Source organism: Paraburkholderia sp. 40 (genome assembly GCF_050434105.1).
Classification (GTDB): domain Bacteria; phylum Pseudomonadota; class Gammaproteobacteria; order Burkholderiales; family Burkholderiaceae; genus Paraburkholderia; species Paraburkholderia tuberum.
The window spans coordinates 2,690,089-2,747,130 of the sequence record NZ_JBNPVY010000004.1; the positions used below are offsets into that span (position 1 = coordinate 2,690,089).

Here is a 57,042-nt window from a genome sequence, read left to right on the forward strand (position 1 = left end):
ACCCCCGCCTTATCAAGACGGTGCTCTAACCGGCTGAGCTACAGACCCCTGATGTCTGTCTGCGTTGCTTCCATTAACCACAGCCGATAAGCGTGAGCACTTGAGTGCAGTGAATGCACAGCTCTGGAAAGGAGGTGATCCAGCCGCACCTTCCGATACGGCTACCTTGTTACGACTTCACCCCAGTCATGAATCCTACCGTGGTGACCGTCCTCCTTGCGGTTAGACTAGCCACTTCTGGTAAAACCCACTCCCATGGTGTGACGGGCGGTGTGTACAAGACCCGGGAACGTATTCACCGCGGCATGCTGATCCGCGATTACTAGCGATTCCAGCTTCACGCACCCGAGTTGCAGAGTGCGATCCGGACTACGATCGGTTTTCCGGGATTGGCTCCACCTCGCGGCTTGGCAACCCTCTGTTCCGACCATTGTATGACGTGTGAAGCCCTACCCATAAGGGCCATGAGGACTTGACGTCATCCCCACCTTCCTCCGGTTTGTCACCGGCAGTCTCCCTGGAGTGCTCTTGCGTAGCAACTAGGGACAAGGGTTGCGCTCGTTGCGGGACTTAACCCAACATCTCACGACACGAGCTGACGACAGCCATGCAGCACCTGTGTTACGGCTCCCTTTCGGGCACTCCCGCCTCTCGGCAGGATTCCATACATGTCAAGGGTAGGTAAGGTTTTTCGCGTTGCATCGAATTAATCCACATCATCCACCGCTTGTGCGGGTCCCCGTCAATTCCTTTGAGTTTTAATCTTGCGACCGTACTCCCCAGGCGGTCAACTTCACGCGTTAGCTACGTTACCAAGCCAATGAAGGCCCGACAACCAGTTGACATCGTTTAGGGCGTGGACTACCAGGGTATCTAATCCTGTTTGCTCCCCACGCTTTCGTGCATGAGCGTCAGTATTGGCCCAGGGGGCTGCCTTCGCCATCGGTGTTCCTCCACATCTCTACGCATTTCACTGCTACACGTGGAATTCCACCCCCCTCTGCCATACTCCAGCGCTGCAGTCACCAATGCAGTTCCCAGGTTAAGCCCGGGGATTTCACATCGGTCTTACAGCACCGCCTGCGCACGCTTTACGCCCAGTAATTCCGATTAACGCTCGCACCCTACGTATTACCGCGGCTGCTGGCACGTAGTTAGCCGGTGCTTATTCTTCCGGTACCGTCATCCCTCACGGATATTAGCCACGAGGTTTTCTTTCCGGACAAAAGTGCTTTACAACCCGAAGGCCTTCTTCACACACGCGGCATTGCTGGATCAGGCTTGCGCCCATTGTCCAAAATTCCCCACTGCTGCCTCCCGTAGGAGTCTGGGCCGTGTCTCAGTCCCAGTGTGGCTGGTCGTCCTCTCAGACCAGCTACAGATCGTCGGCTTGGTAGGCCTTTACCCCACCAACTACCTAATCTGCCATCGGCCGCCCCTTGAGCGCGAGGTCTTGCGATCCCCCGCTTTCCTCTCCCGAGCGTATGCGGTATTAATCCGGCTTTCGCCGGGCTATCCCCCACTCCAGGACACGTTCCGATGTATTACTCACCCGTTCGCCACTCGCCACCAGACCGAAGTCCGTGCTGCCGTTCGACTTGCATGTGTAAGGCATGCCGCCAGCGTTCAATCTGAGCCAGGATCAAACTCTTCAGTTCAAACCTGTTACTGTTTTCGGGCTCTCTCGAACCCGGTCGCTCACTCAACGTACTGACGATGATTGATCCGTCTTCCGACAGACAAACCTTCCTCCAATACTGTGTGAGGCTTCTGATACTTCTGCCTGACAGCAGATTCCACAGAATCCGCCGCCGCATTCCGCATCAAGCGCCCACACTTATCGACTGTTAGTTTTTAAAGATCGGTCCGCCAAACCCGCCGCGCCTGAACCACCACTACCCGGCACTGCTTCGTTTGCGTCGCTGCGTCTGCAGCAGAGAAACGAGATTATGGAGAACTTCCGTCGGATCGTCAACAGGTTTTTATCACTCGCTTAACCTGCCCACGCCGCTGAAGCCCTCGCCCTCAAAGGCTTCCCGCTTCTCCGCACCCCGGCGTCCGGAGCGCGAAAGAGCGGAATTCTAGTCGCCGCAGCCAGAACTTGCAAGCGAAATCTTGGGGTTTTCCTTAGGGGATCTTTCCCATACGGCCCGGATCGTCTATCGTTGGGGTTTTCACTTCGGGCGCCAGCGTCTGGGCGGCGGATGCGCCGATCGTCCAATCATGTAACACGGTATAAGCGACCGCCAGCAACGTCGGGCCGATGAAAACACCAAGAAAACCAAACGCAAACGCGCCGCCGAGGATGCCGAGCATTACCAGAATCAACGGCATGTCACTGTTTTTGCCAATCAGGATCGGCTTGATGACGTTGTCGGCCATGCCGACAACCAGCAGGCCCCATATGACCACAAAAATCGCCCATCCAGTCGACCCGCCCTGATACAGCCAGATCGCTGCCGGCAACCAGACAATGACCGGACCGCCCGGCACCACCGACAGAAAAAACGTCACGAGCCCGAGCAACGCCGGCGCCGGTACGCCCGCCATCCAGAAACCGAATCCCGCGAGAACCGCCTGTACGAGGGCCGTACCAAGAATCCCGTAGACCACCCCCTTCACCGTGCTGCCCGCCAGCGCCAGCAGATAGTCGGCGCGCTCACCGGCTACTCGACGCATGCCGGCGTTCAGCCAGGCGGCCGCCCCCTCGCCACCGGTATAAAAGAAGAACGCGAGCACGATGCTCAACGCCAGCAGCCCCAGCCCATGCGTCACCGCAAGCGCCGCCGCCAGAATCCACTTCCCAGCCGGCGCGGCGAGCGTGCGCAATTGCGCGATCAACTCGGAATTGCTGCTGGTCAAGCGCTCCCAAAAGGCCTCGATGCTCGAACCAACCAGCGGGATCCGCTGCACCCACGGCGGCAGATCGGGCAACCCCGACTCGAAAAGTCTTTGCACCAGCGCAACGATGTCGTGAACATGCGCGCCGAACGCGAAACCCGCATAGACGAACGGCCCGAGCACCACGACCAGAATAATCAGCACGATCAAGGTCGCGGCCAGCTTGCGCCGCCCGCCGACCACGCCAGTGAGTCGCCGGTAGAGTCCCCAGGAACTGTAGCTGAGGATGGCGCCCCACAGCAGCGCGGTCGTAAATGGCGCCAGCACCAGCAACGACCCACCCACGAGCACAATCAATGCGAATACCGCGGCAAGTCGCTCGATCAGTTGGTCAGATTTCACGATGAATCTCCTATTGCGCCAGACCGTGGCAATGACATGACACACGCCCGTCAGGCGCCCGCTGAACGCCGTCAGTATAGAAGCGAGTCGGGCGTCCGGGGTGTCTTATACCATCCCGCCAGGGTGTTGCGAGTCGCTTGCGACTGTGCCGGTGGCGACCGCATTTTTTGAGATGAAAGGGCCCAAATTGCCCGGAGATTGCTGGCCAATCCATATAGCTGCCTGGAAAAGACTAGAATATAAGGTTCCGTGCCCCCAATTTTTCTGGATTTATGCGCTCGCGAATCGCCAAACGTCTCCCTCCCGACGCCGACAAGCTCGTCGGTCTCTCGCTCGCGCTTTTCGCGTCGGGCAGCCGTACCGAAGATCGCTTCTGGGAAGCGAAGCTCGACGCGCTGCTGGCCAAAGTCGTGCGCAACGCCAACCAGACTACGCTGGACGCCGCGCTCGACCATCTGCAGCAAAACCATCCGGATGCCTACGGCGCGCTGGCCGACATGGCGGAAACGCACAGCGAATCGTTCGTGATCGAACATGAAGGCGTGTCTTATGAAGCGCTGCTGATCGCCGCGCCTGTGCTCGCCTGGACCCGCTACGTGATTCCGTCCGGCCCGCTCAAGTCCGACGCCGCCGACGCCCTGCGCGCACACCTGCAAGCGCACGTGCTCGCTGCCGACACGCGCGTGGCAATGGCTCCATTCCTGTTCAGCATCGACCAGTTGCCGCGCCATCACGTCGAAACGTGGCGCATCGCCCAGCAACTTGCGCAAGCCGCGGTCAGCGGCGGCAACGCGAAGCTCAATTTCGGCGAACTGCCGGAGACCTCGCCGATTCTGGCGGACCCGCGCTTTCTGCTCGCCGTAGTCGCCGCTCCCGTCGGCGGCGCGACGTTCCGCTGGCAGGAAGAAGAGCACGGCACTCGCATCGAGCGCGGCCAATGTCTCGAGCAATGGGCCACCCAAGGCGGCGCGAATCTGTCGGTCGTGCTGCCGGGCTGCGAATTCGAATGTCTGCTGCCGGATGCGTACTACTCGGCGTGCCGCGACGCCGATGAAAGTGTGCGTCCGCACACCGTGCGTACCGCCGTGCGTTATCTTTTCGACACTATTGGCGCGGCGCCGCAGGATCTGCGCGCGGTGGTCGCCGGCTTCGGCGAACGGCGCATCGACGAGTACCGCGTCGGCTTCACGCGCAAGGGCAGCAACGACGTGATCTACGGTGTCGTGTGGCCACTCTACGGCCGCGAAAACGGCGAGGCGGGCATCGACGAGGAGCCGGAGGAAATCACCGGCTCGGACGAACCGCTCGAGGAAATCGTCGCGCTGCTCAAGGAAACCGGCATCACGGATGTGCGCCGCCACGCGGGCCGCTTCGAGCCGGAATATTGCGACGACTGCGGCGTGCCGCTGTATGCGGACCCGCTCGGCGAAATCGTCCACGCGGAAATGCCCGAAGACGCCGAGCCCGCGCAACCCCATTTCCATTGACACCGAAGTCGACATCCCTGCCTTATCGCAAAAAAGCCCCGTATATCCGGGGCTTTTTTGTTGATTGTCCGCATTTCTTATGCCTTTTGGACAGCCGTCAAAACGAAGGGAATTTGTCATCATAGGCACCGTGACGCATCGCCGTGATCGAGTCAGCTCCACGAGTCCCACAGATGCGTCGCGCCATTTCGCCCGATACATCTGGAGACATGCATGCGCTTCGCGATTCTCAGTTCAAACGCAGAACGACGTGATGGACTCAAAGCCTTGCTGCGGCAGATCGACCGGCTGGCGCGCTTCACAGAAGCCGATGAATGGCGTCTGCTCGAACGTCCGTTCAAGCGTTATCGGCCTGATCTCGTCGTGATCGACTGGGAGGACTGGATGTCGGTTGCGCAGGTGCGCGCGCTGCTCAGCTACTTTCCGGACCTGCGCATCAGCGTGCTCACCGACGGGACTTTGCCCGCGCTCGTGCGCGCGCTGATGGACGAAGGTGTGCTCGGCGTTGTTCCACGCGACACCGATCCCTGCCTGATCGTGCGCGCATTGGAAATGGTGCTGCTCGGCGGTCACTACGTGCCGCCCGGCGCGCTGGCGATCGATCCGCCGCTGCCGACCGACACCGCGATCCGTACGTTCGACGAAGAAAGTCCGCCGCCCCGCCGCAACAAACTCTCGGGCGGGCTGTCACCGCGGCAGGAGCAGATCATGCGCTGCGTGCACATGGGCAGCACCAACAAGATGATCGCGCGCACGCTCGGCATTAGCGAAGGTACGGTCAAGATCCACCTGACGAGCATATTCCAGCAACTTGGTGCGCCCAATCGCGCCGCGGCGGTCGCGCTCTACAACGGATGGCTCACGAATCATTTGCAAGTGCTGCGCAACAACGGCGAGCACAACGCGCGGCCGGTCATACGCGGGCAGCCTGGCCCAGTTCCGCTCCGGCGCCGCACACGTGCGCGCTCCCAGTATCCGTTGCCGGGCAGCGACACCAGCAGCGCGCTACCGATGGCCGCGGAACCCGCCACGTCGTACGGTGAGGCCCCACAAGGCCGGCCCGCGCGGAAGTCGGTCGGGCCGGGTTCCGCATGACGCGGGGCGCGGGGCACGCCGCGCGCATGGGTTGGAACGTCCGCATGCTCGCAGCGTCGAGGGTGGGCTGGCATGGAATCCGCTCACACCTTTTGTCGTCCAACGAGTAATATGAGACACATGGGTTTCCTCTACACACCGCTTCCGTTTTGGGTCGCTGTCGGTGGCTGGATTGCCACTGCGATGGTGGTCGCGCTCGCGCTGTGGAAAAAACCTTTCAAAAGACTTCAGGACGGCACGCTCCAGCATGTCTGGCTCGCGATAATCGTCGCGGTGTCGGTGCTGTGGTCGAGCAACGCCTGGCTCGACGACGGCACCGTGATGCACCTGCTCGGCGCCACGCTCGTCGTCACGCTGTTCGACTGGGGGCTCGCCCTGATCGCGATGGCGGTGGTCGCGGGTCTGGCCGCTGTCGTCTTCGATGCGCCGTGGCAGGGCATCGCGCTGACGTTCCTTGTGTACGGAGCCCTGCCCGTCGCCATCTCGACCTTGCTCCAGCGCATCTGCACCGCGTGGCTACCGCGCAATCTTTTCATGTTCATCTTCGGCCAGGGCTTCGTTTCGCCCGCCATTGCCGTGTCGTTGACGGCCGCGGCAGCGCTCGGCATCCATATCGCGGTGTCCGGCGGTTCGATGACCGTGGTGCCGATCGGCTACGCGCTCAGCGTGCTGCTGCTCGCCACCGGCGAAGCATGGTTCACTGGCATGGCGACCGCGCTGATCGCGGTCTACCGTCCCGCATGGGTGACCACCAACGACGTGCGGCGCTATCGTCTGGGCGGCCCGCGCACCTGAGAATGCGCGCTTTGACGTCGCGTGCGGCGCATCTGTGATAATCCGCGCCTCGTCACTGGAGACTTTCCGGGCGCCCCCATCAGGACAAGGCAGAATATTTGCAGCAACATTGAACTCAACCCTTGCGCGCGGCATCTTATTTGCCTCATCTCCCATTTGCGTCTACAGAACTAGATGGATCGCACCAATGTACCGAGCCGGTTGCTGCGGGTGATCGGCCGGTTGGCAGCCTGCGCAGCGAGTCTCTCGCTCATCTGCGCGGCTCCCGCATTCGCTGATCAGCTCGAACAGCACAACGACCTCGTCAAAAGATTTATCACCGAAATGCACGCGGATCCGCTCGTCGCGGACTGCGCCGCGCATGGCGACTTCGTCGCGAGCACGTCGACCGCTTTCGACCACGTCGAATTCCCGTCCAGTTCGTTCGACAGTGCGCACTCGTCGGTCACGCCATGGAACGACTCGTTCGACGAAGGCAAGCAGCGTGTCAAGGTGGACAGCATTGTCACCGTCGAAGGCGTCGGCGTGCGCCAGGACAACTCGGGCGAGCCGGCCGATCTGAAATTCCGCTGCGGCTACGTCGGCTCGCAGATGCTCGCGTTCAGCTGGAACGATCCGGTACCGCCAAACCGCGCGCATAGCGCGGGATCGAGCCAGCACAAAGGCGGCAAAGGCAAGCACGCGGTCGGCGGCAAGACGTCGAACAAGTCGTCGAAGACAGGCTCGGGCCAATCGTCGCGCACGACGTCGAGCAAATCGGCAAACAAGAGCTCGAAGAAGAAGAGCCAATGACATCTGGCGCTGATCGAGCCGCGCCACCGTCCGATCAGTCGCCCCAATAAAAAACGAGGCACGCACTTTTGCCGTGCGTGCCGCGTTTTTTGTGTCCATCCGTCCGCTTCTTCAGGCGAACCTCTCCACGTGTCGGAGGATCGCTTGCAACATTGCGGCGCCAAGCGATGCGCTGCGCTCGCCGTTCCAGCCGACCCGCTCGTCGGGCAGATTTGCGTTGTCCTTGAACGGCATTTCCAACGTCAACGACAGACAGCCGAATTCGTTGCCGATGTACTTCGACGCGAGCTTCAACGCATCCTCGCGATACTTGCTCGCCGCATAGCCATACTTGTCCTGAAAATCCGGACTCGCGTGCTTGAACGCCTCGATGAACGCCGCCTGCTCGCGGCCCTGCCGCTCGGTGAAGCCCGGCAACATTTCGGAGCCCGCGACGAACACATACGGCAATGCCTCGTCGCCATGAATATCGAAGAACAGGTCGCAGCCTATCGCATGAATCGCGTCGCGCACCACCAGCACCTCGGGACTGCGCGCGGCATCCGGCTCCATCCATTCGCGATTCAGGTTCGCGCCGGCCGCGTTGGTGCGCAGATTGCCGCGCACGCTGCCGTCCGGATTCATGTTCGGCACGATGTGAAACACGGCATGATCGTAGAGCTTGCGCGCGACCGGGTCGCCCGCCCAATCGCCCCAACCGACGAGGCGCTTCACGAACCCCTCGATGAACCATTCGGCCATCGTCTCGCCCGGATGCTGCCGGGCAATCAGCCAGATGTTCTTTTTCGGCGCGGCGTTGGCGGCATCGTTGGCGGGCGGCGTGCCGAGCGTGAGCAGCGAAATCGGTCGCCCTTCGACTGTCTTGCCGAGTTCGGTCAGCGACGCGTGCGGCATCTGCTGCACGGCGCCGAGAAACTCGGCATGACGCTCCTCGCTGTACGGTTCGAAGTAAGCGTAGTAGATGCTGTCGAAATCGGGCGTATGGTCGATCGTCAGCACGCGGCCGTCGTACGACGTCGGCACGCGAAACCAGTTCACGCGGTCGTAGCTCGCGACCGCCCGATAGTCGCGCCAGCCCTCCGCGAACGCGCACGCGGCGGCGTTCTCGAAGGTCATCACGCAGCGCTCGCCCGCCGCGCCCGACAGGCGGAAATAGAACCACTGCGCGAACTCGGCGTGGCTGTCGGGCCGTACGCGCAGGCGAATATTGCCGGCGTCCTCGCAGGACAACACATCAACTGCGCCTGCGTCGAAATTGCTCGTAATCGATAACGTCATCGGAGTCTTCCCTGCCTGAATTCAAGCTGCCTTTTTAGCGCAGCGGCACGCTTATTCCGCAACGCGGCGGCGAAATACGAAAGTGGAGTCGTTCGAGGCTTCGGCACAGAACGCGTAGCCTTCGGTCTCGAAGTCCTTCAACTGCTCGGGACGATCGAGGCGATTTTCCACCGCGAAGCGCGCCATCAAGCCGCGCGCGCGTTTTGCATGGAAGCTGATGATCTTGTAGCGGCCGCCCTTCCAGTCTTCGAACACCGGCGTGACGACCGGCGCGTCGAGCAGCTTCGGCTTGACCGACTTGAAGTATTCGCCCGATGCGCAATTGACCAGCACGCGCGAGGTGGCCGCATTCTTCTTCAACTGCGCGTTCAACGCGTGCGTGATCCGCTCGCCCCAGAACGCATACAGATCCTTGCCGCGCGGGTTGACGAAACGCGTGCCCATTTCGAGCCGGTACGGCTGCAGCAGATCGAGCGGACGCAGCAGGCCGTAGAGGCCCGACAGCACCCGCACGTGATTCTGCGCATAGTCCAGATCGGCCGACGACAACGTCTTCGCATCGAAACCTTCGTACACGTCGCCGTTGAAAGCGAGCACCGCCTGCTTGGCGTTGTGCGTGCCGAATTGCGGCGACCAATCCGCGTAACGCTGGAAATTGAGGTGCGCGAGCTGATCGGAAACGCTCATCAGCGAAGCGATCTGTTGCGGCGACAAACGGCGCAGGCCGCTGATCAGTTCGGCGGCGTCATCGACGAAATCGGGGATCGTGTGCTTTTTGACGTGCGGCGGGGTGTCGTAGTCGAGCGATTTCGCCGGCGACAGAACGATTATCATAGAGGCTTGCAGGCACGCCGTGCCTGGCGGTCAAAGACGAAAGCCCGATTGTAACGAATGCCCGGTTCCCTCGCCTCAAGCGGCGCGTTGCGCGTCGTACTCGATTCCAATGTCTGGATCGACATACTCGTATTCGACGACCCTTACACGCGGCCGATCGCCGCCGCGCTCGAAAGCGGCGCGCTCGCCGCGCTGATCGACGCGCGCTGCCTCGCCGAGCTCGCCTACGTGCTCGACTATCCGCAGTTCGTGCACCGCAATGTCGACAAAGCCGCTGCGCTCGCGGTCGTCGCGCGGCTGGCGCAACTGGTCGAGCCGTGTGAGCCGACCGAGTCCGCCGCCGACGCGCGGCCGCTGCCCCAATGCAAGGATCGCGACGATCAGAAGTTTCTCGAGCTTGCGCATGCGGCGCAGGCCGACTGGCTCGTGTCGAAAGACCGTGCGGTGCTGAAGCTCGCGAAACGGATCGCGCGCGACTTCGGCTTCAGGATCGCGCAGCCGGCACCGTTCGTCGCGGAAATCGGCATCGCGCAGAATGCTGGGGGCGAGCCCGTCAACGCGTGAATCCGACCGTCCGTGTGGCGCGTTAAGCCGAGCGCATGTTGAAGGTTATCGTCAGGTGGCTTCTGACGATCAACGTGAAACCCGCGGCGCGCACAGCGTGTCGCGATTCCCTACAATCAGGCTTCGCCCTTCGCAACAACAGTTCGAGAACCGGCCCACCTTATCGCCCTGCTACCCACGACGCCATGAACGCACCGCACGACACGCCCACGAGCCCCACGTTTCCGTCTCGCCTGCCGAACGTCGGCACGACGATTTTCACCGTGATGAGCGCGCTCGCCGCGGAAAAAGGCGCGGTGAATCTGGGTCAGGGCTTTCCCGACTTCGCCTGCGATCCGCGCATCGTCGACGCGGTCGCGAACGCGATGCGCGACGGTCACAACCAGTATCCGCCGATGGCCGGTGTGCTGCCGCTGCGTCAGGCGATTTCGGACAAAATCGCGAATCTGTACGGCCGCCACTACGACGCCAATCGCGAAATCACCGTGACCGCGGGCGCCACACAGGCGTTGCTGACCGCGATTCTTTGCACTGTCCATCCCGGCGACGAAGTGATCGTGATCGAACCGACCTACGACAGCTATCTGCCGTCGATCGAACTCGCGGGCGGCAAGCCGGTCTTCGTCACGCTCGACGCACCCGACTACGCGATCCCGTTCGACAAGCTCGCCGCCGCGATCACGCCGAAGACGCGGCTCATCATGATCAACACGCCGCACAATCCGACCGGCACCGTGTGGCGCGAACAGGACATGCGCAAGCTCGAGGAGATCGTGCGCGGCACCAACGTGCTGATCCTGTCCGACGAGGTGTACGAGCACATGGTCTACGACGGCGCGCCGCATGAAAGCGTCGCGCGTTATCCGGAACTCGCGCAGCGCAGCTTCGTCGTGTCGAGCTTCGGCAAGACGTACCACGTGACGGGCTGGAAAGTCGGCTATGTGGCCGCGCCCGCCGCGCTGACCGCCGAGTTCCGCAAAGTGCACCAGTTCAACGTGTTCACCGTCAACACACCGATGCAGATCGGCCTCGCCGATTACATGAAGGACCCGGCGCCGTACGTGGAGCTACCGGCGTTCTATCAGCGCAAGCGCGATTTCTTCCACGCGGGCCTCGCGAATTCGCGCTTCAGGCTGCTGCCGTGCACGGGCACGTATTTTCAATGCGTCGACTATTCGGCGATCAGCGACCTGCCCGAAGCCGAATTCGCGCAATGGCTGACCGGCGAAATCGGCGTCGCGGCCATCCCAGTCTCGGCGTTCTATCACGAGGCGCACGAGTCGGGCGTGGTGCGCTTCTGCTTCGCCAAGCAGGAAGGCACGCTCGCTACCGCGCTCGAACGGCTCGCGCGGCTCTAGGATGCCTTGCGCGATGCCACGAACGAAGCCACGTTACTTGCCATCGCGCTGCGCGGCACGGGTGTGCGCTTCGCACCCATGCGCGCTTCATGGCACTGCGCTCATTCCCTCAGGACGCACGCGACGCCGCGACACAGGCCTTGCGATCCTCCGTCACGCGCTGCGCAGCCGGCCGCGGGTTGATCGTCTTCACGTAGCGCTTCCAGTCGATCCCCGCTTCGAGCAGAAGATCGCGGCCGTAAATGGTCTGTGTCGCCATACCGACGAGCGGCAGGCTCACGTAGCCGGCGGTATCCGCCACGCTGAATTGCTCGCCGCACAGATACGGCGAGAACTTCGCGATCCGTTTGAAACCGGCGATGTGATGCGTGAGCAGCCTCTCGACGCGCCCCTTCGTCGCGTCGCTGACCGTGCCGCCGAAAAACGCTTCCTTGTACAGATTGCGCACTGTCAGCTCGAGATGTACATCGACGAAAAAGATCATTTCGCGTTCCTTGGCGGCCTGCCAAGGATCGGCGCAGAAGATCCGCTTGTCGGGAAAACGCGCAGCCAGATATTCGACGATGCACTGCGACTCGCAGAGGTCGCCGTGCTCGGTCTGCAGATATGGCACCTTGCCGAGCGGCGAATGCTCGAGCAGCGCTTCTTCCTGACTCGGCTTCACGACCTGCTCCTCGAACTCGATGCCATGTTCGAGCAGCACGAACTTGACCTTGTTGTAGTAGTTGGACAGCGCAAAACCGCACAGCTTGATCATGGGGTGTCTCCTTGTGTCATGGTGTGTGAGAGCGCGCGTCGAGGTCGAAGCAGCGGCTTTCCATCGAATCATCCAAGAAATTGCACGATCGTGCTATTCTAAAATAACCATGGAGTCGAGCATCACAATGAACTCTCGCAATTTCAGCATCGAGACCATCGGCATCGTCGGCACCGGCGCGATGGGCCGCGGTATTGCGCAGATCGCGGCGCTCGCGGGCCTGCGCGTGCGGCTCTACGACACCAACGCGGCCGCCGTCGGCGCCGCGCGCGACTATCTCGCGGAAACTTTCGCCAAATTGACGGCCAAAGGCAAGCTGGAGCAGTCGCGCTCGCTCGCCGCGCTCGCCAACGTGAGCGGCGTGCAGGCGATCAGCGAGCTGGTCGGCTGCGATCTCGTCATCGAGGCGATCGTCGAAAAGCTCGAGGTGAAGCAGGCGCTGTTTCGCGAGCTCGAAACCGTGGTCAGCGGCCGCTGCATCCTCGCGTCGAATACGTCGTCGCTGTCGATCACCGCGATTGCCGCGGGCTGCACCGATCCGTCGCGCGTGGTCGGCTATCACTTCTTCAATCCGGTGCCACTGATGAAGGTCGTCGAAGTGATCGACGGCCTGCGCAGCGACCCCGAAGCCGGCGACGCGCTGATGGATCTCGCGCGCCGCATGGGCCACACGCCGGTGCGCGCGAACGACATGCCGGGCTTCATCGTCAATCACGCGGGCCGCGGCATGAATACCGAGGGCTTGCGCGTGGCGGGCGAAGGCGTCGCGAGCTTTGCGGACATCGACCGAATCATGCGCGAGCAGGCCGGCTTTCGCCTCGGGCCGTTCGAGCTGCTGGACCTGACCGCGCTCGACGTGTCGCATCCGGTGATGGAGTCGATCTATCACCAGTTCTACGAAGAACCGCGTTACACACCGTCGCCGATCACGGGCACCCGGCTATCGGGCGGACTGCTCGGCCGCAAGAGCGGCGAAGGTTTCTATCGCTACGTGGACGGCAAGCAGCAGGTTCCCGCCGAAGCGCCCGCGCCGACCACGCTGCCGCAAAGCGTGTGGGTCAGCCAACGCTACCGCGACGCGTATGAGCCCGTCGTGCAACTGGTCGGCAAAGCGGGCGTAAAGCTCGACGAAGGCGCGACGCCCGCCCCTGGTTCGCTGATCGTCGTCACGCCGTTCGGCCACGACGCGACCACGGCCGCGGTCGATGAAGCGCTCGACGCGAGCCGCGTCGTCGCCGTCGATGCCCTGTTCCCGCTCGTCGGCGCGCAACGCCGCACGCTGATGACCACGCCGGCCACGACACGCGCCGCGCGCGATAGCGCGCATGCGCTGTTCGCCGCCGACGGCATCCCCGTCACCGTGATCCGCGATTCGACCGGCTTCGTCGCGCAGCGGGTGGTCGCGACGATCGTCAACATCGGCTGCGACATCGCGCAGAAGCAGATCGCGACGCCGGAGGACATCGACCTCGCCGTCATGCTCGGCCTCGGCTATCCGCGCGGACCGCTCGCGCTCGGCGACGCGCTCGGCGCCAACACCATTCTCACGATCCTGCGCAACATGCACAGCGTGCTCGGCGAACCGCGCTATCGTCCGTCGCCGTGGCTCGCAAGACGCGCGCAACTCGGCCTCGCGCTCACGCAGCGCGACGCCACCGACATCCCAACGGAGACCCAATCATGAGCGCTGCCCTGCTCGCTTCACGCCCGGCCAGCAGCGAATCCACGCTGGTCCTCACGCTGTCGAACCCCGGTGCGCGCAACGCGCTGCACCCGGACATGTACGCCGCGGGCATCGAGGCATTCGATACCGTCGAGCGCGATCCGTCGATTCGCGCCGTCGTGATCACCGGCGCCGATAACTTCTTTTGCGCAGGCGGCAACCTGAACCGCCTGCTCGAAAATCGCGCGAAAGATCCCTCCGTGCAAGCCGATAGCATCGACATGCTCGCTCAATGGATTTCGGCACTGCGGCTATCGTCGAAGCCGGTCATTGCCGCGGTGGAAGGTGCGGCGGCAGGTGCGGGATTTTCGCTCGCGCTCGCCTGCGATCTGATCGTCGCCGCGGACAACGCCAAATTCGCGATGTCTTACGCGCGCGTCGGCCTGACGCCCGACGGCGGCGGCTCGTGGTTTCTCGCAGAGGCGCTGCCGCGCCAGCTGGCCACCGAGGTACTGATCGAAGCCAAGCCGATCGGCGCCGCGCGTCTGCACGAACTCGGCGTCGTCAACCGGCTCACCAAAGCCGGCACCACGCTCGATAATGCGCTCGCGTGGGCCGACGAGCTCGGCGCGGTTTCGCCCAATTCGGTCGCGCGCATCAAGGGGCTGATCGCCGCGGCCGGTACGCAGCCGCTCGCGGATCATCTGGTCGTCGAGCGCGATAACTTCGTCGCGTCGCTGCATCATCGCGACGGTCTCGAAGGCATCACCGCGTTCCTCGAAAAACGCGCACCGATCTACAAATAAGCGACAAGAGAGCCGCCCGACATGCCCGACTACCAACTGCCGAAACGGCGCCGCATCTTCCTGATGCGTCACGGCGACGTCACCTACTTCGACGACACCGGCCGCGCGATCGATCCCGAAACCGTGCCGCTGAACGCGAACGGCCGCGAGCAGGCGAGCGCGGCGGGCCGCGTGTTCGCCGGTCAGCAGGTGCGCTTTGACCGCGTGATCGTCAGCGGCTTGCCGCGCACGATCGAAACCGCGCGGCGCGTGCTCGTCGAAACGGGTCAGCAGATTGAGCCCGAAATCGAGCCCGCGTGGCAGGAAATTCGCGGCGGACGGCTCGGCGGCATTCCGCCGAGCGATATCGAGGCGGCGTTTCTCGGCGTGTTCGACGGCATCGTGCCGGAGAGCATGCGCTTTCTCGACGGCGAAACGATCGGCGAACTGTTCGATCGCGTGCTGCCGGCCGTCACGGCGCTGCGCGAAGACACGTCGTGGGACACCGTGTTGCTGGTGCTGCACGGCGGCGTCAATCGCGCGATCCTGTCGCACGCGCTGACGGCCGGCGGGCGCACGTTCTTCGGTCATCTGTCGCAGGCGACCGGCTGCATCAACGCGCTCGACGTCGGCGCCGCGCCGCGCGACTGGGTGCTGCGCATGCTCAACTATTCACCGCCGTCGCCGTTGCATCGCGACGTCCGCAACACCACGATGGAAATACTCTACGCACAATTCATCCGATGCCAGCGTAGCTGACACCGAACTGGAGAAGACACATGGCGCAAGCCACGCAGACCGGCGAACCCGCACGCGGACAGGACTACTCGGCTTTCGAGGGCACCCGCCCGGTCAACGAGCGGCAACGCTTCGACAACGACGCGCTCGCCGCGTGGCTGGCCGGACATGTCGACGGATTCGAGGGGCCGCTCACGCTCGAGCAATTCGCGGGCGGACAATCCAATCCCACGTTCAAGCTGATCACGCCATCTCGCTCCTACGTGATGCGCGCGAAACCCGGGCCCGCCGCGAAGCTGCTGCCGTCCGCCCATGCGATCGAACGCGAATATCGCGTGATGCACGCGCTCGCCGACACCGACGTGCCGGTCGCACACATGCTCGCGCTGTGCGAGGACGAAAGCGTGATCGGCCGCGCGTTCTACGTGATGGAGTTCGTGGAAGGTCGCGTGCTGTGGGATCAATCGCTGCCCGGCATGACGCCCACCGAGCGCGCGGCGATCTATGACGAAACGAACCGCGTCATCGCGGCCTTGCACAGCGTCGACGTCGCCGCCGCCGGCCTCGCCGATTACGGCAAGCCCGGCAATTACTTCGCGCGCCAGATCGGTCGCTGGAGCAAGCAGTATCTGGCGTCCGAGACCGAGCCGATCGACGCGATGCACCGGCTGATCGAATGGCTGCCGCAGCATATGCCCGCAGAGACGAGCGGCCGTACCTCGATCGTGCATGGCGACTACCGGCTCGACAATCTCATCTTCGATCGCGACGAGCCGCGCGTGCTCGCGGTGCTCGACTGGGAACTGTCGACGCTCGGCGATCCGCTCGCCGATTTGGCGTATCACTGCATGGCGTGGCATGTCGATCCGGCGCAGTTCCGCGGCATCGCCGGACTCGATTGGGCCGTGCTCGGCATTCCCGATGAAGCTCAGTACGTCGAGCGTTATTGCCAACGCACCGGCTTCGAGATTCATGGCGACTGGAATTTCTATCTGGCGTACAACATGTTCCGCATCGCCGCGATTCTGCAGGGGATCATGAAGCGCGTCGTCGACGGTACCGCGTCGAACGCGCAGGCGCTCGACGCCGGCCGGCGCGCGAAGCCGATGGCCGAACTCGCCTGGCACTATGCGCAGAAGGTTCTCTAGACACAAGGGCGCGCCCTGCTCCCCATCATTCGCAGTCCGTTACCCGCGAGGTCCAAGATGAATTTCGATTACACCCCGAAGGTCCAGGCGTTGCGCGAAAAGCTGCTCGCCTTTTTTGACGAGCACATCTACCCGAACGAACATGCGTTCTATGCGGAGATCGCGCGCAACCGCCAGAACGGCAACGCATGGGTGCCGACCGAACTGGTCGAGCAACTCAAGCAGAAGGCGCGCGACGCCGGTCTGTGGAATCTGTTCCTGCCGCAATCGGAGCGCGGGGCGGGCCTGACGAATCTCGAATACGCACCGCTGTGCGAGATCATGGGCCGTGTGCCGTGGGCGCCGGAAGTGTTCAACTGCAACGCGCCGGACACCGGCAACATGGAGACGATCGAGCGCTACGGCAGCGAAGAGAACAAGCGCGAGTGGCTCGAACCGCTGCTGCAAGGGCAGATCCGTTCGGCGTTTCTGATGACGGAGCCGGAGGTCGCGTCGTCGGATGCGACGAACATCCAGACCAGCATCGTGCGCGATGGCGACCATTACGTGATCAACGGCCACAAGTGGTGGTCGTCGGGCGCGGGCGATCCGCGCTGCAAGGTCTATATCGTGATGGGCAAGACCGATCCCGACGCGCCGCGCCATCAGCAGCAGTCGATGATCCTCGTGCCCGCCGACGCCACCGGCATCACCGTGCATCGCCCGCTCACGGTGTTCGGTTACGACGACGCGCCGCACGGCCACATGGAGATCACACTCGACAACGTGCGCGTGCCCGCTACCAACATGCTGCTCGGCGAAGGCCGCGGCTTCGAGATCGCGCAAGGCCGTCTCGGCCCGGGACGCATCCACCACTGCATGCGCCTGATCGGTCTCGCCGAACGCGCGCTCGAATTGATGGCGAAGCGCTCGCTGCAGCGTGTCGCGTTCGGCAAGCCGGTCGCGTCGCAAGGGGTCACGCAGGAGCGTCTTGCCGAGGCGCGCTGCATGATCGAGCAGGCGCGTCTGCTCACGCTGAAGACCGCGTACATGATGGATACCGTCGGCAACAAGGGCGCGCGCGGCGAGATCGCGATGATCAAGGTGGTCGCGCCGAACATGGCGTGTCAGGTGATCGATTGGGCGATTCAGACGCATGGCGGCGGCGGCGTCAGCGACGATTTTCCGCTCGCGTATGCCTATGCGTCGGCGCGCACGCTGCGTTTCGCCGACGGCCCCGACGAAGTGCATCGCAACGCGATCGCCAAGCTCGAACTTGCGCGTCATATGGATGCGGGCGCGGCGGCTCGCGTTGAGATGCCGGTCACACGCGTTTGAGTGCTGCGGCTCGGTGTAAGCGTGGAGCCTGAGCCCGCGGCAAGCAGCGTCGCGCGATCTATGCTCTAATTTTCGGCAACGGCGGCGCCCTCTTTGCGGCGCCGCTTCGACGAACAAAGGAGCCAGGATGATCGACGTCTATAGCTGGGCGACCCCGAACGGCCACAAGATTCATATCATGCTCGAGGAAACGGGCCTACCCTACAACGTGCATGCCGTGAACATCGGTGCCGGCGACCAGTTCAAGCCGGAATTTCTCGCCATCAGTCCCAACAACAAGATTCCCGCGATCGTCGATTCCGAAGGTCCGAAAGGCGCCGACGGCCGGCCCTTCGCGCTATTCGAATCGGGCGCGATCCTGATTTATCTGGCCGAGAAAACCGGCAAGTTTCTACCGAGCGATCCGGCCGCGCGCTACGCGGCACTGCAATGGCTGATGTTCCAGATGGGCGGCCTCGGTCCGATGCTGGGGCAAACGCATCACTTCCGCGTGTATGCACCCGAGCAGATCGAATACGCGGTCAATCGCTACACCAATGAGGCGCGACGTCTGTACGGCGTGATGGACTCGCAACTCGGCAAGACGCGGTACCTCGCGGGCAACGACTATACGATCGCGGACATCGCCGCGTTTCCGTGGACCCGTTCGTGGAAAAATCAGGGCATCGAACTCGATACCTTGCCGAACGTGAAGCGCTGGCATGAAGAGATCGCTGCGCGGCCGGCGGTGGTGCGCGGCGTCGACGTGCTGGCGTCGGCGCGCGCGCCGCTGATGGACGACAAGGCGAAAGAGATCCTGTTTGGCGCGACGCAGTACGCGAAACACTAGTTTCGGCCGTCTCGCTGACGCGGCTCGACACAAGCTGAATGCGCGAGCGGCATGCCTGCCGGCTCGCGCTTTTTCATTTCGTCTGCGAAGGGAAAACGCTAGAAGTAATGCCGCGTGATGAACTCCGCGACGCACACCGGTCGTTCGCTGCCCTGACGCTCCAGCGTCACGTTCCACGCGAGTTGCACGCCGCTGTTGTCGACGTCGGTCACCGACTCGACGGCGAACTTCCCGCGCAGCGACGATCCCACGAGTACCGGCGACATGAAACGCACGCGGTTCAAGCCATAGTTGACACCCATGCGCTGCTCGATCTTCACCGTTTTGCCGAGCAAAGCCGGAATCAGCGACAGCGTCAAAAACCCATGCGCGACCGGGCCGCCAAACGGCGATTCGCGTTTGGCCCGCTCGGGATCGATATGAATCCACTGATGATCGCCGGTTGCCTCGGCGAAACGGTTGACCCTCTCCTGATCGACGCTCAGCCATTCGCTGACGAGCGGCTCGGCGCCGATGAGCGCGCGCAAAGCACCCGCATTGTCGAAAGCGACTAGCGTCGCCGCGCTCGCCGTCATGCCGCCGCTCCCGGATTGCGCAGGCCGAACATGCCGTTCGAGCGCACCGTGATCACCGTTTCGCCGTGCTGATTGATGCCCTCCCAGCGTGTCGACACGATGCCGCGATCCGGCTTGCTCTGCGACACGCGCTTGTCGACGATGACGTTCATCATCGTGACCGTGTCGCCGACTCGTACCGGCTTGAGCCAGCGGATCTCGTCGATCCCGGGCGAACCCATCGATGTCGAATCCGCCAGTACCTTGCGCACGAGCATGCCCATCATTACCGAGCAGGTGTGCCAACCACTCGCGACGAGGCCGCGGAACGGCGATTCGGCCGCGGCGGCTTCGTCGAGATGAAACGGCTGCGGATCGAACTTCTGCGCAAACTCGACAATCTCCTCGCGCGTGAACATGTGCTTGCCGATTTCGCGGCTCGAGCCCACTTCCATGTCTTCGAAACTGATTTTCATCGTGCACCTCCTTTGTCCTGTGGAACGGCCCGATCAGTCTTCGGCGACGGCAAATCCGGGCAGCGTGGCAAACCGCGCGAGATGATGATCGACGTCGCCGAGCGTGGTCTCGATGATCGCGAGGCGCTTGAACAGATGCGCGGCCGCCACTTCGTTCGTGACACCCATGCCGCCGTGCAACTGCACCGCCTGTTGACCAACGAAACGCGCTGCCTGGCCGACCCGAACTTTTGCCGCGGAGATCGCTCGACGGCGCTCGTTCGCGTCTTCACTCGCGTAGCGCATCGCGGCCAGATACGTGATCGAGCGCGCCTGCTCCGCGTGGATCAGCATCTCGACCATGCGATGCTGCAACGCCTGGAAACGCGCGATCGGCTGGCCGAACTGCTGGCGCGTTCTGGTGTACTCGACGGTGGCGTGATTGAGCGCGTCGAGCGCGCCGATCGCTTCCGCGCACAGCAGCAGCGTGCCGTAGTCGGCGATCTGCTCGAGGGTTGCCGCCCCCGCGTGTTCGCCGGCGAGCCGGCGCGCGGGCGTGCCATTGAATTCGAGCGTCGCGGCGCGTTGACCGTCGATCGTGCGGTACTCGGTGAGCGTGACGCCGGCCGCGTCACGCGCGACGACAAAGAGTGCGATCTCGCCATCGAGGCGCGCCGGCACGATCCAGTGGTCCGCCTGCGCGCCGTGCAGCACGACCGATTTGGTGCCGCTCAGCGTGTGCTGCGCACCCTGCCCGCTCGCGGTCGTCGCGACGTCGAACAGATCGTAGCGCGCATGCGGCTCGTGAAACGCCATGGCCAGCCTGGCTTCGCCCTGGGCCGCCCGTTCGAGCAGCGCGGCATCTTCGCCGTCGCCGGTGCCAGCAAGGCGCAGCGCTTCGATGCCGACCGCGGTCGCCCAAAACGGCTCGACGACGAGCGCGCGGCCGAGCTCCTGCATGACCACGAGCATGTCGATCGGACCACCGTTGAAGCCGCCCTGCGTTTCGGGCACCGGCAACCCGGTCAGCCCCAGTTCGGTGAACGCGGCCCAGTGCACAGCCGATACGCCCGCCTTCGAGCGCACGATCTGCTGGCGCGCTTCGAAGCCGTAGCTCCTGTCGAGATAGCGGCGCAGCGCATCGGCAAATTGCTGTTGTTCGTCGTTGAAAGTGAAGTCCATGCGCCGCTCCTCAAAGTCCGAGAATCATCTGTGCGATGATGTTCTTTTGAATTTCGTTCGAGCCGCCGTAAATCGACGTCTTGCGGAAGTTGAAGTAGTACGCGGCAAGCGGAGCGGCATCGTCGTCGCCGGCAAGACTGTGCTCGCGTTCGCCTTCGAGGAACGGCACGTCGAACGGGGCGGCCAGCGGGCCGATTGCTTCGAACATCAGCTCGGTGAGCCCCTGTTGCACTTCCGTGCCCTTGATCTTCAGCATCGACGCTTCCGGGCCCGGGCCGCGACCGCCCGCCTCGTTGGCTACCACCCGTTGCACGGTGACTTCCAGCGCCATCAACTCGATTTCGAGACTCGCTACCTTCGCCGCAAACACCGGATCCTGCAGCAGCGGCTTGCCGTTCTTTTTCTGATTCAGCGCGACACGCTTCAGAAACGCCAGCTCACGCTTCGACGCTCCGACTCGCGCAATGCCGGTACGCTCGTGGCCGAGCAGATATTTCGCATACGTCCAGCCGCGATTTTCTTGGCCGACGAGATTGTCGACCGGCACTTTGACGTCCTCGAAGAACACCTCGTTGACTTCGTGATCTTCGTCGAGCGTGATGATCGGCCGCACCGTGATGCCCGGGGTTTTCATATCGATCAGCAGGAACGAGATACCCTCCTGCTTTTTGGCGCCGCTGTCGGTGCGCACGAGGCAGAACATCATGTCGGCGTGCTGGCCGAGCGTGGTCCAGGTCTTCTGGCCGTTGACCACGTAATGATCACCGACGCGCTCTGCGCGGGTGCGCAGCGACGCAAGGTCGGAGCCCGATCCCGGTTCCGAGTAGCCCTGACACCACCAGTCCGTGCCGTCGAGAATACGCGGCAGATAGTGGCGCTTTTGCGCCTCGTTACCGTACTTCATCAGCACCGGCGCAACCATCGACACACCGAAAGGCAGCACGGAAGGTGCGCCGATACGCGCGCACTCTTCTTCCCAGATATGTCGTTGCGTCGCGTCCCAGCCGGGGCCGCCGTATTCGCGCGGCCACGCGACTGCCGACCAGCCTCGCGTGCCGAGCAGCCTGTGCCAGCTTGCGAAGTCTTCGCGGGAAAGCCGTTTGTGATTGAGAACCTTGTCGCTCAGCTCGCGAGGCAGATTCGCTTCGAGCCAGGCGCGGATGTCGGCGCGGAACGCGTCTTCAGCGGGGGAATAGTCCAGATTCATGCGTAGTGTCTCCTGGCCGCCACCACCCGGCCGCCTGGAGCCACCGCGCTATTGCAGTGGTTCCTTCAGCGCAGCTGGGACCGGCAGCGGCATCACTTCGATGCCTTCCTCGACCAAGGCACGCGCATCCTCCGGTGTCGTGACACCGCGAATACTGCGCACAGGCGCTTCGTTGTAGTGAATGCGTCGTGCTTCCTCGGCGAAGCGGTCGCCCACGTTCTCCGTCTTCTCCAGTACCTCGCGCAGCGCGCGCATCATGTGCGCCTGCATTTGCTCCACGCCCGCCGGCGCCTTGGAGTCGGTCGCGCCCGACAGATTCAGACGTGGTGCCGAAGGCAAACGGCTCACCTCAGTCGCACCGCAGATCGGACATTCGACGAGATTGCGGGACTGCTGCGACTCGAAGTCATCGGTCGAAGCGAACCAGCCTTCAAACCGATGGCCATGCGGACACTTTAAATCGAGGACCTTCATGTGGAATCAGGGCTTGCGTGCCAGTTTAGCGCAAAATGGAAATTTGTGAACGATCGTTCGCAAAACTTTAGAGCCGACGCGCAACCGCCAGCAGCCGCAAGGGAATATGACGCGGGTGGGCGATTTTAACGCTTTACGGCAGGTGCTGCCGAAGGCCGCCTGGCTAGTAAGCGGTGACACATCGGCTCCGCTCTACGGACAGCTTGCGGCGCCCTGCTACGCCACGAGATTGCTCAGTTGGCGGCTCACACGCGGTTCAATCTGACGGGCCTCCTTCGTCAGATTGATCTGCTTCGCGAGTTTTGCGACATCCGCCACACCGATCTCAATCTCGTACCCGCCGCGCGCGGTCAGCCATTCGAGCACGTCCGCCAGATGCCACACCGATGCACTGCCTTCGTGGACCGGTGACGGGAAGTCGATTGCGTTGTTCAGCATCAGCTTGCGCATGTTTTGCCGCGACACGCCGGCCACCTCGGCCACGTCGGTCAGCCCTACGAAGTCAGGTCCCGCCTCGACCAGCTGCGCGGACGGCACCGCACCTTTCACGTCCTTGAGCGCGCTGGTGACAGCCGCGAGTGCGCTCGCGCCTTCACGGGTGAAAAGCAGCCCGAGGCGGCCGGGTTGCCCGACGCCAATCGTGGCGTCGTCGCACCCCGCTTCGCCCAACCGCTCGACGATTGCGTCTGCATCGCATTCTTCCGCGGCGAGGCGGTATTTCAACGTGAACACATATTCCATACGTTACTCCTGTCTTCGTTGAGCCCAGGTTGTTGCGATTCCTGCTTGATACCTGTGTGATACCTACGAACCCACTAGCGCCGTGCAGCGCAGTTGCCGACGATGCGCCGCAAGTGCCTGGCGTGATTGCCGGCATTCTTCGGCGTACTCCAGACGCTCGATATACAGAACTCCCCGCAACGACATTCGGCGTCTCTGTACGGGCAATGGATTTTTCCCCACGCATGACCTCTTCCGCCGTCCTGAACGCGCCAGCCGTGCTGCTCCGCGTATGCCAATGCGGCCTCGATCTCTTTCTTCATGTGCCTTGCTCGAACCATCGAGACCTCCAATTTAATCGCTCCAGCACAGGTTGTCAATTGACAACCTGTGCTGGAGCTGAAATGAGATCACTCCGATCTTTAACGTCAGTCATCCAAAACAAAATCGACGACGAATTCGGTGATCGAGAGGTTCATATTAGCCGGCCGCCGGCGCCACGACGAGCCAGCCAGATGGCATGGGAGACGGCTTATCTTTCGAGCCAGAAAGAAACCGCGAAACCAATGAAAAGCCCCTGCCGGTCATCGACCAACAGGGGCTCCGTTCACCTGCAACGCGGATCAGCTATCGGGCAGACGCGAACTTATACCGTTTCGGGCGCCTCGGTCGGCCACGTACCCGACAGCACTTTCTCGAGCCAGAAGGTACCGATGATCGTCTTCACATCGGTGATCTTGCCCGTGCGCACCCACTCGGATACCTGCTCCACGGTCGCGGTGAAAAGTTCGAGAAACTCGCCTTCATCGAGGTTGCGCTCACCCGCGGTCAAGCCCCGCGCGAGATAGATATCAATGAATTCGGTCGAGTAAGAAATGATCGGGTGAATCCGAGTCAGGTACACGTACTCGCGCGCGGTATAGCCGGTTTCCTCGCGCAGTTCCCGGACCGCGCAGGCCAGCGCGCCCTCGTTCGGGTCGAGCTTGCCGGCCGGATATTCGACCATCACCTTGCCCATCGGATAGCGATACTGACTTTCGAGCAGCACGCGACCGTCGTCGAACAAGGGGATCACCATGACGGCGCCCGGATGCTGAACGTATTCGCGCGTCGCCTGTTTGCCGTCGGGCAGTCGGACCCTATCGTACTTGACCGTCATGAACGGTCCTTGATGGACCGTCTTGCTGTCGATACAAGTCTCGGTTAGCGCAGCGTCGTGATTGGGAAGCTCAGCCATGTGCGGACCTCAGAACAGCCAGGCGCGCGCGACGGCGGGACGCCGTCAGCGGCGTTTGACCAGATATTGGAAGGAAAAGCCGGGGAAAGCGAACACGACGAACAGCGCGAACGTGATCGCGTAGAACTGCCAGCCCTGCTCGAAGCGATTTCCCGCGCGCGCTTCGAGCAAAAAGCCCAGCGCGCCGACCACGAAATACAGCACGATCAATTCGGCAATCCGGAGCCAGGCGCTTTTCTTCGCCGCTTTCAACGGCACCGCGGCGAAGAGGCGCTGATTCAGGAACGGCAGGTTGGCGCCGACCAGCGCCAACAGCACGATAAACCAGCCCGCAGCGGACATCAGAGCAGCAGCGTGTGCTGGATCGCCTGCAGGCAGGCGCGCAACAGCGGATCCGGCACGATACCGAGCACCAGCACGGCGACGCCGTTCAACGCGAGCAACGCGCGCGTGCTCGTGTCCGCCACGATCGGCGACTTGTCTTGCGGCTCGTCGAAGTACATCAGCTTGACGATACGCAGGTAGTAGAACGCGCCGAACAGCGACGTGATCACGGCGAGCACGGTGAGCCAGGTCAGGCCGGCGTTCATCGTCGCTTGCAGCACGGCGAGCTTCGCATAGAAACCGACTGCCGGCGGAATACCCGCGAGCGAGAACATCATGATCATCATCACGAACGCGAATACCGCGCTGCGCTGATTGAGGCCCTTGAAGTCCTCCAGCGTGTCCGCTTCGAAGTCGCGGCGCGCGAGCAGCATGATGACGCCGAAGGTGCCGAGCGTCGTGATCAGGTAGACGATGCTGTAGAACATCGCCGAGCCGTACGCGTTCGCGGCGCCCGTGGTCTTCTGGTCGACCACGCCGGCGAGCAGGCCGAGCAGCACGAAGCCCATGTTCGAGATCGCCGAATACGCGAGCATCCGCTTGACGTTGCGCTGCACGATCCCGGTGATGTTGCCGACGATCAGCGACAGCGCCGCCAGAATCACCAGCATCTGCTGCCATTCGACCGCCAGCGGCAGCAGGCCCATCACGAGGAAACGCAGACCCCACGCGAACGCCGCGACCTTCGGGCCGCCGCCGACGATGAGCGTCATCGCCGTCGGTGCGCCCTGGTACACGTCAGGCACCCACATATGGAATGGCACCGCACCCATCTTGAACGCCACGCCCGCCACGATGAAGATGACGCCGAACAGCAGCACGGTCGGATCGTAGTGGCTCGTGCTGATCGCCTTGAACACTTCGTTCAGGTCGAGCGAGCCGGTCGCGCCATACAGCATCGAAACACCGTACAGCAGGAAGCCGGAAGCCAGCGCGCCGAGCACGTAGTACTTCATCGCCGCTTCGTTCGACGACGCCACTTCGCGACGCAGCGCGATCACCGCGTACAGCGACAGCGACATCAGTTCCAGACCGAGATACAGCGTCAGGAAGTTATTGCCCGAGATCATCACGATCTGGCCGAGCAGCGAGAACATGCCGAGCAGGAAGAAGTCGCCGCGGAACAGGCTACGGTCTTCGAGGTAGCGACGCGAATAAACGATCGTCACCGCATAGCCGAGCGACACCACTGCCTTCATCACATTGGCGAACGGATCGACCACGTACATGTGATCGAAGAAGTAATGCACTTGGGGGTCGAACGCATTGATCGCGAACCAGATCCCGGCGACGAGCGTCGAGAAGAACGCGATGAAATACGTGGTACGGCGACCCTCCTGGCCAACGAACGTGTCGTTGAGCCACGCGATGACAATGGCGAACATCACCAGTGCATCGGGCAACAGAGCAGTCATAGGGGCGTTTTGCATGGTCTTAAATTCCTCCGCTCGTCGTTACTGAGGCAACGGCAGCTTCGATTGGGCAACGTGGGAGAGGAGGTTTTCCACGGATACGTGCATCACATCGGTAAAGGGCTTCGGGTACAGGCCCATGAACAGCGTCAGTGCGGCGAGCACAGCCAGCATGAAAAATTCGCGACGGTCGATGTCGAGCAGGTTTTTCACGTGGTCGTTCGCGACCGCGCCGAAGTACACGCGCTTGTACATCCACAGCGTGTAGGCCGCGCCGAGAATCAGCGTGACTGCCGCGCCACTCGCGATCCAGAAGTTGTACTGGACGGAAGCCAGAATCACCATGAATTCGCCGACGAAACCGGAAGTGCCCGGCAAGCCGCAATTCGCCATCGCGAATAGCATCACGAACGCCGCGAACTTCGGCATCACGTTGACGACGCCGCCGTAATCGGCGATCTGACGCGAGTGCATGCGGTCGTACAGTACGCCGATGCACAGGAACATCGCGCCCGACACGAAACCGTGCGAGATCATCTGCACGATCGCGCCTTCCGCGCCGAGCTGATTGAAGATAAAGAAGCCGAGCGTGACAAAGCCCATGTGCGCGATCGACGAATACGCGACCAGTTTCTTCATGTCGGCCTGCACCATCGCGACGAGACCGATGTAGATCACCGCGATCAGCGACAGCGTGATGACGACCGGTGCGAGGAAATGGCTCGCATCAGGCGTGATCGGCAGCGAGAAGCGCAGGAAACCGTACGCACCGAGCTTCAGCATGATCGCCGCCAGCACGACCGAGCCGCCGGTCGGCGCTTCCACGTGCGCGTCCGGCAACCACGTGTGCACCGGCCACATCGGCACCTTCACCGCGAAGGCCAGGAAGAACGCGATAAACAGCAGCACCTGCGGCGTCATCGCGATCTGCGCGTGCTGCCACGTGGCGATGTCGAACGAGCCGGTCTGGTTGTACAGATAGATCAGCGCAACCAGCATCAGCAGCGAGCCCGCCAGCGTGTACAGGAAGAACTTGAATGCCGCGTACACGCGGTTCGCCCCGCCCCACACGCCGATGATGATGTACATCGGGATCAGCGTCGCTTCGAAGAACACGTAGAACAACAGGCCATCGGCCGCGCTGAACACGCCGACCATGATGCCCGACAGGATCAGGAAGGCCGCGAGGTACTGGCCGACGTTCTTCGTGATCACTTCCCACGCTGCGATCACGACGATCACCGTGATCAACGCGGTCAACGCAACGAACCACATCGAAATGCCGTCCACGCCGAGGTGATACGTGATGTGGAAGCGCTCGATCCAGTTCGCCTGCTCGACGAACTGCAGCTCGGCGGTGCTCGAATCGAAGCTGGTGATCAGTGGCAGCGTGACGAGGAAGCTCAGAACCGAGCCGATCAGTGAAATCCAGCGCGCGGGGGCGGGGTTCTCGTCGTTGCCGATCGCGAGGACCAGCAGACCGAAGAAGATCGGCAACCAGATCGCGATGCTCAGAATCGGATAAGCGTGCATGAGTGTCCCTCGCCTTATTTGCCGCCGAGCGTTACGAACAGGGTCAGGAGCCCCAGCATGCCGATGATCATGGCGAACGCGTAGTGGTAGATGTAGCCGGATTGGAGGAAGCGGATCACGCTCGCGAACCAGCCGATAAAGCGTGCGCTGCCGTTGACGATGCCGTCGATCACGACCACGTCGCCTTCCTTCCACAGACCCCGGCCAATGGCCACCGCGCCTCGCGCAAACACGACTTCGTTGATCTTGTCCATGTAGTATTTGTTATCGAGCAACGTGTAGATCGGGCCGAATGCGCGCTTGATGACAGCGGGCAGATCCGGACGGACCAGATACAGGAACCATGCGACCACCACGCCTGCGAGCGCGAGCCACACAGGCAGGCCCGACACCGAGTGCAGACCCATCGATGCCCAGCCCTGGAATTCTTCGGTCATCTCATGCAGCGCCGGATGGTTCTCGCTGATGTAGATCACCCTGTCGAACGCGACGCCGTGCTGGAAGAAGTCGCCGAACAGCATCGGACCAACGCCGATCGCGCCGATCACGATCGACGGAATCGCCAGCAGCACGAGCGGCACCCACACGACCCACGGCGTTTCGTGCGGCTCGTGAGCGTGGTCGTCGTGGCCGTGCGCGTCATGCCCATGCGACTCTGCTTCTGCGCCCATCGGCGATTCCGGGTGCTTCGGATTGCGGAAGCGCTCCTCACCGTGGAACACCATGAAATACATACGGAACGAATACAACGCGGTCACGAACACGCTTGCGACCACCGCGAAGTACGCGAAACCCGAGCCCGGCAGATGCGACAGTTTCACCGCGTCGATGATCGAGTCTTTCGAGTAGAAGCCCGAGAAGAACGGCGTGCCGATCAGCGCGAGCGAACCGATCAGCGACGTGATCCACGTAATCGGCATGTACTTGCGCAAGCCGCCCATGTTGCGCATGTCCTGATCGTGATGCATGCCGATGATCACCGAACCCGCGCCGAGGAACAGCAGCGCCTTGAAGAACGCGTGCGTCATCAGGTGAAACACGGCGACCGAATATGCCGACGCGCCGAGCGCGACCGTCATGTAACCGAGCTGCGACAGCGTGGAATAAGCGACCACACGCTTGATGTCGTTCTGGACGATCCCGAGGAAACCCATGAACAGCGCGGTAATCGCACCGATGACCATGACGAACGACAGCGCCGTATCCGACAGTTCGAAGAGCGGCGACATGCGCGTGACCATGAAGATACCGGCCGTCACCATGGTCGCCGCGTGAATCAGCGCGGAGATCGGCGTCGGGCCTTCCATCGAGTCCGGCAGCCACACGTGCAGCGGGAACTGAGCCGACTTACCCATCGCGCCGATGAACAGGCAGATGCAAGCCACCGTCAGCAGGCCCCAGTCGGTACCCGGGAAGTTCAGCGCCGCGAGTTCGGTACGCTTCGCGAAGACTTCGCCGTAGTTCATCGAGCCGGCGAACGCGAACAGCAAACCGATGCCGAGCAGGAAACCGAAGTCGCCGACGCGGTTCACGATGAACGCCTTCATGTTCGCGTAGATCGCGCTCTCACGCTTGAAGTAGAAGCCGATCAGCAGGTACGAAACGAGACCCACCGCTTCCCAGCCGAAGAACAGCTGCAGGAAGTTGTTGCTCATCACGAGCATCAGCATCGAGAACGTGAACAGCGAGATGTACGAGAAGAAGCGCTGGTAGCCGTCGTCGTCGGCCATGTAGCCGATCGTGTAGATATGCACCATCAGCGACACGAAGTTCACCACGCAGATCATCATCGCGGTCAGCGAGTCGACCAGAAAACCGACTTCGAGCTGGGTCTTGCCGATTGACATCCATTGATAAACGGTAGCGTTGAAGCTCGCGCCGTCCATCACCTGGAAAAAGACCATGACCGACAGGATGAACGAAATCGCGACGCCGAGGATCGTGACCGAATGCGCACCCGCCCGCCCTATCGCCTTGCCGAACAGCCCCGCAATCAGGGAACCAGCGAGCGGTGCCAGCGGAATTGCCAACAGCAGGTTTTCATTGAGTATCGTGGACATAACCGCTTTTCCTGAAATTAACCTTTGAGCTGATCGAGATCCTCGACATTGATCGTGTCGAGACTACGGAACAGGGTCACCAGAATTGCGAGACCGATCGCCGCTTCGGCTGCCGCAACGGTCAGCACGAAGAAGACGAAAATCTGGCCATGCACGTCGCCGAGGTAGTGCGAGAACGCGACGAAATTGGTGTTCACCGCGAGCAGCATCAGTTCGATCGCCATCAGGATGATGATGACGTTGCGGCGGTTCAGGAAAATGCCGACGATGCTGATCGCAAACAGGATCGCGCCGAGGACAAGGTAATGGGCAAGGGTCAACATGATTTCTATCTCCTGTCCGCTCAGCTGTTCTTGGCCGGTGCCGAGTCGGCTGCTGCTGCCGCTGCCGCGGCAGCCGCTTGTTCCGCCGCGAGAGTCGCCGCGGTTTTCTCTGACGGCATCTTCACGACGCGCACGCGGTCCTGTGCGCGCACCTTGACCTGTGCGCTGACGTTTTGACGCTTGCTGTCCTTCTTGTGGCTCGTGGTCAGCGCGATCGCCGCGATGATGGCAACCAGCAGGATCAGGCCGGCAATTTCGAACGCGAAGATGTAGTCGGTATAGATGACCTTGCCGATCAGGCGCGTGTTCGACCAGTCGCCCATGCCAGCGGCGGCCGCGGCCGTGTCGTGCAGCGCCGTGGTGGTCGCGCCGTAGCCGTGCCACAGGATCAGCGCGGTTTCGATCACGATGATCGCGCCCACCGCCGAGGCCATCGGCACGAAGCGTTTGAAGTCCTTGCGCAGCACGTCGAGATTGACGTCCAGCATCATCACGACGAACAGGAACAGCACCATCACCGCGCCGACGTAGACCAGCACCAGCAGGATCGCGAGGAACTCAGCCTCCAGCAGCATCCAGATCGCGGCTGCGTTGAAGAACGCCAGCACCAGAAACAGTGCGGACGATACCGGGTTGCGCGAGGTGATCACCTTCAGCCCTGAAACCACCAGGAGCAGCGCGAAGATGTAGAACAGTACGGTCGTGAATTCCATGATTACCGGTTCATCGTTAGGCCATCGTCAGGCATTGTTCTTTGGCACGCGTGGTTAGCAAAAGCGGACGAAACCGCCAGAACCGCCACACAGGTGCGCCGTGCCGCGGCGTTCAGGCCGCGGCGGTCGGCCCGACAGCAGGCCGTGTTACTGATTTTATTGCCGCAATTAATGCATCAGCGGGAAAGCGCTTCAACGATACGGTGCGTCGGCTGCCTTGTTGGCGGCGATTTCTGCTTCGTAGCGGTCGCCAACGGCCAGCAGCATGTCCTTCGTGAAGTAAAGGTCGCCGCGCTTCTCGCCGTGATACTCGAGAATGTGCGTCTCGACGATCGAATCGACCGGGCAGCTTTCTTCGCAGAAACCGCAGAAGATGCACTTGGTCAGGTCGATGTCGTAGCGCGTCGTGCGGCGCGTGTTGTCCGCGCGCGTTTCCGATTCGATTGTGATCGCGAGCGCCGGGCACACTGCTTCGCACAGCTTGCACGCGATGCAGCGCTCTTCGCCGTTTTCATAGCGGCGCAGCGCATGCAGACCGCGGAAACGCGGCGAGATCGGGGTCTTCTCTTCAGGGAACTGCACGGTGACCTTGCGCTGGAACGCGTAGCGTCCGGTCAGCGCGAGGCCTTTCAGCAGTTCCGTGAGGAAGAAAGTCTTGAAGAAGTTTTGGATTGCGGTCATAGGTTCATCCGCCCTTTATTTCCAGATGTTCAACGGCGACATGATCCAGAAGCCGACCACCACGAGCCACACCACGCAAACCGGAATGAAGATCTTCCAGCCGAGACGCATGATCTGGTCATAGCGGTAGCGCGGGAACGTGGCACGCGCCCAGATGAACACCGACAACAGGAAGAAAACCTTGGCGACGAGCCAGACGATGCCCGGGATGAACGACAGGAACCCGAACGGTGCGCTCCAGCCACCGAGGAACAGAGTTGCAGCCAATGCCGAGATGACGATCATGTTGATGTACTCGGCGAGGAAGAACAGCGCGAACGCCATACCCGAGTAATCGATCATGTGGCCCGCGACGATTTCCGATTCGCCTTCCACCACGTCGAAAGGGTGGCGGTTCGTTTCGGCGATGCCCGAGATGAAGTACACGACGAACATCGGCAGCAGCGGCAGCCAGTTCCAGGAGAGGAAGTTCAGGCCGTGCGAGGCGAAGAAGCCCTGCTCCTGCGAGCCGACGATGCCAGACAGGTTCAGCGTGCCGGCCGTCATCAGCACGACCACCAGCGCGAAGCCCATCGAGATTTCGTACGAGACCATCTGCGCGGCGGCGCGCATCGCGCCGAGGAACGCGTACTTCGAGTTCGACGCCCAGCCGGCCAGAATCACGCCATACACGCCGATCGACGAGATCGCCATCGCGTATAGCAGACCCGCGTTGATGTCACCGAGCACCGCGCCCGCCTGGAAAGGAATCACCGCCCAGACCGCGAAGGCCGGCACCACCACCATGATCGGCGCGATCAGGTAGATCCAGCGGCTTGCCTGGGCGGGCTGGATCACTTCCTTCAGCAGCAGTTTCAGCACGTCGGCGATCGGCTGCAAGAGCCCGGCGGGACCGACGCGGTTCGGACCGAGACGCACATGCATCCAGCCGATCAGCTTGCGCTCCCACAGGATCAGGTAAGCGACGCACAGCAGGATCGCGACGGCCACCACCAGGATGCGCACGAGCGCCCACACCGTGGGCCATGCCACACCGAGAAGTTGGGCGCCGCCCGAGTTGATCGTATCGAACAAGCTCATTTACGCCTTCTCCACCACCAGTTCACCGAACAGGCTGCCCAGCGCTGCACCGGCAGGCGTAGCCGCCGATACGCGGACGACCGTCTCCGCAAGATTCGCATCGCGCACGGCCGGCAACTGCACCGCTTGCTCGCCCTGACGAACGCGCACCGCGTCGCCCTCTTTCAAACCCAGTTTGTCGAACAGCGCAGCCGGCAGGCCGACCGAATTCGCCGTACGGGCCGCCGCGGTCAGATGCAGCGACTCCGCGCGACGCACGAGCGCATCGGCATGATAGATCGGCACGTTCGCGAGACGCTCGAACTTGCCTTCCGCCGCCTTCGCGGCCTGGCCGCGCGTCACCGCGACGCTGGTGCGGTTCGATAGACGCGACTTCATCTCGCCGTCGCCGAGCGCGGCCGCACGCACTTCTTCGACCGTGTCATATTCGAAGCCCGGCGCGCCGAGCAAGCTGCCCAGCACGCGCAACACCTTCCAGGCCGGACGTGTGTCGCCGAGTGGCCGCACGACGCCGTTGAACGCCTGCACCGTGCCTTCGGCGTTGACGAACGTACCGCCCGATTCGGTGAATGGCGCAATCGGCAGCAGCACGTCGGCGTAGTCGGCGCCGGTCTGGAACGGCGACATCACGACGACCATTTCGGCCTGCTTCAGCGCCGCAAGCGCCCGCGCCGGATTGGCCGTGTCGAATTCCGGCTCGAGATTCAACAGCAGATAGCCTTTGCGCGGCTGCTCGAACACTTCGCGCGCGTTCAGACCGCCTTCGCCCGGCAGTGCGTTCACGAGGTGCGCGCCGACCGTGTTGGCCGCTTCGGTCAGGAAACCGAGCGTTGCACCGGTTGCCTCGGCAATCCATTGCGCCGCGGCGTGGATCGCCGCGAAGTCCGGATGACGGACCGCTTCGTTACCGAGCAGCACGACGCGGCGCTCGCCGGTAGTCAGCGATTTCGCTATCTGCTTGTGCGCGTCCGTCGGCTGCGTGCCCGCGAATGCTTCCGGCAGCGCGACGCCCTTCGCTTCGCCCACCGCGCCGGCGATGCCTGCCAACACCTCGAGCCATGCCGACGGCGCCGCGACCACGCGTTGCGCCTGAGGGATCATCGCGTCGTCGTTGGTGGCCTGGAGCAGCGTAAGTGCCGAACCGCCTCGTGCGACCTGGCGCAAACGCGCGGCGAACAGCGGATGGTCACGGCGCAGATCCGAGCCGATCATGAGCGCCGCATCGACATTCGACAGATCGGCGATCGTGCCGCCGAGCCACGGCGCGCCAGTAACGGGCGCCGAGAAATCCGACTGACGCAGACGGAAGTCGACGTTCGGCGTGCCGACCGCTTGCGCGATCTGCTTCAACAGGAACAGTTCTTCGACGGTGCTGTGCGCGCTCGACAGCGCGGCAAGGGCGTTCGCGCCGTGGTCACTCTTGATGCCCTTCAGACCCTTGACCACGTATTCGAGCGCGGTCTGCCAGTCGGTTTCGACCCACTGGCCGCCTTGCTTGAGCATCGGTTTGGTCAGACGCTCGGGGCTGTTCAGGCCTTCGTACGAGAAGCGGTCCTTGTCCGAGATCCAGCACTCGTTGATCGCTTCGTTTTCGAACGGCAGAACGCGCATCACGCGATTGTTCTTCACCTGCACGATGAGGTTCGCACCGACGGAATCGTGCGGGCTCACCGACTTGCGGCGTGACAGCTCCCACGTACGGGCGCTGTAGCGGAACGGCTTGCTCGTGAGCGCGCCGACCGGGCACAGGTCGATCATGTTGCCCGACAGTTCGGAGTCGACCGTCTTGCCGACGAACGACGTGATTTCCGAGTGCTCGCCGCGGCCCAGCATGCCGAGTTCCATCACGCCGGCGATTTCCTGGCCGAAGCGAACGCAACGCGTGCAGTGAATGCAGCGCGACATCTCTTCCATCGAGATCAGCGGGCCCACGTTCTTGTGGAACACCACGCGCTTTTCTTCGCTGTAGCGCGACGACGACTTGCCGTAACCAACGGCCAGATCCTGCAGCTGGCATTCGCCGCCCTGGTCGCAGATCGGGCAATCGAGCGGATGGTTGATCAGCAGAAATTCCATCACGGCTTGCTGGCCCTTCACCGCCTTGTCCGACTTGGTGCGCACGATCATGCCGGCCGACACCGGCGTCGCGCACGCGGGCACGGCCTTCGGCATCTTTTCGACATCGACCAGGCACATCCGGCAATTGGCCGCAATCGACAGCTTCTTGTGATAGCAGAAGTGAGGAATGTAGGTGTCGACCTTATGCGCAGCCTGGATCACCATGCTGCCTTCAGGCACCTCGACTTTCTTGCCGTCTATTTCCAGTTCAACCATGATGGTCAATCTTCCTTAACCTGTTACCGCTCAATCGTTCGCCTGTTCATCGCCCGCTTCGGGCCATGAATCCTGCGGTTGAGGTGTTCGTCTGGTAGTTATCCGTCAGCCGAACCTGGCGGGCCGACTCAGGCAGCCACCGTCAGGCAGCCACCGTCAGGCAGCCACTGTTTCGAGCGCCGCCGTGCCGGCATGACCGCCGACGAGGCAATGCTTGTGGGCGACGTGATATTCGAATTCGTCCCAGTAGTGCTTGAGCATGCCCCGAACCGGCATAGCGGCCGCGTCGCCGAGCGCGCAGATCGTGCGGCCCATGATGTTTTCCGCGACGGAGTTCAGCAGATCCAGATCTTCCTGGCGGCCGAGACCATGTTCGATTCGATGCACGACGCGATACAGCCAGCCCGTGCCTTCACGGCAAGGCGTGCATTGACCGCACGACTCTTCGTAATAGAAGTACGACAGGCGCAGCAGCGAGCGCACCATGCAGCGCGTCTCGTCCATCACGATCACTGCGCCTGAGCCAAGCATCGAGCCGGCCTTCGCGATCGAGTCGTAATCCATGTCGGTCTGCATCATCATCTCGCCCGGAATCACCGGCGCCGACGAACCACCAGGAATCACAGCCTTGATCTTCGTGCCGCCGCGCATGCCGCCGGCGAGTTCCATCAGCGTCGCGAACGGCGTGCCGAGCGGAATTTCGTAATTGCCCGGACGCTCGACGTCGCCCGACACCGAGAAAATCTTCGTGCCGCCGTTGTTCGGCTTGCCGATTTCAAGGTAATTCTGCGGGCCGATGGCGAGCAGGAACGGCACCGCCGCGAACGTTTCGGTGTTGTTGATCGTGGTCGGCTTGCCGTACACGCCAAAGCTCGCCGGGAACGGCGGCTTGAAGCGCGGCTGCCCCTTCTTGCCCTCGATCGATTCGAGCAGCGCGGTTTCTTCGCCACAGATGTACGCGCCGTAACCGTGATGCGCATGCAGCTGAAACGATAAGCCAGAGCCCATGATGTTGTCGCCGAGGAACCCGGCGCGGCGAGCTTCTTCCAACGCTTCTTCGAAGCGCTTATAGACTTCCCAGATTTCGCCGTGAATATAGTTGTAGCCGACCGTGATGCCCATCGCGTACGCGCCGATCGCCATACCTTCGATCAGCGAATGCGGATTGAAGCGCAGAATGTCGCGATCCTTGAACGTACCCGGCTCGCCCTCGTCCGAATTGCAGACGAGGTACTTCTGGCCCGGGAACTGACGCGGCATGAAGCTCCACTTCAGACCGGTCGGGAAGCCCGCGCCGCCGCGGCCGCGCAGGCCCGACGCCTTGACGTCGGCGATTACCTGCTCGGGCGCGATTTTTTCTTCCAGGATGCGGCGCAGCTGCGCGTAACCGCCGCGCGCAACGTAGTCTTCGAGATGCCAGTTGTCGCCGTTCAGGCCGGCGAGAATCAGCGGTTTGATGTGACGATCGTGTAAAGACGTCATTTCGAAAGTTCCTCGAGCAGCTGGTCGATCTTCTCGCGGCTCATGAAGCTGCACATGCGTTGGTTGTTCACCAGCATCACCGGCGCGTCGCCGCACGAACCCATGCATTCACCTTCTTTCAGCGTGAATTTGCCATCGGGCGTGGTTTCGCCGAAGTCGATGCCGAGCTTCTGCTTCAGGTATTCAGCGGCGCTTTCGGAACCGCCGTCCGGGCCGAGCTGGCACGGCAGGTTCGTACAGAGCGTGATCTTGAACTTGCCGACCGGCGAGGTCTCATACATCGTGTAGAAGGTCGCTACCTCCTGCACGGCGATTGCCGGCATGCCGAGATAATCCGCGACGAACTGCATGAGTTCGGGCGACAGCCAGCCATGCTCCGTTTGAGCAGTGGCCAACGCCGACATCACGGCGGACTGTTTCTGATCGGCGGGGTTACTTTGCGACCGCACGATCGATTTCTTTCAGGCCTTCAGCTGAGATCATTTTCAGACACGACTCTTTCAATTCCTACCGAACGAAAACCCGTCGCTGACGTCATACTGCGACAGACCCGGCGTTCCTTTACTTGACGCGCTGGCGGTGCGATGACCGCAGACACGCGTCGATGAATACGTCCTAGCGATCTATTTCGCCGAACACGATGTCCTGCGTGCCGATGATCGTTACTGCGTCGGCGATCATGTGACCGCGCGCCATTTCATCGAGCGTGGACAAGTGCGCATAGCCCGGTGCGCGAATCTTCAGGCGATACGGCTTGTTGGCGCCGTCCGAGATCAGATAGATGCCGAACTCGCCCTTCGGATGTTCGACTGCGGCGTACGCCTCGCCTTCCGGTACGTGGAAGCCTTCGGTGAACAGCTTGAAGTGATGGATCAGATCTTCCATGTTCGACTTCATGCCGACGCGCGACGGCGGCGCAACCTTGTGATTGTCCGTCATCACCGGGCCGGGATTTTTGCGCAACCACTCAATGCACTGTTTCGCGATACGCGTGGACTGACGCATTTCTTCGACGCGCACCAGATAGCGGTCATAGCAGTCACCATTCACGCCGACCGGGATGTCGAAGTCGAGCTTGTCATAAACTTCGTACGGCTGCTTCTTGCGCAGGTCCCACTCGATGCCAGAGCCACGCAGCATCGCCCCGGTCATGCCGAGTTGCAGCGCGCGTTCCGGGCTCACCACGCCGATGCCGACCAGACGCTGCTTCCAGATCCGATTGTCGGTGAGCAGCGTTTCGTATTCGTCGACGTACGTCGGGAAACGCGTGAAGAAGTCGTCGATGAAGTCGAGCAGTGAACCCTGCCGGTTCTCGTTCATCCTCGACAACGCTTTCGCATTGCGAATCTTCGATGCCTTGTATTGCGGCATTGCGTCAGGCAGATCGCGATAGACGCCGCCCGGACGATAGTAAGCCGCGTGCATCCGCGCACCCGACACCGCTTCGTACACGTCCATCAGGTCTTCGCGCTCGCGGAACGCGTAGAGGAACACCGCCATCGCGCCGACGTCGAGCGCGTGCGAGCCGATCCACATCAAGTGATTCAACACGCGCGTGACTTCGTCGAACAGCACGCGGATGTATTGCGCGCGCAGCGGCACGTCGATGCCGAGTAGCTTTTCAATGGCCAGCACATAGCCGTGCTCGTTGACCATCATCGACACGTAGTCGAGACGATCCATGTACGGCACCGACTGGATGAACGTCTTGCTTTCGGCGAGCTTTTCAGTCGCGCGATGCAGCAGACCGATGTGCGGATCGGCGCGTTGGATCACTTCGCCGTCGAGTTCGAGCACGAGACGCAGCACACCGTGCGCTGCCGGGTGCTGAGGGCCGAAGTTGAGCGTGTAGTTCTTGATCTCTGCCATGACGTTCTCTTAATGTTTCAGACCGCCATAGCGATCCTCGCGGATCACGCGCGGTGTGATTTCCCGCGGCTCGATCGTCACCGGTTGATAGACGACGCGCTTCTCTTCCGGGTCGTAACGCATCTCGACGTAGCCGGAGACAGGGAAATCCTTGCGGAACGGATGACCGATGAAACCGTAGTCGGTCAGAATGCGGCGCAGGTCCGGGTGACCTTCGAAGACGATGCCATACAGGTCGAACGCTTCGCGCTCGTACCAGTTGACCGAATTCCAGATGTCGACGACGGACGGCAGGATCGGCATGTCGTCATCCGGTGCGAACACGCGCAGACGCAGACGCCAGTTGTTTTGTACCGACAGAAGATGCAGCACGGCCGCAAAACGCGGACCGTCGTAAGCGCCTTCGGCGTAGGTCTGATAATCGACGCCGCACAGGTCGACACACTGCTCGAAACCGAGCGAGCGGTCGTCGCGCAGACGCTTTGCCACGTTGAGGTAGTCGCCTACCTTGACGACGATCGTCAATTCACCGACCGACTCGGTCACGCTCAACAGGAGGCCGCCAAAGGCCGCCTCGAGGTTCGCTTTCAGGGTCTCGAGTTTGCTTGCCATATTGTGGGGAGGCGTTGGCCTTATTGACGGGCGATGGTGTTAGTGCGGCGAATCTTGGCTTGCAGCTGGATCACGCCGTATACCAGCGCTTCCGCCGTGGGCGGACAACCCGGCACGTACACGTCGACCGGGACGATCCGGTCGCAGCCGCGCACCACCGAGTACGAGTAGTGGTAATAGCCACCGCCGTTCGCGCATGAGCCCATCGAGATCACCCACCGCGGCTCCGCCATCTGGTCGTAAACCTTGCGCAGAGCGGGCGCCATCTTGTTGCACAGCGTGCCGGCGACGATCATCACGTCCGACTGACGCGGACTCGGACGAAACACCACGCCGAAACGGTCGAGATCATAACGGGCAGCGCCCGCATGCATCATCTCGACCGCGCAGCACGCAAGACCGAACGTCATCGGCCACAGCGAGCCGGTGCGCGTCCAGTTGATCAGTTTGTCCGCCGTAGTGGTGACAAACCCTTCCTTCAAGACCCCTTCGATACTCATTTGCTTTCCACTCCAGACGGGGCGACAAGCCTGGCCACCCACGCAAACCGGCGATTAATCCATCATTCCCAGTCGAGGCCGCCCTTCTTCCAGATGTAGGCAAAGCCAAGCAGGAACTCGAGCAGGAAAATCATCATTGCCGTGAACCCAGCCCAGCCGATGTCACGCAACGCCACGCCCCACGGGAACAGGAACGCGGTCTCAAGGTCGAAAATGATGAAGAGAATGGCGACGAGGTAGTAGCGCACGTCGAATTTCATGCGCGCATCTTCGAATGCTTCGAAGCCGCACTCGTACGGTGCGTTTTTCTCGGTGTCGGGCTTGTTGGGACCGAGGAGCTTGCCAATACTGACCAGTGCTACGCCTAAACCGGTGCCCACAATAAGGAACAGCAAAACGGGGAAATAGGCTGCGAGGTTCAAGACAATCCTCAATCGGTTGGTTCTGAGTGCCGTCAGGAGCATAGCACCCCTGACGCGAAATCACTTCCTCAACGCGCATGACGTAAGCCGTACAGCGATACGCCAGAAGTGAAAATGCCAGCCGAAGCGAAGCAAACGGCTGGCATTTAGATAACATTTGGTGCCGACGGCGAGACTCGAACTCGCACAGCTTTCGCCACTACCCCCTCAAGATAGCGTGTCTACCAATTTCACCACGTCGGCACTATATGCAATCCGGGAAAACAACTTGCAAAACCCGCGAATCGCTTCAAGACTTGAATTGTAACTTGCTTAAGCAGATTGTTCAACGCACAAGACCACGTCCACCGAAAATTTATTTCGGCACGCCCGTCGCCGGAACCGACGCAGGCGAAGCCGGCGCTGCAGGCGATGCCGCCACCGGGGCCGAGCCCGCAGCCGGCGCCGAAGCCGCGACCGGCGCAGTAGCTGCCGCGCCCAGCACGCCTGCCGACGGCTTCACGTGATACGCACCAAGGTAAGTGAGTGCCAGTGTCGTGGCAAAGAACAGCGCTGCGAGCACTGCCGTGGTACGCGACAGGAAGTTCGCCGAACCCGTCGCACCGAACAGGCTACCCGACGCGCCGCTGCCGAAAGCCGCGCCCATATCGGCACCTTTGCCGTGCTGCAGCAACACAAGTCCGATGACCCCGAACGCCGACAACAACTGAACGACGATAATCAATGTTTTCAAATACAGCATCACACTCACCTGAGTCTTTATTTAACCGCGCCGCACACTGTGTGTTGCGCGAAATGGAGTCATCCTCGCCGAGACGCCCAGCTTAACCAGCCACGCTGGTCGCAGCGGCCGCCTTGCAGATCGCCAGGAAATCCTGATCTTTCAACGACGCGCCGCCGATCAGGCCGCCGTCGATATCGAGCTGACGGAACAGTTCTTCCGCGTTGTCCGGCTTAACGCTGCCGCCGTATAGCAACGGCACGTCCGCCGCACCCTTGGCCGCGAGACGTGCGCGCAGGAACCCATGCACGGCCTGCGCCTGTGCCGCCGACGCGCTCTTGCCGGTGCCAATTGCCCACACCGGCTCATATGCGACGACGAGGCGAGCCGCTTCCTGAGCCGACAGCTTCGCGAGCACCTCATCGAGCTGACCGCCGACGACCTGCTCGGTCCAACCCGCTTCGCGTTCTTCGAGCGTTTCGCCGACGCATACGATCGGCGTCAAACCCGCCTCGAGCACACGCTGCGCTTTCACCGCGACCAGTTCGGCGCTTTCGCGGTGATACGCGCGGCGCTCCGAGTGCCCGACGATTGCAAACGTGGCGCCGAAGTCCGTCACCATCGGCGCAGCCACTTCGCCGGTATAGGCGCCATGCGTGAACGCGGACACGTCCTGCACGCCCCACACGACCGGGCTGCCTTCGAGCAGCGACTGAGTCTGCCCGAGATAGAGGCTCGGCACGCACACACCGACGCGCACGTCGGCCGGCAATTCACTGGCGCCCTGTGCCACTGCCTGCAGCAACGCGGCGTTCGCGGCGAGCCGCCCATGCATCTTCCAGTTACCGACTACCAGTTTGGCTCGTTGTTGATTCGACATCGTCTTGTATTGTCCTGTCTTGCCAGTCCGGCCTGCTCTACCGGCGGACTTCGCTCGCGCCTCGCTGCAGTTTGTTCCTGCGCTCGCGGCCCGCCCGTTGGATTGATCCGGCGCGCGCAAAACGCGCAATTTTACTGCGTGGGGTGGATCGGGTCAAACCGATGACGTCAACCCTCCTGACCCCACGCCAACACGATCTTGCCGACGTGCGTACCGCTTTCCATCAGCGCATGCGCGTCGGCAGCCTGGGCGGCCGGAAACACGCGATGCACGACCGGCTTGATGCGCCCAGCTTCGAGATGCGGCCACACGCGCTCCTTCAGTTGCGCGGCGATCTGCGCCTTGAACTCGATCGGCCGTGGTCGCAGCGTCGAACCGGTCACCGTCAGACGGCGGCGCAGCACTTCGTTCAGGTTCAGCTCCGCCTTCGCGCCGCCGAGCAGCGCAATTAGTACGATACGGCCACCATCGGCGAGAGCCGACAATTCACGCGGCACGTAGCTGCCTGCCACCATGTCGAGGATCACGTCCACGCCGCGATCGTTGGTCAGCGACTTGATGACTTCGACGAAATCCTCAGTCCTGTAGTTGATCGCGCGTTCGGCGCCGAGCGTTTCGCACGCGCGGCACTTTTCGTCCGAGCCCGCGGTCGCGAACACACGCAAGCCGAGCGCGTGCGCAATCTGGATCGCCGTCACGCCGATGCCGCTCGAACCACCCTGCACGAGCAGCGTTTCATTCGCACCGCCCTCGCCCTGGCCGAGTTGCGCGCGATTGAAGACGTTGCTCCACACCGTGAAAAAAGTCTCGGGCAGCGAAGCCGCTTCGATATCCGACAACCCCGCCGGCACCGGCAGGCATTGCAGCAGCGGCGCGGCCGCAAATTCCGCGTAGCCGCCGCCCGCGAGCAGCGCGCACACGCGATCGCCGATCTTCAGACCGAACGGGTTGTTCTTCGCGTCGATCGTGCCGCCGACGATCTCGCCCGCCACCTCCAGCCCCGGCAGATCCGACGCTCCCGGCGGCGGCGCATAGCCGCCCTTGCGCTGAAACACGTCCGGACGATTGATGCCGGATGCCGCCACCTTGATCAGCACCTCGCCAGCCTTGAGCTGCGGCGTCGGACGCTCCGCCAGCTTGAGGACTTCCGGCGCACCGAATTCAGTGATTTCGATCGCTTTCATCTGCGTCAACTCCAAGATTGGATTGCGTTACCTACCCGTTGCTGCCGTCTGCCGTAGCGCCGCGCTGCGATTTGAATGCGCAACGCAATCCATCCTGCATGAAAAACGGCCGGCGCGCATGACACGGCCGGCCGTTTGTCCGCTACCGCCTTACTGCGGCGTCGGCTCGCCTTGCGGCGCGTCGTTCAGCAATGCCTTCGCCGACAGACGCACACGACCCTTCTCGTCCGTCTGGATGACCTTGACCTTCACCTGCTGGCCATCCTTCAGATAGTCGTTGATGTCCTTGATGCGCTCGTTCGCGATCTCGGAGATATGCAACAGACCATCCTTACCCGGCAGGATGTTCACGATCGCGCCGAAGTCGAGCAGCTTGAGCACGGTGCCTTCGTACACCTGGCCCACTTCGACTTCCATCGTGATCGCTTCTATACGACGCTTCGCTTCGGCCATGCCTTCGCTGTTCGTGCTCGCGATCGTGACGACGCCGTCATCCGAAATGTCGATCGTCGTGCCGGTTTCTTCGGTGAGCGCGCGGATCACCGAGCCGCCCTTGCCGATCACGTCGCGAATCTTTTCCGGGTTGATCTTGATCGTGATCATGCGCGGTGCGAACTCCGACAGTTGGGTGTTCGCGCCGGCCACGGCCGAGGTCATCTTGCCGAGGATGTGCATGCGGCCTTCCTTCGCCTGCGCGAGCGCGACCTGCATGATTTCCTTCGTGATGCCCTGAATCTTGATGTCCATCTGCAGCGCGGTCACGCCTTGCTCCGTACCCGCGACCTTGAAGTCCATGTCGCCAAGGTGATCTTCGTCGCCGAGGATGTCGGTCAGCACCGCAAAGCGATTACCTTCGAGGATCAGGCCCATCGCGATACCGGCGACGTGCGCCTTCATCGGCACGCCGGCGTCCATCAGCGCGAGGCAGCCGCCGCACACCGAAGCCATGGACGACGAACCGTTCGACTCGGTGATTTCCGACACGACGCGGATCGAGTAGCCGAATTCGTCGGCGCTCGGCAGGCACGCGACGAGCGCGCGCTTGGCGAGACGGCCGTGACCGATTTCACGGCGCTTCGGCGAACCGACGCGGCCCGTTTCGCCCGTCGCGAACGGAGGCATGTTGTAGTGGAGCATGAAGCGTTCGCGGTACTCGCCTTCGAGCGCGTCGATGTTTTGCTCGTCGCCCTTCGTGCCGAGCGTCGCGACCACCATCGCCTGCGTCTCGCCGCGCGTGAACAGCGCCGAGCCGTGGGTACGCGGCAGCACGCCGGTGCGGATTTCGATCGGGCGCACGGTGCGCGTGTCGCGGCCGTCGATACGCGGCTCGCCGTTCAGGATCTGCGTACGGACGATCTTCGCTTCGATGTCGAACAGCACATTGCCGACCGACGCCTTGTCGGCCGCCACGGTGCCCGCTGCCGCCGCTTCTTCCTCGAGCTTCGCCGAGGTCGCCGCGTAGACTTCCTTCAGCTTGGTCGAGCGAGCCTGCTTGTCGCGGATCTGGTACGCGGCGAGCAGATCGGCTTGCGCAAATTCGGTCACACGCGCGATCAGCGCTTCGTTCTTTGTGGCCGGCTGCCAGTCCCACTCGGGCTTGCCGCCTTCGCGGACCAGTTCGTGGATCGCGTCGATCGCGGTCTGCATCTGTTCATGACCGAACACGACGGCACCGAGCATCACTTCTTCGCTCAGTTGCTGCGCTTCCGATTCGACCATCAGCACCGCGCGTTCCGTGCCGGCGACGACGAGGTCGAGCGCCGATTCCTTCATCTGCGGACGCGTCGGGTTCAGCATGTATTCGTTGTTGATGTAGGCCACGCGCGCCGCGCCGACCGGGCCGTTGAACGGCAGACCTGACACCGCGAGCGCCGCCGAGGCGCCGATCAGCGCAGGGATGTCGGCGGGGATTTCTGGATTCAGCGACAGCACGTGAATCACGACCTGCACTTCGTTGTAGAAGCCTTCCGGGAAGAGCGGACGCAGCGGACGGTCGATCAGGCGCGAGATCAGCGTCTCGCCTTCCGACGGACGGCCTTCGCGGCGGAAGAAGCCGCCCGGGATCTTGCCGGCGGCGTAGGTCTTTTCGATGTAATCGACGGTGAGGGGGAAGAAGTCCTGGCCCGGCTTCGCGGTCTTCGCGCCGACCACGGTGGCGAGCACCACGGTATCTTCGACGTCGACGATCACCGCGCCGCCCGCCTGGCGAGCGATTTCACCGGTTTCGAGGCGAACGTTGTGCTGCCCCCACTTAAACTCTTTGACGATCTTATTGAACATAGTCATTGCTTTTCCTCATCTTAATGCCGCGCGGACCGGAGCGGCGCGGCAACGCCAGGGCCGGCGCCGCATGGGAAGAGTCGTGCTATGCCATTCCAGAGGGTCACGTGCTGCGACTGCGCGCGAACCGCTGGAATGACACAAAACTCTGCCCTGAAGCCCAGCCTTGTTCCTGTTACTGCTTCTTCTACTGCTGATCTGCTACTGCTACTGCGCTTGCCCGTGGACGCCGCGCGAACCGGCATACGCCGCGGATCACAGGCGGTGCGCGTTACACGAAGCGCGCCGCGCAAAAACAAAATGCCTGTATCAGCGAAACTGACACAGGCATCTTGCTGAACGACTGGCCGATTACTTACGCAGACCCAGCTTCTCGATCAGGCTGCGGTAACGATCCGCGTCCTTACCCTTCAGGTAGTCGAGCAGCTTGCGACGGCGGCTCACCATACGCAGCAGACCGCGGCGGCTGTGGTGATCCTTCGTGTGCTCCTTGAAGTGGGAGGTCAGTTCGTTGATACGGGTCGTGAGCAACGCGACCTGAACTTCGGGGGAGCCGGTGTCGTTGGCTGCGCGTGCGAATTGCGCGACGACTTCGGACTTCTTGCTTGCTTCAACTGCGGACATGTCAATTTCCTTGATAACTGGACAGGCGGTCACGGAAGAAAGGCCGTGCCGTGGGATACCCGTTTCACAATTTACTGAGTCCCGTTCGTGGCTGTATTGACTGAATCAGAACCCAGCCCAACAACGGGACGCGTATTGTAGCACAGCCGATTCCGGCCGCGAACCCCGGGCCAGCAAGGCGGATTGAGTGTCGCTCGCGGGCGCTCAGGGGCGCCGCATCCGGCAGACCGTCGGCAATAGTGTGCGCTCGGCTGGTAGCGCCAGCACCGTGCGAAAGCCATAGCCCGACCCTTCGTTATCGAAATGCACGCCGGGTGTGCCGGCTTTGTCCATCTGCATCACGTAGAGGGGCTGGATCAGCTGATGGTCATCGGCGCGCATCCACGATGCGTGAATACCGTTGTCGAAGCGGATGCCCTCGAGCGCTTTCGCGACCGCCGTCGGATCGGCGCTGCCGGCGCGGCTCATCGCGGCAGCGAGCGTTTCGATCATCAGTGGCATACGCAGCACCGGAAAGTCGTCCTGGGCGGCCGGAAAGCGCGCGCGGAACGCCGCGTACCACGCGTCGGAGGCCGCGCCACCGACATTCGGATGCCACTCGGCCACCGCGATCACGTGACCCACGCCTGCATCGCCAAGCGCGGCCGGCGCGCCGAGGCTGTTGCCGTAGAACGTGTAGAACTTCGCGTCGAGGCCCTGCTCGCGCGCCGCCTTCACGAGCAGCGTCAGGTCGTTGCCCCAGTTGCCGGTGATCACGGCGTCCGCGCCGCTTGCGCGGATCTTCGCGATGTACGGCGCGAAATCCTTCACGCGGCCGATGGGGTGAAATTCGTCGCCGACCACCGCGATGTCGGGACGCTTCGCCGCGAGCGTCGAACGCGCGAGGCTGCTCACGTCGTGTCCGAAGCTGTAATCCTGGTTCAGCAGGTACACCTTTTTCACCGCCTTGTCGCGCTCGATCACCTCGGCGAGCGCGGCCATCCGCATGCCGGCGTGCGCGTCGAAGCGGAAGTGCCAGAAGCTGCAGTCCGCGTTGGTGAGCGCGGGGTCGTCGGCGGAGTAGTTGAGGAACAGTTCGCGGTTGTCCGGCTCGCGGCTGTTCTGCTTCTCGATCGCGCCGATCAGCGCCGCGGCGACCGCCGAGCTGTTGCCCTGCAGGATGTAGCCGATATGGCGATCCGCGGCCGCGCGCAGTTGCGTCAGCGCTTCCTCCGTGCTGCCCTTGCTATCGAGCACGACGAGTTCGAACGGATGCGCGCCGTCCGCGAGCTCCACGCCGCCGTGCGCGTTGACCTGCTCGACACCGAAACGCAGATTGCGCTCGACCGCCGCGCCCGCGTTCGCGAACGGGCCGGACATGCCTTCGATCAGCGCGAGCTGGATTGGCGTACCGGTGAGTTTGCCGGCCGGCAGGCTCGCGGACTTGCTTGCGTGATTACCGGCCGGGCTTGCCGCCAGCGTGGCCGCGCGGCTCCCCGCCTTGCCGATGGGCGGAACGGTCCCCTGCGCGGACGCCTGACTCGCGCCCGTCGAGGCCGGATTCGCCGCCTCAGCCACGCCAACTCCCGCCACCGCCATCGAAATCGCCGTCAGCGCAACCGCCGCCGCCCCTCGCCACATCGCCGTCATGGTCGTCCCGCCTGAATCTTCGAAGCGCGGATCATAGGATGACGCGCACGGAATAGGCAAGCCGGCGCATCCGTTACCGTTTGGTGACGACGCACGTTCAGGCAACGCCGTTCTTTCGCCACAGCGCGTGTCAAAATAGTGCGTTTCGATGATAAGAACCGCTATTCAAACGCCATCGGAGGAATACATGCCGAACCGCCACCACCCCACGGCGGCTGCTATCACAGCCCCGGCCGGCGCCAGTCTGCGCCGCGCCGCGCTCGTTTGCCTGTGCGTGCTCGCGCTCGCCGGCTGCGCCCAGCCGTGGCAGCAGTATCAACAGGGAGCGGACGCATCGACGGTCATCGCGCGCCTCGGTCCGCCGCGCGAAACTTATGATCTGCCCGACGGCGGCAAGCGTCTGATGTGGCCGACCCAACCGATGGGCGAAACCACCACCGCCGCCGACATCGACGCGGGCGGCAAGATCATCAACATGCGCCAGGTGCTGCAGCCCAACGAGTTCTACCGCGCCGAGATCGGCAAATGGACGCGCGGCGACGTGCTGGTGAACTTCGGCCGCCCGGTCGAAACGTCGTACTTCCCGATGATGAGGCGCGAAGTCTGGACCTATCGCTATCTCGAAGACAACGTCTGGTACATGATGTACAACTTCTACTTCGATGACCAGGGCATCTTGCGCCTCACGCAGAAGACCCCCGACCCGCTGCACGACCCCGACCGCCGCAACCTGTTCTGAGCACTGAGCGCCCTCTTCGGAAGAAGTACCAAATCTCAAAAAAGCCGCCTTCGATAGGCGGCTTTTTTATTGCTTAAGCATAAAACAGAATTTTATCCTGTTTACGTCACCAATTTTGCGAAGGAAAGGTTATTGTAAACACCATTCGGGCACCGGCTCGCAATCGACCGTGCAGGCGCGGTTTCGGTCCGGTGCCAGGTCAATTGCCTCTCATACGGAGTTGCTACGATGAACCGACCCAAACACCTGCTGGTCGCCAACGTCGCGTGGGCCCATGAAACCGCGACGCGTAATCCGGCATTTTTTCGCGACCTGATGCGCGGACAGAATCCACACATTCTGTGGATCGGCTGCGCGGACAGCCGCGTGCCCGCCGAAACGATCACGCATTGCGAGCCCGGCGATCTGTTCGTCCATCGCAACATCGCCAACCTGTTTCATCCCGGCGACGACAACGTCGCAAGCGTCCTTGAATACGCGGTGCGGGTGCTCAAGGTCGGCCATGTGATCGTCTGCGGCCACTATGGCTGCGGCGGCGTGCGCGCCGCGCTGCTGCCGCCGGACCCCGCGCTGCCCCATGTGAACCGCCGTATCGCGCCGCTCTGCGCACTCGCCAAAACGCATCACTCGGAGCTGGACGGCGCGGCGACCGAGCCGGATCGCGTCAATCGCCTCGCCGAGCTGAACGTGCTCGAACAGGTGCGGCAGCTACGGGCGAGCCCGATCGTGCACGAGGCTGAGCCGGCGCCGCTCGTGCATGGCTGGATCTTTGCGCTCGACGACGGGCGCATCAAGGTTCTCACCTCCGGCTATACCGCCGACGACGCGATGACCTGCACGACCGCGGCGCACAGCGCGGCCTAGCGAAGCGCGTCGGCCGTCCCATTCGAACCGCGGGACGGAGCCGACAGCGGAATCGTCATCGGGCCATACCTGTTCGTCGCCCATCGTCCCACCTCTCGCTCTTCGACACCATGGATAATCAAACCTCTTTCTCCGCGCTCCAGAGCGACGTGCTCGCCGGAACGGCCGTTTTTCTGGTGGCCCTGCCGCTTTGCCTCGGCATTGCTCACGCATCGGGCGTCGACCCGTTTGCCGGACTGGTGTCCGGCATCATTGGCGGGCTCGTGGTTGCCGCGCTGAGCGGCTCGCGTCTGAGCGTGAGCGGCCCGGCCGCGGGCCTCGTCGTGATCGTCGTCGACGGCATCGCACGGCTTGGCGGCTTTTCCGCTTTCCTGCTGGCCGTACTGCTGTCGGGCGTCATCCAGTTCGGCTTCGGCATGCTCAAGGCCGGCCGGTTCGCCGCCTACGTGCCGTCGCCGGTGATCAAGGGGATGCTCGCGGCCATCGGCGTGCTGTTGATCCTCAAGCAGCTCCCCGTTGGGCTGGGGCTGTCCGGCACCGCCGACTCCGGCCAGTCGGCGGCGGCGGTCGCAACGCCGCTCGGCCCAATCTCACTGACCGCCGTGCTGATCACACTGCTGTCGCTCGCGATCCTCGCCGGCTGGGAGACGCGCGCGCTGCGCCGCTTCGCTGTCGTGCGCATCATGCCCGCGCCGCTTGCGGTGGTGCTGCTCGGCATCGGCGCGACGCTCGCCCTCAATCTCGTCGCGCCATCGTTGGCACCGCCCGCCGAAGGGCGGGTCGCGTTGCCGTCGCTGGAGTCGTTCGCGGCACTGCAGGCCGTGCTCGCGTCGGCCGACTTCGGCCCACGGTTCGCCCAGCTCATCAATCCCGACATATGGCGCGTTGCGATCACGATCGCCATCCTCGCAAGTCTCGAAACGCTACTGAGCCTCGAAGCGGTCGAACAGATCGATCCGGAGCGCCGCCGCGCGCCTCCCGATCGCGAGCTGAAGGCGCAGGGCGTGGGCAATCTGATCGCGGGTGCGATCGGCGGCCTGCCGATCACCGCGGTGATCGTGCGTAGCTCCGCGAACGTCCATGCCGGCGCAAAAAGCCGACTCTCGGCGATCGTTCACGGCGTGTTGCTTCTCGTCAGCGTGTTCGCGCTCACGAGCGTGATCAACCTGATCCCGCTCGCCTGCCTTGCCGCGATCCTGATCTTCACCGGGTTCAAACTCGCCAAGCCGTCGTTGTTCGCCGGGCTCGCGCGGCAGGGATTCGCGCCATTCGCACCATTTATCGTCACAGTCGTCGGTGTGCTCGTCACCGATCTGCTGATCGGTATCGTGCTCGGCATCCTGTGCAGCATGCTGTTCGCGCTGTACGCAAACCTGCGCGGCCCGATCGTGCTCGCGCAGCATGGCGATCACTACCTGCTGTCGTTTCGCAAGGACGTGTCGTTTCTCGGCAAGGTGCCGCTCAAGCACTATCTGCAGCAGATTCCGGATGGCGCCACCGTTATCGTCGATGCGACACGCGCCGATTTCGTCGATCACGACGTGCGCGAACTGCTGGACGCGTTCGTCGCCGATGCGCCTCGCCGTGGGATTACCGTCGACGTCAGATTTCAAGTCCGCGAGCAGGCCCGCGCAACGCGCGGCTGGTCGCTGCGGCGCACGACGGCGGAGTAGTTTCGTCATATCGCGCCGCCGCAGCTGCGCGATGACGGCAGAAAAAAGCCCCGTGTGCCGAGCACCACGGGGCTTCTCCTCCGATCCACACAAGCGATCGCGCGCTACCGGCGCGCCATGCTCGCGTTACTCCGAGCGCTGCGGATTCACCTTGTCCGCATTCGAATACAGCTTGTTGAGCGCCGAAAAATATGCCTTCGCGGATGCCGCGACGATATCCGGATCAGTGCCCGTGCCGTTGACGATGCGCCCGCTCTTCGACAACCGCACGGTCACTTCGCCCTGCGCCTGCGTGCCGGTCGTGATCGCGTTGACCGAGTACAGCAGCAGCTCGGAGCCGCTGCCCACTTCCGTTTCGATCGCGTTGAGGGTGGCGTCGACCGGTCCGTTGCCGCGCGCTTCGCCGGTGATCTCTTTACCCTCTACCGAGAACACGACCTTCGCGTGCGGCTGCTCGCCGGTTTCGGAATGCTGCGACATCGACAGAAACTTGTAGTGCTCCTTCTCGTGCGCTTCCGCCGATTCCTCGTTGACGATGGCGATGATGTCTTCGTCGAAGATCTCCGCCTTGCGATCGGCGAGTTCCTTGAAGCGCGCGAACGCGGTGTTCAGTTCGGCTTCGCTGTCGAGCGCGATGCCAAGCTCCTGCAGACGCTGTTTGAACGCATTGCGGCCCGACAGCTTGCCGAGCACGATCTTGTTCGCGGCCCAACCCACGTCTTCCGCGCGCATGATTTCGTAGGTATCGCGCGCCTTCAGGACGCCATCCTGATGGATGCCCGACGCGTGCGCGAAAGCGTTCGCGCCGACCACGGCCTTGTTCGGCTGCACGACGAAGCCAGTGATCTGCGACACGAGCTTCGAGGCCGGCACGATCTGAGTCGTGTCGAGGCCGACGTCGAGTCCGAAGTAATCCTTGCGGGTCTTCACCGCCATTACGATTTCTTCGAGCGACGTATTGCCCGCGCGCTCGCCGAGACCGTTGATCGTGCATTCGACCTGGCGCGCGCCGCCAATCTGCACGCCGGCGAGCGAATTCGCGACCGCCATGCCGAGGTCATTGTGGCAATGCACGGAGAACACCGCCTTGTGCGAGTTGGGAATGCGCTCGCGCAGCGTCTTCACGAGTTGGCCATAGAGTTCCGGCACGCCGTAGCCGACGGTGTCCGCGATGTTGATCGTGGTCGCGCCTTCGGCGATCACCGCTTCCAGCACACGGCACAGGAAGTCCAAATCCGAGCGGCTGCCGTCTTCCGGCGAGAATTCGACGTCGTCGGTGAACTTGCGCGCGAAACGCACCGCAAGCCTGGCCTGCTCGAATACCTGCTCGGGCGTCATCCGCAGCTTCTTCTCCATGTGCAGTGGCGACGTTGCGATGAACGTGTGGATGCGGAAATGATCGGCCGGCTTCAGTGCGTCGGCGGCCTTCTGTATGTCCTTGTCGTTCGCGCGCGCAAGCGAGCAGATCGTGCTGTCTTTCACGAGGCCGGCGATCGTATGGATCGCGTCGAAGTCGCCGTTCGAGCTGGCCGCGAAGCCCGCTTCGATCACGTCGACTTTCATCCGTTCGAGTTGCCTGGCGATGCGGATCTTCTCTTCCTTCGTCATCGACGCGCCGGGCGATTGCTCGCCGTCACGCAGCGTGGTGTCGAAAATGATCAGTTTGTCGGACATGTCGGGCCTCCTCGGGAGTCGTTCAGATGTGGGACTTGGTTTTGGAATGAGACGATGGGCGCCGCCGCTGGCAAGGTAGGGCGATCACGATGATCGCGGCTGGTGCGGACGGAATGCAAAAACGCATAAGGGCGTGAACGAAACATGATGGCGCGGCGCAGCAAATGGCCTCGCCGACACGGCAAAATCGGCCACGCCCACGCACTGATCCGACGACTATAGCGGCATTCCAGCCACCGCGCAATGCACGCCGGGGCGGCCTGCGGTGCTGTCCGAAGCGACCTCGTGACGGCACCAACCAACGAAAAACGGCAGCCCGTAGGCTGCCGTATTTCGTACATCGCTGCGATGCAGCACGCTTCAAATCCTCAGCGGTCGTGCGACATCGAACGCGCCGGATTGGCCCGGCCGCGCACCGCCTGATACGCCCAGAACACGTAGCCGGACAGACCGTACAGCACGAACAGACCGAACAGCATCAGCGGCGGATCGGACGACACAAGCACGAAGCCGACCACCACCAGCAGGATCACGCCGAACGGCACGCGATGCCGTACGTCGAGCGCCTTGCCGCTATAGAACGGCGCGTTCGACACCATCGTTACGCCCGCGTAGATGGTCAGCACGAAGGCGACCCACGGCAGCCACACGAGCTTCAGCGGCACGCGGTTGTCGGTGGCGAGCCACACGAAACCGGCGATCAGTGCCGCCGCGGCCGGGCTCGGCATGCCCTGGAAGAAACGCTTGTCGACCACGCCGATATTCGTGTTGAAACGCGCGAGCCGTAGCGCCGCGCCGGAACAATAGACGAACGCCGCGAGCCAGCCCCAACGGCCGAGATCCTTCAGGATCCACTCGTACATCACGAGCGCGGGCGCAACACCGAACGACACCATGTCCGACAGGCTGTCGAACTGCTCGCCGAACGCGCTTTGCGTATGCGTCATGCGCGCGACGCGGCCGTCCATGCCATCGAGCACCATCGCGACGAAGATCGCGATCGCTGCGATCTCGAAGCGCACGTTCATCGCCTGCACGACGGCGAAGAAGCCGCAGAACAGCGCGGCCGTGGTGAACGCGTTCGGCAGCAGGTAGATGCCGCGTTTTCTGAGGAACTGCTGACGCTGCGCGCGCCGGCTGTCGGCGACCGGCGACTCCATGACCACCGGCGGCTTGTTGCGACGAAACGGCCGCGGCAGCGGTCCACTGCTGCGGGGTCGACGCGGTTTGAATGCGGCCATTCGGACAACCTCCTGTATGCCGCTTTACAGCTCGGCGAGGATCGTGGACGACGCCGACACCTTCTCGCCGATCGACACGCGCGGGCGGCTGCCCACCGGCAAATACACGTCGACGCGCGAACCGAAGCGGATGAATCCGTAACGCTGGCCGCGGGTCAGCGGCTCGCCTGCACGGACGTAGCAAAGAATCCGCCGCGCGATCAGCCCGGCAATCTGCACCGACGTGACCGTCTGGCCGCCGGCCATTTCGATCACGACCGCGTTGCGCTCGTTTTCGAGCGAGGCTTTATCGACCGCCGCGTTCAGATAGGCGCCAGGAAAGTATTCGACTTTCGAGATCGCACCGTCGACGGGCGAGCGCTGCGAGTGCACGTTGAATACGTTCATGAACACGCTGATCTTCAGCGCTTCGCGATTCGCATAAGGATCATGCGCGGTTTCTACCGCGACGATACGACCGTCGGCAGGACACAGCACCGCGTTGGCCTGCGTCGGAATCGGACGCGCCGGGTCGCGGAAGAACTGCACGACGAAGATCAGAATCAGCCAGAAGAGCCACGCAAAGCCGAACCCCGCGAAGGCGTGAACCAGTAATGCAACGACGGCCGCGATGGCGATGAACGGCCAGCCTTCTCGCGCGATGATCGGATGAGGGTAATTCATGGATGGCTTCTGTGTTTTTGTAAAACCGTAGGATAGCAAAAGCCGCCCAGGGTTCAGCACCCTTGGACGGCTTTTTGACTGATCCGGCCGCCGCGCCGAAGCGCCGCGCCGGAACTCGTTACGTCAAGACGCTTAGTTCTTCGACTGGTCGACGAGCTTGTTCTTCGCGATCCACGGCATCATCGCGCGCAGCTTCGAGCCAACCTGTTCGATCTGGTGCTCGGCCGTCAGACGGCGACGCGATTGCAGCGTCGGTGCGCCCGCCTTGTTCTCGATGATGAAGCTCTTCGCGTATTCGCCGGTCTGGATGTCGGTCAGCACGGCCTTCATCGCCTTCTTCGTTTCAGCGGTCACGATGCGCGGCCCCGTCACGTACTCGCCGTACTCGGCGTTGTTCGAGATCGAGTAGTTCATGTTCGCGATGCCGCCTTCGTAGATCAGGTCGACGATCAGCTTCAGTTCGTGCAGGCACTCGAAGTACGCCATTTCCGGCGCGTAACCCGCTTCGACCAGCGTTTCGAAGCCGGCCTTGATCAGGTCGACGGTACCGCCGCACAGCACAGCCTGCTCGCCGAACAGGTCGGTTTCGGTTTCTTCGCGGAAGTTCGTTTCGATGATGCCGGCCCGGCCGCCGCCGTTAGCCGCTGCGTACGACAGCGCGATGTCGCGCGCGGCGCCCGACTTGTCCTGCGCAACCGCGATCAGGTGCGGCACGCCGCCACCTTGGGAGTAGGTGCCGCGAACCGTGTGGCCCGGCGCCTTCGGCGCGATCATGATGACGTCGAGGTCGGCACGCGGGATCACCTGGCCGTAGTGAACGTTGAAGCCGTGCGCGAACGCGAGCGCTGCGCCCTGCTTGATGTTTGCGTGGACTTCCTTCGCGTACACGTCGGCGATCTGCTCGTCCGGCAGCAGCATCATGACGACGTCCGCGCCCTTCACCGCTTCCGCGACTTCCTTGACTTGCAGGCCGGCGTTTTCAGCCTTGCTCCACGATGCGCCGCCCTTGCGCAGACCGACCGTGATGTTCACGCCGCTTTCCTTCAGGTTCAGCGCGTGCGCATGGCCTTGCGAGCCATAGCCGATGATGGTGACCTGCTTGCCCTTGATGAGGGAGAGATCGGCGTCCTTGTCGTAGAAAACTTTCATGTCGGTTCCTTGGCTAGATTCGATGATTCAGAGAAATTCAGGTACTGCGAATGTTGTTATTGCCAGCCGGGCGATACCGCGTTGCCCGGCCTTGCGATCGCGACGTCAGACCTTCAGAATGCGCTCGCCGCGACCGATGCCCGAGCTGCCCGTGCGGACCGTCTCGAGAATCGCCGTGGAATCGAGCCCCTCGATGAAGGCGTCGAGCTTGTCGCTCGCCCCCGTCAATTCGATCGTGTAGGTCTTTTCGGTGACGTCGATGATGCGGCCGCGGAAAATGTCCGCCATCCGCTTCATCTCCTCACGTTCCTTGCCGACCGCCCTCACCTTGATCAGCATCAGCTCGCGTTCGATGTGGGCGCCCTCGGTAAGGTCGACCACTTTCACCACCTCGATCAGGCGGTTCAGATGCTTCGTGATCTGTTCGATCACGTCGTCCGAGCCAACGGAGACGATGGTCATGCGCGACAGCGAACGGTCTTCGGTCGGAGCCACCGTCAAGGTTTCAATGTTGTAGCCGCGTGCGGAGAACAGACCCACCACGCGCGACAGCGCGCCTGGTTCGTTTTCCAGCAGGACGGAAATGATGTGTCTCATGTTTCGCTTCTTCCAGATGATGTGTCGATGTCTGCGAGCGGAGCGGCGCCGCTTCGTCTGCCCTCGCCTTTTTTGAAGGCGCGCATCACGAAGCCGGCGCTGGAGTTATCCAGACGCTCCGTCGTTAAAGATCTTCCGAACCCATGAGCATCTCGGTGATGCCCTTGCCGGCCTGAACCATCGGCCAGACGTTTTCGGTCGGATCGGTCTGGAAGTCGAGAAACACCGTGCGATCCTTCAGGCGCAGCGCTTCCTTCAGCGCCGGTTCCACATCGGCCGTGCGCTCGATGCGCATGCCCACGTGTCCGTACGCTTCGGCGAGCTTCACGAAGTCCGGCAGCGCATCCATGTACGAATGCGAATAGCGTTTGCTGTATTCGATCTGCTGCCACTGGCGCACCATGCCCAGATAGCGGTTATTCAGCGAAATAATCTTGATCGGCAGGTCGTACTGCTTGCAGGTCGACAGCTCCTGGATGCACATCTGGATCGAGCCTTCGCCCGTGATGCACAGCACGTCGTCGTCCGGATGGGCCATCTTCACCCCCATCGCGGCCGGTAAGCCGAAGCCCATCGTGCCGAGGCCACCGGAATTGATCCAGCGACGCGGCTTGTTGAACTTGTAGAACTGCGCGGCCCACATCTGGTGCTGGCCCACGTCGGAGCACACGAACGCGTTGCCGTCGGTCAGCTCCCACGCCTTTTCGACCACGTACTGCGGCTTGATGATGTCGCTCTTGCGGTCGAACTTCAGGCAATCTTTCGCGCGCCAGCCTTCGATGTCCTTCCACCAGTCGGCGAGCGCCGCGGCGTCGGGGCCATGCTCGGCCGTCTGCAACTGCTCGATCAGTTCCTTCAGCACTTCCTTCACGTCGCCGACGATCGGAATGTCGACCTTGACGCGCTTGGAAATGGAAGAGGGATCGATGTCGATATGGATGATCTTGCGCGGCCGCGACGCGAAGTGGCTCGGATCGCCGATCACGCGGTCGTCGAAGCGCGCGCCGATCGCGATCAGCACGTCGCAGTGCTGCATCGCCATATTGGCTTCGTACGTGCCGTGCATGCCGAGCATGCCGAGGAATTTCTTGTCGCTCGAGCGGTAGCCGCCCAGACCCATTAGCGTATTGGTGACCGGATAGCCGAGCAGATCGGCGAACTGGTTCAATTCACGCGACGCATCCGCGAGCACGATGCCGCCGCCGGT

General features: G+C 62.5%; 53 protein-coding genes, 2 tRNA genes, 1 rRNA gene and 1 pseudogene (2 of these 57 cut by a window edge). 15 read left to right on the forward strand and 42 right to left on the reverse strand.

Annotated features, from left to right (window positions below; translation table 11 throughout):
- From OKW28_RS34315 to OKW28_RS34325, 3 genes are all read right to left on the reverse strand, one after another.
- Positions 1–48: transfer RNA gene (locus OKW28_RS34315), tRNA-Ile, on the reverse strand (it extends 29 nt beyond the left edge of the window).
- Between the two features lie 79 nt (positions 49–127).
- Positions 128–1,658: ribosomal RNA gene (locus tag OKW28_RS34320) — 16S ribosomal RNA — on the reverse strand.
- A 469-nt stretch (positions 1,659–2,127) separates the two neighbouring features.
- Entirely contained in the window at positions 2,128–3,243 is a 1,116-nt protein-coding gene (locus tag OKW28_RS34325; RefSeq protein ID WP_429452030.1) for an AI-2E family transporter, read from the reverse strand.
- A 272-nt stretch (positions 3,244–3,515) separates the two neighbouring features.
- Here OKW28_RS34325 and OKW28_RS34330 point away from each other — a divergent pair, with 272 nt between their 5' ends.
- The 4 genes from OKW28_RS34330 (at position 3,516) to OKW28_RS34345 (ending at position 7,412) form a co-directional block, all read left to right on the forward strand.
- A complete protein-coding gene (locus OKW28_RS34330) occupies positions 3,516–4,730 on the forward strand; it encodes a DUF2863 family protein (RefSeq protein WP_429452032.1) in 1,215 nt (404 codons plus the stop codon).
- A 213-nt stretch (positions 4,731–4,943) separates the two neighbouring features.
- On the forward strand, positions 4,944–5,825 hold the full coding sequence (locus tag OKW28_RS34335) for a LuxR C-terminal-related transcriptional regulator (protein ID WP_429452033.1): 882 nt from the start codon (positions 4,944–4,946) through the stop codon (positions 5,823–5,825).
- Between the two features lie 120 nt (positions 5,826–5,945).
- The gene (locus tag OKW28_RS34340; RefSeq protein ID WP_429454548.1) at positions 5,946–6,620 is read left to right on the forward strand and encodes an energy-coupling factor ABC transporter permease; all 675 of its coding nucleotides are present in this window, start codon (positions 5,946–5,948) and stop codon (positions 6,618–6,620) included.
- A gap of 174 nt (positions 6,621–6,794) precedes the next feature.
- The gene (locus tag OKW28_RS34345; protein ID WP_429452035.1) at positions 6,795–7,412 is read left to right on the forward strand and encodes a BspC domain-containing protein; all 618 of its coding nucleotides are present in this window, start codon (positions 6,795–6,797) and stop codon (positions 7,410–7,412) included.
- A gap of 111 nt (positions 7,413–7,523) precedes the next feature.
- Here OKW28_RS34345 and OKW28_RS34350 read toward each other — a convergent pair whose 3' ends face one another.
- Both OKW28_RS34350 and yaaA read right to left on the reverse strand, forming a co-directional pair.
- Positions 7,524–8,690, reverse strand: coding sequence for a M14 family metallopeptidase (locus OKW28_RS34350; protein ID WP_429452037.1), 1,167 nt, complete (start codon positions 8,688–8,690; stop codon positions 7,524–7,526).
- Positions 8,691–8,741: 51 nt separating this feature from the next.
- Positions 8,742–9,524 carry a peroxide stress protein YaaA gene (gene yaaA, locus OKW28_RS34355; protein WP_429452038.1) on the reverse strand — a complete coding sequence of 261 codons (783 nt, stop codon included), beginning with the start codon at positions 9,522–9,524 and terminating at the stop codon, positions 8,742–8,744.
- Positions 9,525–9,581: 57 nt separating this feature from the next.
- On the opposite strand from yaaA, the gene OKW28_RS34360 reads away from it, so the two are divergent.
- Both OKW28_RS34360 and OKW28_RS34365 read left to right on the forward strand, forming a co-directional pair.
- Positions 9,582–10,088: a putative toxin-antitoxin system toxin component, PIN family gene (locus tag OKW28_RS34360; protein WP_429452040.1), complete on the forward strand. Its 507-nt coding sequence runs from the start codon at positions 9,582–9,584 to the stop codon at positions 10,086–10,088.
- Positions 10,089–10,273: 185 nt separating this feature from the next.
- Complete coding sequence (locus tag OKW28_RS34365) at positions 10,274–11,446, forward strand: pyridoxal phosphate-dependent aminotransferase (RefSeq protein ID WP_429452042.1); 1,173 nt, start codon at positions 10,274–10,276, stop codon at positions 11,444–11,446.
- Positions 11,447–11,555: 109 nt separating this feature from the next.
- Here OKW28_RS34365 and OKW28_RS34370 read toward each other — a convergent pair whose 3' ends face one another.
- Positions 11,556–12,203 carry a glutathione S-transferase family protein gene (locus OKW28_RS34370; RefSeq protein ID WP_429452044.1) on the reverse strand — a complete coding sequence of 216 codons (648 nt, stop codon included), beginning with the start codon at positions 12,201–12,203 and terminating at the stop codon, positions 11,556–11,558.
- A 127-nt stretch (positions 12,204–12,330) separates the two neighbouring features.
- On the opposite strand from OKW28_RS34370, the gene OKW28_RS34375 reads away from it, so the two are divergent.
- The 6 genes from OKW28_RS34375 (at position 12,331) to OKW28_RS34400 (ending at position 18,683) form a co-directional block, all read left to right on the forward strand.
- A complete protein-coding gene (locus OKW28_RS34375) occupies positions 12,331–13,887 on the forward strand; it encodes a 3-hydroxyacyl-CoA dehydrogenase (protein ID WP_429452046.1) in 1,557 nt (518 codons plus the stop codon).
- Positions 13,884–14,672, forward strand: coding sequence for an oxepin-CoA hydrolase, alternative type (locus OKW28_RS34380; protein WP_429452048.1), 789 nt, complete (start codon positions 13,884–13,886; stop codon positions 14,670–14,672). Before OKW28_RS34375 ends, OKW28_RS34380 begins: the two co-directional genes overlap by 4 nt.
- A 21-nt stretch (positions 14,673–14,693) precedes the next feature.
- Positions 14,694–15,410 (forward strand): histidine phosphatase family protein, encoded by a 717-nt coding sequence (locus OKW28_RS34385; protein WP_429452050.1) that lies wholly within the window; start codon positions 14,694–14,696, stop codon positions 15,408–15,410.
- Between the two features lie 20 nt (positions 15,411–15,430).
- On the forward strand, positions 15,431–16,537 hold the full coding sequence (locus tag OKW28_RS34390; protein ID WP_429452052.1) for a phosphotransferase: 1,107 nt from the start codon (positions 15,431–15,433) through the stop codon (positions 16,535–16,537).
- Between the two features lie 57 nt (positions 16,538–16,594).
- The gene (locus tag OKW28_RS34395; protein WP_429452054.1) at positions 16,595–17,854 is read left to right on the forward strand and encodes an acyl-CoA dehydrogenase family protein; all 1,260 of its coding nucleotides are present in this window, start codon (positions 16,595–16,597) and stop codon (positions 17,852–17,854) included.
- Between the two features lie 127 nt (positions 17,855–17,981).
- Positions 17,982–18,683, forward strand: coding sequence for a glutathione binding-like protein (locus OKW28_RS34400; RefSeq protein ID WP_429452056.1), 702 nt, complete (start codon positions 17,982–17,984; stop codon positions 18,681–18,683).
- 98 nt (positions 18,684–18,781) lie between these two features.
- On the opposite strand, the gene OKW28_RS34405 is transcribed toward OKW28_RS34400, so the two are convergent.
- The 30 genes and pseudogenes from OKW28_RS34405 to OKW28_RS34550 all read right to left on the reverse strand — a co-directional run bounded on the left by OKW28_RS34405 (position 18,782) and on the right by OKW28_RS34550 (position 47,235).
- On the reverse strand, positions 18,782–19,258 hold the full coding sequence (locus OKW28_RS34405; protein WP_429452058.1) for a MaoC family dehydratase: 477 nt from the start codon (positions 19,256–19,258) through the stop codon (positions 18,782–18,784).
- Positions 19,255–19,713, reverse strand: a complete 459-nt coding sequence (locus OKW28_RS34410) for a MaoC family dehydratase (RefSeq protein ID WP_429452060.1) — start codon at positions 19,711–19,713, stop codon at positions 19,255–19,257. Before OKW28_RS34410 ends, OKW28_RS34405 begins: the two co-directional genes overlap by 4 nt.
- A 33-nt stretch (positions 19,714–19,746) precedes the next feature.
- A complete protein-coding gene (locus tag OKW28_RS34415; protein WP_429452062.1) occupies positions 19,747–20,874 on the reverse strand; it encodes an acyl-CoA dehydrogenase family protein in 1,128 nt (375 codons plus the stop codon).
- A 10-nt stretch (positions 20,875–20,884) separates the two neighbouring features.
- Complete coding sequence (locus OKW28_RS34420) at positions 20,885–22,081, reverse strand: acyl-CoA dehydrogenase family protein (protein WP_429452064.1); 1,197 nt, start codon at positions 22,079–22,081, stop codon at positions 20,885–20,887.
- A gap of 48 nt (positions 22,082–22,129) precedes the next feature.
- Positions 22,130–22,555 carry a DUF1178 family protein gene (locus OKW28_RS34425; RefSeq protein ID WP_429452066.1) on the reverse strand — a complete coding sequence of 142 codons (426 nt, stop codon included), beginning with the start codon at positions 22,553–22,555 and terminating at the stop codon, positions 22,130–22,132.
- A 216-nt stretch (positions 22,556–22,771) separates the two neighbouring features.
- A complete protein-coding gene (locus OKW28_RS34430) occupies positions 22,772–23,296 on the reverse strand; it encodes a helix-turn-helix transcriptional regulator (protein ID WP_429452068.1) in 525 nt (174 codons plus the stop codon).
- Positions 23,297–23,370: 74 nt separating this feature from the next.
- A complete protein-coding gene (locus OKW28_RS34435) occupies positions 23,371–23,616 on the reverse strand; it encodes a hypothetical protein (protein ID WP_429454550.1) in 246 nt (81 codons plus the stop codon).
- A gap of 305 nt (positions 23,617–23,921) precedes the next feature.
- On the reverse strand, positions 23,922–24,512 hold the full coding sequence (locus OKW28_RS34440; protein WP_429452070.1) for an NUDIX domain-containing protein: 591 nt from the start codon (positions 24,510–24,512) through the stop codon (positions 23,922–23,924).
- Positions 24,513–24,557: 45 nt separating this feature from the next.
- A complete protein-coding gene (locus OKW28_RS34445) occupies positions 24,558–24,854 on the reverse strand; it encodes a DUF2818 family protein (protein WP_429452072.1) in 297 nt (98 codons plus the stop codon).
- Entirely contained in the window at positions 24,854–26,326 is a 1,473-nt protein-coding gene (gene nuoN / locus OKW28_RS34450) for an NADH-quinone oxidoreductase subunit NuoN (RefSeq protein ID WP_035470481.1), read from the reverse strand. The genes OKW28_RS34445 and nuoN overlap by 1 nt, the downstream gene beginning before the upstream one ends.
- A gap of 24 nt (positions 26,327–26,350) precedes the next feature.
- Positions 26,351–27,841, reverse strand: coding sequence for an NADH-quinone oxidoreductase subunit M (locus OKW28_RS34455; RefSeq protein WP_090803779.1), 1,491 nt, complete (start codon positions 27,839–27,841; stop codon positions 26,351–26,353).
- A 14-nt stretch (positions 27,842–27,855) separates the two neighbouring features.
- Complete coding sequence (gene nuoL / locus OKW28_RS34460) at positions 27,856–29,901, reverse strand: NADH-quinone oxidoreductase subunit L (protein WP_429452074.1); 2,046 nt, start codon at positions 29,899–29,901, stop codon at positions 27,856–27,858.
- A 17-nt stretch (positions 29,902–29,918) separates the two neighbouring features.
- The gene (gene nuoK / locus OKW28_RS34465) at positions 29,919–30,224 is read right to left on the reverse strand and encodes an NADH-quinone oxidoreductase subunit NuoK (protein WP_006052894.1); all 306 of its coding nucleotides are present in this window, start codon (positions 30,222–30,224) and stop codon (positions 29,919–29,921) included.
- Between the two features lie 20 nt (positions 30,225–30,244).
- Positions 30,245–30,937 (reverse strand): NADH-quinone oxidoreductase subunit J, encoded by a 693-nt coding sequence (locus OKW28_RS34470; RefSeq protein WP_184010205.1) that lies wholly within the window; start codon positions 30,935–30,937, stop codon positions 30,245–30,247.
- 192 nt (positions 30,938–31,129) lie between these two features.
- Positions 31,130–31,618 (reverse strand): NADH-quinone oxidoreductase subunit NuoI, encoded by a 489-nt coding sequence (gene nuoI, locus OKW28_RS34475; RefSeq protein ID WP_175150600.1) that lies wholly within the window; start codon positions 31,616–31,618, stop codon positions 31,130–31,132.
- Positions 31,619–31,633: 15 nt separating this feature from the next.
- The gene (gene nuoH, locus OKW28_RS34480) at positions 31,634–32,698 is read right to left on the reverse strand and encodes an NADH-quinone oxidoreductase subunit NuoH (RefSeq protein WP_429452077.1); all 1,065 of its coding nucleotides are present in this window, start codon (positions 32,696–32,698) and stop codon (positions 31,634–31,636) included.
- Positions 32,699–35,032, reverse strand: coding sequence for an NADH-quinone oxidoreductase subunit NuoG (gene nuoG, locus OKW28_RS34485; RefSeq protein ID WP_429452079.1), 2,334 nt, complete (start codon positions 35,030–35,032; stop codon positions 32,699–32,701).
- A gap of 156 nt (positions 35,033–35,188) precedes the next feature.
- Positions 35,189–36,514 carry an NADH-quinone oxidoreductase subunit NuoF gene (gene nuoF / locus OKW28_RS34490; RefSeq protein ID WP_429452081.1) on the reverse strand — a complete coding sequence of 442 codons (1,326 nt, stop codon included), beginning with the start codon at positions 36,512–36,514 and terminating at the stop codon, positions 35,189–35,191.
- Positions 36,511–36,997 (reverse strand): annotated as a pseudogene (gene nuoE / locus OKW28_RS34495) (NADH-quinone oxidoreductase subunit NuoE). Before nuoE ends, nuoF begins: the two are co-directional and overlap by 4 nt.
- A gap of 132 nt (positions 36,998–37,129) precedes the next feature.
- On the reverse strand, positions 37,130–38,383 hold the full coding sequence (locus tag OKW28_RS34500; protein ID WP_429452083.1) for an NADH-quinone oxidoreductase subunit D: 1,254 nt from the start codon (positions 38,381–38,383) through the stop codon (positions 37,130–37,132).
- Between the two features lie 9 nt (positions 38,384–38,392).
- Positions 38,393–38,995: an NADH-quinone oxidoreductase subunit C gene (locus OKW28_RS34505; RefSeq protein ID WP_429452085.1), complete on the reverse strand. Its 603-nt coding sequence runs from the start codon at positions 38,993–38,995 to the stop codon at positions 38,393–38,395.
- 20 nt (positions 38,996–39,015) lie between these two features.
- Positions 39,016–39,495, reverse strand: a complete 480-nt coding sequence (locus tag OKW28_RS34510) for a NuoB/complex I 20 kDa subunit family protein (protein ID WP_006052903.1) — start codon at positions 39,493–39,495, stop codon at positions 39,016–39,018.
- A 62-nt stretch (positions 39,496–39,557) separates the two neighbouring features.
- Positions 39,558–39,917 carry an NADH-quinone oxidoreductase subunit A gene (locus tag OKW28_RS34515; RefSeq protein WP_018420012.1) on the reverse strand — a complete coding sequence of 120 codons (360 nt, stop codon included), beginning with the start codon at positions 39,915–39,917 and terminating at the stop codon, positions 39,558–39,560.
- A 158-nt stretch (positions 39,918–40,075) separates the two neighbouring features.
- A tRNA-Leu gene (locus OKW28_RS34520) sits at positions 40,076–40,160 on the reverse strand.
- 112 nt (positions 40,161–40,272) lie between these two features.
- Positions 40,273–40,659 (reverse strand): preprotein translocase subunit SecG, encoded by a 387-nt coding sequence (secG, locus tag OKW28_RS34525; protein ID WP_184010188.1) that lies wholly within the window; start codon positions 40,657–40,659, stop codon positions 40,273–40,275.
- A gap of 82 nt (positions 40,660–40,741) precedes the next feature.
- A complete protein-coding gene (gene tpiA / locus OKW28_RS34530; RefSeq protein ID WP_429452087.1) occupies positions 40,742–41,518 on the reverse strand; it encodes a triose-phosphate isomerase in 777 nt (258 codons plus the stop codon).
- A gap of 167 nt (positions 41,519–41,685) precedes the next feature.
- Positions 41,686–42,702, reverse strand: a complete 1,017-nt coding sequence (locus OKW28_RS34535; protein WP_429452089.1) for an NAD(P)H-quinone oxidoreductase — start codon at positions 42,700–42,702, stop codon at positions 41,686–41,688.
- A 150-nt stretch (positions 42,703–42,852) separates the two neighbouring features.
- Positions 42,853–44,988 (reverse strand): polyribonucleotide nucleotidyltransferase, encoded by a 2,136-nt coding sequence (gene pnp, locus OKW28_RS34540; protein ID WP_429452091.1) that lies wholly within the window; start codon positions 44,986–44,988, stop codon positions 42,853–42,855.
- 345 nt (positions 44,989–45,333) lie between these two features.
- Complete coding sequence (gene rpsO / locus OKW28_RS34545) at positions 45,334–45,606, reverse strand: 30S ribosomal protein S15 (RefSeq protein ID WP_008920609.1); 273 nt, start codon at positions 45,604–45,606, stop codon at positions 45,334–45,336.
- Positions 45,607–45,810: 204 nt separating this feature from the next.
- Complete coding sequence (locus tag OKW28_RS34550) at positions 45,811–47,235, reverse strand: branched-chain amino acid ABC transporter substrate-binding protein (RefSeq protein ID WP_429452093.1); 1,425 nt, start codon at positions 47,233–47,235, stop codon at positions 45,811–45,813.
- 187 nt (positions 47,236–47,422) lie between these two features.
- Here OKW28_RS34550 and OKW28_RS34555 point away from each other — a divergent pair, with 187 nt between their 5' ends.
- The 3 genes from OKW28_RS34555 (at position 47,423) to OKW28_RS34565 (ending at position 50,511) form a co-directional block, all read left to right on the forward strand.
- Positions 47,423–47,974: a hypothetical protein gene (locus OKW28_RS34555; protein WP_429452095.1), complete on the forward strand. Its 552-nt coding sequence runs from the start codon at positions 47,423–47,425 to the stop codon at positions 47,972–47,974.
- Between the two features lie 228 nt (positions 47,975–48,202).
- Complete coding sequence (locus tag OKW28_RS34560; RefSeq protein ID WP_018420005.1) at positions 48,203–48,838, forward strand: carbonic anhydrase; 636 nt, start codon at positions 48,203–48,205, stop codon at positions 48,836–48,838.
- A 110-nt stretch (positions 48,839–48,948) separates the two neighbouring features.
- Positions 48,949–50,511 (forward strand): SulP family inorganic anion transporter, encoded by a 1,563-nt coding sequence (locus tag OKW28_RS34565; RefSeq protein WP_429452097.1) that lies wholly within the window; start codon positions 48,949–48,951, stop codon positions 50,509–50,511.
- A gap of 126 nt (positions 50,512–50,637) precedes the next feature.
- Here the strand turns inward: OKW28_RS34565 and OKW28_RS34570 are convergent, their stop codons facing one another.
- The 6 genes from OKW28_RS34570 to OKW28_RS34595 all read right to left on the reverse strand — a co-directional run.
- The gene (locus OKW28_RS34570; RefSeq protein WP_018420003.1) at positions 50,638–52,185 is read right to left on the reverse strand and encodes a 2-isopropylmalate synthase; all 1,548 of its coding nucleotides are present in this window, start codon (positions 52,183–52,185) and stop codon (positions 50,638–50,640) included.
- A gap of 368 nt (positions 52,186–52,553) precedes the next feature.
- Positions 52,554–53,426, reverse strand: a complete 873-nt coding sequence (gene pssA, locus OKW28_RS34575) for a CDP-diacylglycerol--serine O-phosphatidyltransferase (protein ID WP_429452099.1) — start codon at positions 53,424–53,426, stop codon at positions 52,554–52,556.
- Between the two features lie 24 nt (positions 53,427–53,450).
- A complete protein-coding gene (locus OKW28_RS34580; RefSeq protein ID WP_115102455.1) occupies positions 53,451–54,089 on the reverse strand; it encodes a phosphatidylserine decarboxylase in 639 nt (212 codons plus the stop codon).
- A gap of 132 nt (positions 54,090–54,221) precedes the next feature.
- Complete coding sequence (gene ilvC, locus OKW28_RS34585) at positions 54,222–55,238, reverse strand: ketol-acid reductoisomerase (protein WP_008920617.1); 1,017 nt, start codon at positions 55,236–55,238, stop codon at positions 54,222–54,224.
- 105 nt (positions 55,239–55,343) lie between these two features.
- Positions 55,344–55,835 carry an acetolactate synthase small subunit gene (gene ilvN / locus OKW28_RS34590; protein WP_018420000.1) on the reverse strand — a complete coding sequence of 164 codons (492 nt, stop codon included), beginning with the start codon at positions 55,833–55,835 and terminating at the stop codon, positions 55,344–55,346.
- A gap of 124 nt (positions 55,836–55,959) precedes the next feature.
- Positions 55,960–57,042, reverse strand: partial view of an acetolactate synthase 3 catalytic subunit gene (locus OKW28_RS34595; protein ID WP_429452101.1) — the 3' portion only. Its footprint extends 681 nt past the window's final position; the window shows 1,083 of its 1,764 coding nt (coding positions 682–1,764); its start codon lies beyond the right edge, outside the window; the stop codon is at positions 55,960–55,962.

Excerpts from the sequence above, each read along its gene's own strand:
- pnp (WP_429452091.1), bottom strand. The coding sequence starts at position 44,988 with ATGACTATGTTCAATAAGATCGTCAAAGAGTTTAAGTGGGGGCAGCAC.
- OKW28_RS34510 (WP_006052903.1), bottom strand. The coding sequence starts at position 39,495 with ATGAGTATCGAAGGGGTCTTGAAGGAAGGGTTTGTCACCACTACGGCG.
- OKW28_RS34535 (WP_429452089.1), bottom strand. The coding sequence starts at position 42,702 with ATGAAAGCGATCGAAATCACTGAATTCGGTGCGCCGGAAGTCCTCAAG.
- OKW28_RS34425 (WP_429452066.1), bottom strand. The coding sequence starts at position 22,555 with ATGAAGGTCCTCGATTTAAAGTGTCCGCATGGCCATCGGTTTGAAGGC.
- OKW28_RS34440 (WP_429452070.1), bottom strand. The coding sequence starts at position 24,512 with ATGGCTGAGCTTCCCAATCACGACGCTGCGCTAACCGAGACTTGTATC.
- OKW28_RS34370 (WP_429452044.1), bottom strand. The coding sequence starts at position 12,203 with ATGATCAAGCTGTGCGGTTTTGCGCTGTCCAACTACTACAACAAGGTC.
- OKW28_RS34580 (WP_115102455.1), bottom strand. The coding sequence starts at position 54,089 with ATGAATTACCCTCATCCGATCATCGCGCGAGAAGGCTGGCCGTTCATC.
- OKW28_RS34340 (WP_429454548.1), top strand. The coding sequence starts at position 5,946 with ATGGGTTTCCTCTACACACCGCTTCCGTTTTGGGTCGCTGTCGGTGGC.
- OKW28_RS34500 (WP_429452083.1), bottom strand. The coding sequence starts at position 38,383 with ATGGCAGAGATCAAGAACTACACGCTCAACTTCGGCCCTCAGCACCCG.
- OKW28_RS34365 (WP_429452042.1), top strand. The coding sequence starts at position 10,274 with ATGAACGCACCGCACGACACGCCCACGAGCCCCACGTTTCCGTCTCGC.
- nuoG (WP_429452079.1), bottom strand. The coding sequence starts at position 35,032 with ATGGTTGAACTGGAAATAGACGGCAAGAAAGTCGAGGTGCCTGAAGGC.
- OKW28_RS34360 (WP_429452040.1), top strand. The coding sequence starts at position 9,582 with ATGCCCGGTTCCCTCGCCTCAAGCGGCGCGTTGCGCGTCGTACTCGAT.
- nuoK (WP_006052894.1), bottom strand. The coding sequence starts at position 30,224 with ATGTTGACCCTTGCCCATTACCTTGTCCTCGGCGCGATCCTGTTTGCG.
- nuoN (WP_035470481.1), bottom strand. The coding sequence starts at position 26,326 with ATGCAAAACGCCCCTATGACTGCTCTGTTGCCCGATGCACTGGTGATG.
- OKW28_RS34330 (WP_429452032.1), top strand. The coding sequence starts at position 3,516 with ATGCGCTCGCGAATCGCCAAACGTCTCCCTCCCGACGCCGACAAGCTC.
- ilvC (WP_008920617.1), bottom strand. The coding sequence starts at position 55,238 with ATGAAAGTTTTCTACGACAAGGACGCCGATCTCTCCCTCATCAAGGGC.
- OKW28_RS34455 (WP_090803779.1), bottom strand. The coding sequence starts at position 27,841 with ATGCACGCTTATCCGATTCTGAGCATCGCGATCTGGTTGCCGATCTTC.
- OKW28_RS34435 (WP_429454550.1), bottom strand. The coding sequence starts at position 23,616 with ATGGTTCGAGCAAGGCACATGAAGAAAGAGATCGAGGCCGCATTGGCA.
- nuoF (WP_429452081.1), bottom strand. The coding sequence starts at position 36,514 with ATGACGTCTTTACACGATCGTCACATCAAACCGCTGATTCTCGCCGGC.
- ilvN (WP_018420000.1), bottom strand. The coding sequence starts at position 55,835 with ATGAGACACATCATTTCCGTCCTGCTGGAAAACGAACCAGGCGCGCTG.
- OKW28_RS34350 (WP_429452037.1), bottom strand. The coding sequence starts at position 8,690 with ATGACGTTATCGATTACGAGCAATTTCGACGCAGGCGCAGTTGATGTG.
- OKW28_RS34395 (WP_429452054.1), top strand. The coding sequence starts at position 16,595 with ATGAATTTCGATTACACCCCGAAGGTCCAGGCGTTGCGCGAAAAGCTG.
- OKW28_RS34400 (WP_429452056.1), top strand. The coding sequence starts at position 17,982 with ATGATCGACGTCTATAGCTGGGCGACCCCGAACGGCCACAAGATTCAT.
- pssA (WP_429452099.1), bottom strand. The coding sequence starts at position 53,426 with ATGGCCGCATTCAAACCGCGTCGACCCCGCAGCAGTGGACCGCTGCCG.
- OKW28_RS34415 (WP_429452062.1), bottom strand. The coding sequence starts at position 20,874 with ATGGACTTCACTTTCAACGACGAACAACAGCAATTTGCCGATGCGCTG.
- OKW28_RS34570 (WP_018420003.1), bottom strand. The coding sequence starts at position 52,185 with ATGTCCGACAAACTGATCATTTTCGACACCACGCTGCGTGACGGCGAG.
- OKW28_RS34445 (WP_429452072.1), bottom strand. The coding sequence starts at position 24,854 with ATGTCCGCTGCGGGCTGGTTTATCGTGCTGTTGGCGCTGGTCGGCGCC.
- OKW28_RS34560 (WP_018420005.1), top strand. The coding sequence starts at position 48,203 with ATGAACCGACCCAAACACCTGCTGGTCGCCAACGTCGCGTGGGCCCAT.
- OKW28_RS34410 (WP_429452060.1), bottom strand. The coding sequence starts at position 19,713 with ATGAAAATCAGTTTCGAAGACATGGAAGTGGGCTCGAGCCGCGAAATC.
- nuoI (WP_175150600.1), bottom strand. The coding sequence starts at position 31,618 with ATGACCGCAATCCAAAACTTCTTCAAGACTTTCTTCCTCACGGAACTG.
- OKW28_RS34405 (WP_429452058.1), bottom strand. The coding sequence starts at position 19,258 with ATGACGGCGAGCGCGGCGACGCTAGTCGCTTTCGACAATGCGGGTGCT.
- OKW28_RS34430 (WP_429452068.1), bottom strand. The coding sequence starts at position 23,296 with ATGGAATATGTGTTCACGTTGAAATACCGCCTCGCCGCGGAAGAATGC.
- OKW28_RS34380 (WP_429452048.1), top strand. The coding sequence starts at position 13,884 with ATGAGCGCTGCCCTGCTCGCTTCACGCCCGGCCAGCAGCGAATCCACG.
- tpiA (WP_429452087.1), bottom strand. The coding sequence starts at position 41,518 with ATGTCGAATCAACAACGAGCCAAACTGGTAGTCGGTAACTGGAAGATG.
- OKW28_RS34555 (WP_429452095.1), top strand. The coding sequence starts at position 47,423 with ATGCCGAACCGCCACCACCCCACGGCGGCTGCTATCACAGCCCCGGCC.
- nuoL (WP_429452074.1), bottom strand. The coding sequence starts at position 29,901 with ATGTCCACGATACTCAATGAAAACCTGCTGTTGGCAATTCCGCTGGCA.
- secG (WP_184010188.1), bottom strand. The coding sequence starts at position 40,659 with ATGCTGTATTTGAAAACATTGATTATCGTCGTTCAGTTGTTGTCGGCG.
- OKW28_RS34375 (WP_429452046.1), top strand. The coding sequence starts at position 12,331 with ATGAACTCTCGCAATTTCAGCATCGAGACCATCGGCATCGTCGGCACC.
- nuoH (WP_429452077.1), bottom strand. The coding sequence starts at position 32,698 with ATGAGCTTGTTCGATACGATCAACTCGGGCGGCGCCCAACTTCTCGGT.
- OKW28_RS34565 (WP_429452097.1), top strand. The coding sequence starts at position 48,949 with ATGGATAATCAAACCTCTTTCTCCGCGCTCCAGAGCGACGTGCTCGCC.
- rpsO (WP_008920609.1), bottom strand. The coding sequence starts at position 45,606 with ATGTCCGCAGTTGAAGCAAGCAAGAAGTCCGAAGTCGTCGCGCAATTC.
- OKW28_RS34345 (WP_429452035.1), top strand. The coding sequence starts at position 6,795 with ATGGATCGCACCAATGTACCGAGCCGGTTGCTGCGGGTGATCGGCCGG.
- OKW28_RS34470 (WP_184010205.1), bottom strand. The coding sequence starts at position 30,937 with ATGGAATTCACGACCGTACTGTTCTACATCTTCGCGCTGCTCCTGGTG.
- OKW28_RS34505 (WP_429452085.1), bottom strand. The coding sequence starts at position 38,995 with ATGGCAAGCAAACTCGAGACCCTGAAAGCGAACCTCGAGGCGGCCTTT.
- OKW28_RS34420 (WP_429452064.1), bottom strand. The coding sequence starts at position 22,081 with ATGAATCTGGACTATTCCCCCGCTGAAGACGCGTTCCGCGCCGACATC.
- OKW28_RS34390 (WP_429452052.1), top strand. The coding sequence starts at position 15,431 with ATGGCGCAAGCCACGCAGACCGGCGAACCCGCACGCGGACAGGACTAC.
- yaaA (WP_429452038.1), bottom strand. The coding sequence starts at position 9,524 with ATGATAATCGTTCTGTCGCCGGCGAAATCGCTCGACTACGACACCCCG.
- OKW28_RS34335 (WP_429452033.1), top strand. The coding sequence starts at position 4,944 with ATGCGCTTCGCGATTCTCAGTTCAAACGCAGAACGACGTGATGGACTC.
- OKW28_RS34550 (WP_429452093.1), bottom strand. The coding sequence starts at position 47,235 with ATGACGGCGATGTGGCGAGGGGCGGCGGCGGTTGCGCTGACGGCGATT.
- OKW28_RS34385 (WP_429452050.1), top strand. The coding sequence starts at position 14,694 with ATGCCCGACTACCAACTGCCGAAACGGCGCCGCATCTTCCTGATGCGT.